Source organism: Rhizobium phaseoli, assembly GCF_003985125.1.
GTDB classification, from domain to species: Bacteria; Pseudomonadota; Alphaproteobacteria; order Rhizobiales; family Rhizobiaceae; genus Rhizobium; species Rhizobium phaseoli.
On the sequence record NZ_ML133573.1, the window covers coordinates 113,816 to 169,355 of the forward strand.

General features: G+C 61.9%; 54 protein-coding genes (2 of these 54 cut by a window edge). 25 read left to right on the forward strand and 29 right to left on the reverse strand.

Annotated features, from left to right (window positions below; all coding sequences use genetic code 11):
* The 6 genes from EFD56_RS17050 to queF form a co-directional block, all read left to right on the forward strand.
* On the forward strand, positions 1-1,498 hold the 3' portion of the coding sequence (locus EFD56_RS17050; protein ID WP_085742980.1) for a TonB-dependent hemoglobin/transferrin/lactoferrin family receptor. Its footprint begins 761 nt before the window's first position; only the last 1,498 of its 2,259 coding nucleotides appear in the window; the start codon falls outside the window, past its left edge; it ends in the stop codon at positions 1,496-1,498.
* 269 nt (positions 1,499-1,767) lie between these two features.
* The gene (locus EFD56_RS17055) at positions 1,768-3,957 is read left to right on the forward strand and encodes an anthranilate synthase (RefSeq protein ID WP_037140579.1); all 2,190 of its coding nucleotides are present in this window, start codon (positions 1,768-1,770) and stop codon (positions 3,955-3,957) included.
* A gap of 125 nt (positions 3,958-4,082) precedes the next feature.
* Positions 4,083-4,322 carry a hypothetical protein gene (locus EFD56_RS17060; protein WP_010008830.1) on the forward strand — a complete coding sequence of 80 codons (240 nt, stop codon included), beginning with the start codon at positions 4,083-4,085 and terminating at the stop codon, positions 4,320-4,322.
* 14 nt (positions 4,323-4,336) lie between these two features.
* Positions 4,337-5,014: a DUF2161 domain-containing phosphodiesterase gene (locus EFD56_RS17065; RefSeq protein ID WP_085742979.1), complete on the forward strand. Its 678-nt coding sequence runs from the start codon at positions 4,337-4,339 to the stop codon at positions 5,012-5,014.
* Positions 5,015-5,196: 182 nt separating this feature from the next.
* On the forward strand, positions 5,197-6,111 hold the full coding sequence (gene emfA / locus EFD56_RS17070) for a CDF family cation efflux transporter EmfA (RefSeq protein WP_004671573.1): 915 nt from the start codon (positions 5,197-5,199) through the stop codon (positions 6,109-6,111).
* Entirely contained in the window at positions 6,111-6,575 is a 465-nt protein-coding gene (gene queF, locus EFD56_RS17075) for a preQ(1) synthase (RefSeq protein WP_004671571.1), read from the forward strand. Before emfA ends, queF begins: the two co-directional genes overlap by 1 nt.
* A gap of 138 nt (positions 6,576-6,713) precedes the next feature.
* Here the strand turns inward: queF and EFD56_RS17080 are convergent, their stop codons facing one another.
* Positions 6,714-7,493: a DUF2076 domain-containing protein gene (locus EFD56_RS17080; protein WP_085742978.1), complete on the reverse strand. Its 780-nt coding sequence runs from the start codon at positions 7,491-7,493 to the stop codon at positions 6,714-6,716.
* 228 nt (positions 7,494-7,721) lie between these two features.
* Here EFD56_RS17080 and EFD56_RS17085 point away from each other — a divergent pair, with 228 nt between their 5' ends.
* The 4 genes from EFD56_RS17085 (at position 7,722) to leuA (ending at position 11,765) form a co-directional block, all read left to right on the forward strand.
* Complete coding sequence (locus EFD56_RS17085) at positions 7,722-8,306, forward strand: ATP-dependent Clp protease proteolytic subunit (protein ID WP_004671567.1); 585 nt, start codon at positions 7,722-7,724, stop codon at positions 8,304-8,306.
* A gap of 190 nt (positions 8,307-8,496) precedes the next feature.
* A complete protein-coding gene (locus tag EFD56_RS17090; RefSeq protein ID WP_085742977.1) occupies positions 8,497-9,696 on the forward strand; it encodes a benzoate/H(+) symporter BenE family transporter in 1,200 nt (399 codons plus the stop codon).
* Between the two features lie 61 nt (positions 9,697-9,757).
* Positions 9,758-9,883 (forward strand): hypothetical protein, encoded by a 126-nt coding sequence (locus tag EFD56_RS33465; protein ID WP_010020128.1) that lies wholly within the window; start codon positions 9,758-9,760, stop codon positions 9,881-9,883.
* A 157-nt stretch (positions 9,884-10,040) separates the two neighbouring features.
* Complete coding sequence (gene leuA, locus EFD56_RS17095; protein ID WP_004671563.1) at positions 10,041-11,765, forward strand: 2-isopropylmalate synthase; 1,725 nt, start codon at positions 10,041-10,043, stop codon at positions 11,763-11,765.
* A gap of 185 nt (positions 11,766-11,950) precedes the next feature.
* Here the strand turns inward: leuA and EFD56_RS17100 are convergent, their stop codons facing one another.
* The 4 genes from EFD56_RS17100 to EFD56_RS17115 all read right to left on the reverse strand — a co-directional run bounded on the left by EFD56_RS17100 (position 11,951) and on the right by EFD56_RS17115 (position 15,117).
* Complete coding sequence (locus EFD56_RS17100; protein ID WP_037140570.1) at positions 11,951-12,793, reverse strand: anti-sigma factor family protein; 843 nt, start codon at positions 12,791-12,793, stop codon at positions 11,951-11,953.
* 1 nt (position 12,794) lies between these two features.
* A complete protein-coding gene (locus EFD56_RS17105) occupies positions 12,795-13,304 on the reverse strand; it encodes an RNA polymerase sigma factor (RefSeq protein WP_004671559.1) in 510 nt (169 codons plus the stop codon).
* Positions 13,305-13,490: 186 nt separating this feature from the next.
* Entirely contained in the window at positions 13,491-14,051 is a 561-nt protein-coding gene (locus EFD56_RS17110) for a tetratricopeptide repeat protein (protein WP_085742976.1), read from the reverse strand.
* 157 nt (positions 14,052-14,208) lie between these two features.
* Positions 14,209-15,117, reverse strand: coding sequence for a metallophosphoesterase family protein (locus EFD56_RS17115; RefSeq protein WP_037113980.1), 909 nt, complete (start codon positions 15,115-15,117; stop codon positions 14,209-14,211).
* 70 nt (positions 15,118-15,187) lie between these two features.
* Between EFD56_RS17115 and EFD56_RS17120 the strand changes: the two genes are divergently transcribed.
* Positions 15,188-15,667 carry an NUDIX domain-containing protein gene (locus tag EFD56_RS17120; RefSeq protein WP_010005628.1) on the forward strand — a complete coding sequence of 160 codons (480 nt, stop codon included), beginning with the start codon at positions 15,188-15,190 and terminating at the stop codon, positions 15,665-15,667.
* A 6-nt stretch (positions 15,668-15,673) separates the two neighbouring features.
* Here EFD56_RS17120 and EFD56_RS17125 read toward each other — a convergent pair whose 3' ends face one another.
* Entirely contained in the window at positions 15,674-16,660 is a 987-nt protein-coding gene (locus tag EFD56_RS17125; RefSeq protein ID WP_085743678.1) for a glutathione S-transferase family protein, read from the reverse strand.
* Between the two features lie 263 nt (positions 16,661-16,923).
* Here EFD56_RS17125 and EFD56_RS17130 point away from each other — a divergent pair, with 263 nt between their 5' ends.
* Positions 16,924-17,493 carry a GNAT family N-acetyltransferase gene (locus EFD56_RS17130; protein WP_080515677.1) on the forward strand — a complete coding sequence of 190 codons (570 nt, stop codon included), beginning with the start codon at positions 16,924-16,926 and terminating at the stop codon, positions 17,491-17,493.
* On the opposite strand, the gene EFD56_RS17135 is transcribed toward EFD56_RS17130, so the two are convergent.
* The 5 genes from EFD56_RS17135 to EFD56_RS17155 are packed head-to-tail and all read right to left on the reverse strand — an operon-like array spanning position 17,488 to position 24,740.
* Positions 17,488-17,904, reverse strand: coding sequence for a GNAT family N-acetyltransferase (locus EFD56_RS17135; RefSeq protein ID WP_004671546.1), 417 nt, complete (start codon positions 17,902-17,904; stop codon positions 17,488-17,490). The two genes, EFD56_RS17130 and EFD56_RS17135, sit on opposite strands and share 6 nt — an antisense overlap.
* Before the next feature lie 4 nt (positions 17,905-17,908).
* Positions 17,909-19,981: a hypothetical protein gene (locus EFD56_RS17140; protein ID WP_010005902.1), complete on the reverse strand. Its 2,073-nt coding sequence runs from the start codon at positions 19,979-19,981 to the stop codon at positions 17,909-17,911.
* A gap of 1 nt (position 19,982) precedes the next feature.
* Positions 19,983-22,799: a DUF4159 domain-containing protein gene (locus EFD56_RS17145; protein ID WP_085742975.1), complete on the reverse strand. Its 2,817-nt coding sequence runs from the start codon at positions 22,797-22,799 to the stop codon at positions 19,983-19,985.
* The gene (locus EFD56_RS17150; protein ID WP_085742974.1) at positions 22,796-23,716 is read right to left on the reverse strand and encodes a DUF58 domain-containing protein; all 921 of its coding nucleotides are present in this window, start codon (positions 23,714-23,716) and stop codon (positions 22,796-22,798) included. Before EFD56_RS17150 ends, EFD56_RS17145 begins: the two co-directional genes overlap by 4 nt.
* A gap of 13 nt (positions 23,717-23,729) precedes the next feature.
* Positions 23,730-24,740, reverse strand: a complete 1,011-nt coding sequence (locus EFD56_RS17155) for an AAA family ATPase (RefSeq protein WP_004680086.1) — start codon at positions 24,738-24,740, stop codon at positions 23,730-23,732.
* A gap of 158 nt (positions 24,741-24,898) precedes the next feature.
* On the opposite strand from EFD56_RS17155, the gene EFD56_RS17160 reads away from it, so the two are divergent.
* From EFD56_RS17160 to EFD56_RS17170, 3 genes are read left to right on the forward strand one after another with little or no spacing between them, the layout of a single operon-like run.
* Positions 24,899-25,522 carry a DUF1285 domain-containing protein gene (locus tag EFD56_RS17160; protein ID WP_085742973.1) on the forward strand — a complete coding sequence of 208 codons (624 nt, stop codon included), beginning with the start codon at positions 24,899-24,901 and terminating at the stop codon, positions 25,520-25,522.
* Positions 25,519-26,169 carry a CoA pyrophosphatase gene (locus EFD56_RS17165; RefSeq protein WP_085742972.1) on the forward strand — a complete coding sequence of 217 codons (651 nt, stop codon included), beginning with the start codon at positions 25,519-25,521 and terminating at the stop codon, positions 26,167-26,169. Before EFD56_RS17160 ends, EFD56_RS17165 begins: the two co-directional genes overlap by 4 nt.
* Entirely contained in the window at positions 26,166-27,443 is a 1,278-nt protein-coding gene (locus EFD56_RS17170) for a CCA tRNA nucleotidyltransferase (RefSeq protein ID WP_126905880.1), read from the forward strand. Before EFD56_RS17165 ends, EFD56_RS17170 begins: the two co-directional genes overlap by 4 nt.
* A gap of 72 nt (positions 27,444-27,515) precedes the next feature.
* On the opposite strand, the gene EFD56_RS17175 is transcribed toward EFD56_RS17170, so the two are convergent.
* From EFD56_RS17175 to hemF, 3 genes are all read right to left on the reverse strand, one after another.
* Positions 27,516-27,701, reverse strand: coding sequence for a DUF1059 domain-containing protein (locus EFD56_RS17175; RefSeq protein ID WP_126905881.1), 186 nt, complete (start codon positions 27,699-27,701; stop codon positions 27,516-27,518).
* Positions 27,702-27,813: 112 nt separating this feature from the next.
* The gene (locus tag EFD56_RS17180; RefSeq protein WP_004680097.1) at positions 27,814-28,077 is read right to left on the reverse strand and encodes a hypothetical protein; all 264 of its coding nucleotides are present in this window, start codon (positions 28,075-28,077) and stop codon (positions 27,814-27,816) included.
* A 103-nt stretch (positions 28,078-28,180) separates the two neighbouring features.
* Positions 28,181-29,092: an oxygen-dependent coproporphyrinogen oxidase gene (gene hemF, locus EFD56_RS17185; RefSeq protein ID WP_037140553.1), complete on the reverse strand. Its 912-nt coding sequence runs from the start codon at positions 29,090-29,092 to the stop codon at positions 28,181-28,183.
* Positions 29,093-29,271: 179 nt separating this feature from the next.
* On the opposite strand from hemF, the gene EFD56_RS17190 reads away from it, so the two are divergent.
* Positions 29,272-29,529 (forward strand): hypothetical protein, encoded by a 258-nt coding sequence (locus EFD56_RS17190; RefSeq protein ID WP_004680100.1) that lies wholly within the window; start codon positions 29,272-29,274, stop codon positions 29,527-29,529.
* 3 nt (positions 29,530-29,532) lie between these two features.
* Here EFD56_RS17190 and EFD56_RS17195 read toward each other — a convergent pair whose 3' ends face one another.
* Together EFD56_RS17195 and EFD56_RS17200 are read right to left on the reverse strand one after the other, a co-directional pair.
* Positions 29,533-31,179: a Na/Pi cotransporter family protein gene (locus EFD56_RS17195; RefSeq protein ID WP_085742970.1), complete on the reverse strand. Its 1,647-nt coding sequence runs from the start codon at positions 31,177-31,179 to the stop codon at positions 29,533-29,535.
* A 194-nt stretch (positions 31,180-31,373) separates the two neighbouring features.
* A complete protein-coding gene (locus EFD56_RS17200) occupies positions 31,374-31,835 on the reverse strand; it encodes a tRNA (cytidine(34)-2'-O)-methyltransferase (RefSeq protein ID WP_012484670.1) in 462 nt (153 codons plus the stop codon).
* 384 nt (positions 31,836-32,219) lie between these two features.
* Here EFD56_RS17200 and EFD56_RS17205 point away from each other — a divergent pair, with 384 nt between their 5' ends.
* Complete coding sequence (locus EFD56_RS17205) at positions 32,220-34,076, forward strand: ABC transporter ATP-binding protein (RefSeq protein WP_037140550.1); 1,857 nt, start codon at positions 32,220-32,222, stop codon at positions 34,074-34,076.
* A 92-nt stretch (positions 34,077-34,168) separates the two neighbouring features.
* Here EFD56_RS17205 and EFD56_RS17210 read toward each other — a convergent pair whose 3' ends face one another.
* Positions 34,169-34,399, reverse strand: coding sequence for a CopG family transcriptional regulator (locus tag EFD56_RS17210; protein WP_012484668.1), 231 nt, complete (start codon positions 34,397-34,399; stop codon positions 34,169-34,171).
* Between the two features lie 161 nt (positions 34,400-34,560).
* Between EFD56_RS17210 and EFD56_RS17215 the strand changes: the two genes are divergently transcribed.
* Positions 34,561-36,474: an ABC transporter ATP-binding protein gene (locus tag EFD56_RS17215; protein WP_085742969.1), complete on the forward strand. Its 1,914-nt coding sequence runs from the start codon at positions 34,561-34,563 to the stop codon at positions 36,472-36,474.
* Here EFD56_RS17215 and EFD56_RS17220 read toward each other — a convergent pair.
* Positions 36,430-37,362, reverse strand: coding sequence for an endonuclease/exonuclease/phosphatase family protein (locus tag EFD56_RS17220; RefSeq protein ID WP_037140546.1), 933 nt, complete (start codon positions 37,360-37,362; stop codon positions 36,430-36,432). The genes EFD56_RS17215 and EFD56_RS17220 overlap by 45 nt on opposite strands.
* Before the next feature lie 286 nt (positions 37,363-37,648).
* Between EFD56_RS17220 and petA the strand changes: the two genes are divergently transcribed.
* The 4 genes from petA (at position 37,649) to EFD56_RS17240 (ending at position 41,238) form a co-directional block, all read left to right on the forward strand.
* Positions 37,649-38,227 carry a ubiquinol-cytochrome c reductase iron-sulfur subunit gene (gene petA, locus EFD56_RS17225; protein WP_012484665.1) on the forward strand — a complete coding sequence of 193 codons (579 nt, stop codon included), beginning with the start codon at positions 37,649-37,651 and terminating at the stop codon, positions 38,225-38,227.
* A 14-nt stretch (positions 38,228-38,241) separates the two neighbouring features.
* Complete coding sequence (locus EFD56_RS17230) at positions 38,242-39,522, forward strand: cytochrome b (protein WP_004680115.1); 1,281 nt, start codon at positions 38,242-38,244, stop codon at positions 39,520-39,522.
* Positions 39,523-39,547: 25 nt separating this feature from the next.
* The gene (locus tag EFD56_RS17235) at positions 39,548-40,432 is read left to right on the forward strand and encodes a cytochrome c1 (protein WP_004680117.1); all 885 of its coding nucleotides are present in this window, start codon (positions 39,548-39,550) and stop codon (positions 40,430-40,432) included.
* Between the two features lie 263 nt (positions 40,433-40,695).
* A complete protein-coding gene (locus EFD56_RS17240) occupies positions 40,696-41,238 on the forward strand; it encodes an adenine phosphoribosyltransferase (protein ID WP_004680123.1) in 543 nt (180 codons plus the stop codon).
* Between the two features lie 23 nt (positions 41,239-41,261).
* Here EFD56_RS17240 and EFD56_RS17245 read toward each other — a convergent pair whose 3' ends face one another.
* Together EFD56_RS17245 and EFD56_RS17250 are read right to left on the reverse strand one after the other, a co-directional pair.
* Positions 41,262-41,729, reverse strand: coding sequence for a MaoC family dehydratase (locus EFD56_RS17245; protein ID WP_037140544.1), 468 nt, complete (start codon positions 41,727-41,729; stop codon positions 41,262-41,264).
* On the reverse strand, positions 41,726-42,214 hold the full coding sequence (locus EFD56_RS17250; protein ID WP_037140543.1) for a MaoC family dehydratase: 489 nt from the start codon (positions 42,212-42,214) through the stop codon (positions 41,726-41,728). Before EFD56_RS17250 ends, EFD56_RS17245 begins: the two co-directional genes overlap by 4 nt.
* A 181-nt stretch (positions 42,215-42,395) precedes the next feature.
* Between EFD56_RS17250 and EFD56_RS17255 the strand changes: the two genes are divergently transcribed.
* Positions 42,396-43,484 carry a hypothetical protein gene (locus tag EFD56_RS17255; RefSeq protein WP_126905882.1) on the forward strand — a complete coding sequence of 363 codons (1,089 nt, stop codon included), beginning with the start codon at positions 42,396-42,398 and terminating at the stop codon, positions 43,482-43,484.
* Positions 43,485-43,503: 19 nt separating this feature from the next.
* Here the strand turns inward: EFD56_RS17255 and ychF are convergent, their stop codons facing one another.
* Positions 43,504-44,607 (reverse strand): redox-regulated ATPase YchF, encoded by a 1,104-nt coding sequence (ychF, locus tag EFD56_RS17260; protein WP_010031314.1) that lies wholly within the window; start codon positions 44,605-44,607, stop codon positions 43,504-43,506.
* A gap of 330 nt (positions 44,608-44,937) precedes the next feature.
* Between ychF and clpS the strand changes: the two genes are divergently transcribed.
* Positions 44,938-45,249: an ATP-dependent Clp protease adapter ClpS gene (gene clpS / locus EFD56_RS17265; RefSeq protein ID WP_004680128.1), complete on the forward strand. Its 312-nt coding sequence runs from the start codon at positions 44,938-44,940 to the stop codon at positions 45,247-45,249.
* Positions 45,250-45,255: 6 nt separating this feature from the next.
* Here the strand turns inward: clpS and EFD56_RS17270 are convergent, their stop codons facing one another.
* The 5 genes from EFD56_RS17270 to EFD56_RS17290 all read right to left on the reverse strand — a co-directional run bounded on the left by EFD56_RS17270 (position 45,256) and on the right by EFD56_RS17290 (position 50,414).
* Entirely contained in the window at positions 45,256-45,717 is a 462-nt protein-coding gene (locus EFD56_RS17270) for a GNAT family N-acetyltransferase (RefSeq protein WP_009999661.1), read from the reverse strand.
* Entirely contained in the window at positions 45,714-46,445 is a 732-nt protein-coding gene (pth, locus tag EFD56_RS17275; RefSeq protein WP_037140538.1) for an aminoacyl-tRNA hydrolase, read from the reverse strand. Before pth ends, EFD56_RS17270 begins: the two co-directional genes overlap by 4 nt.
* Before the next feature lie 76 nt (positions 46,446-46,521).
* Positions 46,522-47,235, reverse strand: coding sequence for a substrate-binding periplasmic protein (locus EFD56_RS17280; protein ID WP_037140535.1), 714 nt, complete (start codon positions 47,233-47,235; stop codon positions 46,522-46,524).
* A 24-nt stretch (positions 47,236-47,259) separates the two neighbouring features.
* On the reverse strand, positions 47,260-49,611 hold the full coding sequence (locus tag EFD56_RS17285) for an EAL domain-containing protein (protein WP_037140533.1): 2,352 nt from the start codon (positions 49,609-49,611) through the stop codon (positions 47,260-47,262).
* Between the two features lie 191 nt (positions 49,612-49,802).
* Positions 49,803-50,414 (reverse strand): 50S ribosomal protein L25/general stress protein Ctc, encoded by a 612-nt coding sequence (locus EFD56_RS17290; protein WP_004680136.1) that lies wholly within the window; start codon positions 50,412-50,414, stop codon positions 49,803-49,805.
* A 325-nt stretch (positions 50,415-50,739) separates the two neighbouring features.
* On the opposite strand from EFD56_RS17290, the gene EFD56_RS17295 reads away from it, so the two are divergent.
* Positions 50,740-52,284: a hypothetical protein gene (locus EFD56_RS17295; RefSeq protein WP_085742967.1), complete on the forward strand. Its 1,545-nt coding sequence runs from the start codon at positions 50,740-50,742 to the stop codon at positions 52,282-52,284.
* Between the two features lie 373 nt (positions 52,285-52,657).
* Here the strand turns inward: EFD56_RS17295 and EFD56_RS17300 are convergent, their stop codons facing one another.
* The 3 genes from EFD56_RS17300 to EFD56_RS17310 all read right to left on the reverse strand — a co-directional run.
* Positions 52,658-53,590 (reverse strand): ribose-phosphate pyrophosphokinase, encoded by a 933-nt coding sequence (locus tag EFD56_RS17300; protein WP_004680140.1) that lies wholly within the window; start codon positions 53,588-53,590, stop codon positions 52,658-52,660.
* Positions 53,591-53,695: 105 nt separating this feature from the next.
* The gene (locus EFD56_RS17305) at positions 53,696-54,514 is read right to left on the reverse strand and encodes a hypothetical protein (RefSeq protein ID WP_085742966.1); all 819 of its coding nucleotides are present in this window, start codon (positions 54,512-54,514) and stop codon (positions 53,696-53,698) included.
* 102 nt (positions 54,515-54,616) lie between these two features.
* On the reverse strand, positions 54,617-55,540 hold the 3' portion of the coding sequence (locus EFD56_RS17310; RefSeq protein WP_085742965.1) for a M24 family metallopeptidase. Its footprint extends 228 nt past the window's final position; 924 of the gene's 1,152 nt are visible here — the last part of the coding sequence; its start codon lies off the right edge, out of view; the stop codon is at positions 54,617-54,619.

Below are 55,540 nucleotides of genomic sequence, written 5' to 3' on the forward strand. Positions count from 1 at the left end.
CCAGAACAACCTGCTCTTCAAACTGCGCCAGGAGCTGGAAGGCGGTCATCGCATCGGCTTGACGGCGGAACGCTTCCGCCGCGACCTGGAAACCGACCTGCGCCACCTTCAGGGCGGCACCAGCCCGCGCAACTTCATGATCGACAATTATGACGGTCGCGAGCGGCGTGACCGCGACCGCGTATCGCTCGATTATGATTATGAAGCGCAGTCTTCCGACGCGTTCTTCAGCAGTGCGCGCGCCACGCTTTATTGGCTGGATTTGAAGAAGGAAGCCGGCAGCGGGGGCCGTACGACCGCGAATGTTGCGTATGGCCGCAACAACCAGATCGAAAACGAAACCTGGGGCTTCAGCGGCACTGCGACGAAGGATTTCGAATATTCCGGTCTCGATCACTCCGTTCGCATAGGCCTCGATGTCGGCTTCTCTCGCTGGAGCCAATATAGCTGGGCTCTGTGCCCCACGTCGACGACTTGCCCGTCGCTGAACAACCAGGCGGAAGTGCCCAATGTCGACAGCCAGACCCTTGGGCTTATCATCGAAGACAAGATCGAGATCGGCAATACCGGCTTCGCGCTGACGCCCGGCTTCCGCTTCGACTGGTTCAACTACGATCCCTCGAGCGGCGGCGGTTTTGCCAACAATACTGGCCTTACCCGTTTCGGCGATCTTCGCGACCGGACGGAAGCCGCCATGTCGCCGAAGATCCTTGCGACATACGACCTGACGCCTGATGTAGAGCTCTATATGCAGCTGGCGGTCGGCTTCCGTGCGCCCACCGTCGACGAGCTTTACAGCCGCTTCTACAACCCCACTGGCCGCTACGCCCAGCTCGGCAATCCTGATCTGGAACCGGAAATCGGCCGCGGCATCGAAGTCGGCGCCAATATTGACACGGGCGATGTCACCGGAAGGATCGCGCTTTTCCACACCCGCTACCAGAACTTCATCGAAACGGTGACGAGCGTCGACGCGACCGGTTTCACGGAGTTCAATTACACGAACGTGGCGGCGGCGACGATCTCGGGTATTGAAGCCAGCGCCGTCAAGACGTTCAACAACGGCGTCAATCTGCATGCTTCGCTTGCCTATGCCTATGGCAGGAATGAAGAGACCACGCAGCGGCTGCGCTCGGTGGCGCCGTTCAAGGCGATCATCGGTGGTGGCTGGAGCAACGAGACCTTCGGCTTCGACCTTTCCTCGACGCTTTCGGCCGGCATGCTGACCGACCACCTCAATACACCGATCACCAATACCGCCGACACGACCTTCGATGCGCCCGGTTATACGATCGTCGACCTGACCGGCTGGTGGACGCCGGAACAGCTGCCAGGCCTGCGCGTTCAAGCGGGCGTCTACAACATCTTCGACCAGGAATATTTCAACGCGCTCGCGGTGCGCGATGTCAATCTCAACTCGGCGACGGCGTCGCAGCCGCGCGACTGGTATTCAGAGCCTGGCCGCACATTGAAGGTCTCGCTCACCAAGACCTTCTGATTGTCGGCACACCGTCAAGGCTGGGGAGGGGGCGGCGTTCGGGGCCCCCTTTTTCATTCGTGCGATCGCCTCTTGCGCGGCGGCTGATCTCAGGCTAACAATTTTTCCATGATCAAGTCCTTGAACATTGCTGTTTGGTGGTGGGCTCGCTGAGGCGGCCTCGACCAATCGTGTCCAAAGACGACGACGAGTGAGCCGCCCGAAACTTCGAGGCGGCTTTTTTGTTTTATCGCCGCCTGTCGTCCGGGCCCCGATAACGGAGTGGAACTATGGTAACGATCCTGCGGGATGATGGTGCGGAAATCTACGAGACCAAGGGCGGGATATCAGTCACGCGGCAGCGGCGGGCGATCCCCTACAGCGACGCGGTTTCTTCCTATGTCGACAAGCTCGACGAGCGCCGCGGCGCGGTGTTCTCGTCGAACTACGAATATCCGGGCCGCTATACGCGCTGGGATACCGCCGTCGTCGATCCGCCGCTCGGCATCTCTTCTTTCGGGCGCGACGTCTGGATCGAAGCCTATAACGAGCGCGGCGAAGTGCTCCTCGGTTTCGTCACCGAGCGGCTGCAGACAGTGCCCGACCTTGTGCTCGGCGCTTCCTCCGTCCGCCGGCTCGACCTTTCCGTCAAGGCGCCGGACCGGGTGTTCACCGAAGAAGAGCGCTCGAAGATGCCGACGGTCTTCACCGTGCTGCGCGCCGTCACCGACCTCTTCTATTCGCAGGCGGACGCAAGCCTCGGGCTCTACGGCGCCTTCGGCTACGACATCGCCTTCCAGTTCGACGCGATCGATCTGAAGCTGAAGCGGCCCTCCGACCAGCGCGACATGGTGCTCTACCTGCCGGACGAGATCCTGGTCGTCGACAATTACGCCGCCAAAGCCTGGATCGACCGCTACGATTTCGAGAAAGGCGGCGTGACGACCGAGGGCAAGGCCGAGCAGATCGCCCCGGAGCCTTTCCAGCACACGGATGCCATTCCGCCGAAGAGCGACCATCGACCGGGCGAATATGCTGAGCTCGTCGTCAAGGCGAAGGAAAGCTTCCGCAAGGGTGATCTCTTCGAGGTCGTGCCCGGGCAGAAATTCATGGAGCGCTGCGAAAGCAAGCCTTCCGATATCTCGAAGCGGCTGAAGGCGATCAATCCGTCGCCCTATTCCTTCTTCATCAATCTCGGCAATCAGGAATATCTGGTCGGCGCCTCGCCCGAAATGTTCGTGCGCGTCTCCGGCCGGCGCATCGAGACCTGCCCGATCTCGGGCACGATCAAACGCGGCGACGATCCGATTGCCGACAGCGAACAGATCCTGAAGCTTTTGAATTCGAAGAAGGACGAATCCGAGCTGACCATGTGCTCGGACGTCGACCGCAACGATAAGAGCCGTGTGTGCGAACCGGGCTCGGTCAAGGTGATCGGCCGCCGGCAGATCGAGATGTATTCGCGTCTCATCCACACGGTCGACCATATCGAGGGGCGGCTGCGCGACGACATGGACGCCTTTGACGGTTTCCTCAGCCACGCCTGGGCGGTGACGGTCACCGGCGCGCCAAAGCTGTGGGCGATGCGCTTCATCGAGAGCCATGAAAAGAGCCCGCGCGCATGGTATGGTGGAGCGATCGGCATGGTCGGCTTCAATGGCGACATGAATACCGGCCTGACGCTGCGCACCGTGCGCATCAAAGACGGCATCGCCGAAGTGCGCGCTGGTGCGACACTGCTCAACGATTCCGACCCGCACGAAGAAGAAGCCGAAACCGAATTGAAGGCCTCTGCCATGCTTTCCGCCATCCGAGACGCCAAGACCGGCAATTCCGGCAAGATCCAGCGCGACGTCGCGAGCGTCGGCAAGGGCGTCAGCATCCTGCTCATCGACCATGAGGACAGCTTCGTCCACACGCTCGCCAATTATTTCCGCCAGACGGGGGCCACGGTTTCGACCGTGCGCACGCCGGTGCCGGAGGAGCTTTTCGACCGTCTGAATCCGGATCTCGTTGTCTTGTCGCCCGGGCCGGGCACGCCCAAGGATTTCGACTGCAAGGCGACGATCAAAAAGGCGCGCGCGCGCAATCTGCCGATCTTCGGCGTCTGCCTCGGCCTTCAGGCAATCGCCGAAGCCTATGGCGGGGAACTGCGCCATCTGGCGCTGCCGATGCACGGCAAGCCCTCGCGCATCCGTGTGCTGGAGCCGGGCATCGTCTTCTCCGGCCTCGCCAGGGAGGTGACGGTCGGCCGCTACCACTCGATCTTCGCCGATCCCTCGACGCTGCCGGCCGAGTTTATCATCACGGCAGAGAGTGAGGACGGCACGATTATGGGCATCGAGCACGCCAAGGAGCCGATCGCGGCGGTGCAGTTCCACCCGGAATCGATCATGACGCTCGGCGGTGATGCCGGCATGCGGATGATCGAGAATGTCGTCGCGCATCTGGCGCGCAAGGTGAAGACCAAGGCTGCCTGACAGCAGTTGCCCCTGGCCCTTCCTGCTTGCGGGAGGGGCGGGGCGGGCATTCCAACGGCAGAGCCTGGTTGACTTTATCGGACAAATCAGAACATTTCCGGAACGATCAACCGGGAATTATCGCCGTGGCCAATGCCGAGAAGTTCATCGTCCTTCCTTACCGCAAGAACCGCGGCAATCTCGTGCCGGGCGAAATGCGGCAGGCGTCGAATGCCGTCAGCGCGGAAAAGATCGCCTCGGCGATGGCTGAGCGTTTCGTCGGCGTCGCGGCCTATGCCGTCATCGTCGACGAGGAGACCGGCGACATGACCTCGCCGCGATTGCTCGCACGATATGGTGAGATTGCTGATCTCAACGCTGCCTGAGGCGCTATTTTCTGATGGAGACCTCACTCTACCTGCCGGTCAAAGCGTTTCTGGAAGCGGCGGGTTATGTGGTCAAGGGGGAGGTCGGCGGATGCGATCTCGTGGGTTTAAGCGACAGTGAGCCGCCTGTTGTGGTGATCTGCGAACTCAAGCTTTCCTTCAATCTCGAACTTCTGCTCCAGGCGGTCGACCGGGCGTCGATGAGCGACGAAGTCTGGATCGCGGCGCGCGTTTCGGCGAAGGGGCGCGGGCGGGAAGCCGATAAACGCTACCGCGACCTCTGCCGGCGGCTTGGCATCGGCATGCTCGGCGTCTCCGACGGCGGCGAGGTCAGCGTCATCGTCAGTTCCGTCTCGCCGATGCCGCGCACCAATCCGAAGCGGCGCACGCGCCTCGTCAGGGAGCACCAGCGCCGCCGCGGCGATCCTGCCGTCGGCGGCGGCTCACGTGCGCCGATCATGACGGCCTATCGACAACAGGCGCTGCTCTGCGCGGCGGCGCTCGACCAGGGCGTAGCGCGGCCGCGGGATATGAAGGCGCTTACGCCCAATGCAGGCCGGATCCTGCTCGACAATGTCTATGGATGGTTCGAGCGCAAGGAGAAGGGCGTCTACGCGCTGACGCCGGCCGGGCAGGCCGCGCTCCTGCGCTGGCCGCAGCCTGTCGCCGATCCCGCTCCGGATTCCCTATAGTTTGCCGCCACTGCTTTTCCGTGGCGGGCGGCAGCTGTGAACGACGCGTCATTCTCTTTGACAAATCCGGCATCATCGCCCATATCACCCTCAACCCCACCGCCTGCGCGATATTCGCGCGGGCGGTTTTGCATTTCAATGGCTTGGATCCTGCAATTCATTCGCAACCGCAGGAGGACGATATGAGCGACCACGGCGATCTTACGGTTCGGAATCTGGCGATGTGGGGGATCCCGCTGTCGCTCGGCGTCATGGGCTTGAAGATGGTGGCCTGGTGGGTCACCGGATCGGTGGCGCTGCTGTCGGACGGGCTTGAATCGACGGTGAATGTCGTTGCCGCCTTCATTGCCTTCTTCGTTATCCGCTATGCGCAGAAGCCCGCCGATCACGACCATCCCTTCGGCCATCACAAGGCGGAATATCTATCCGCCGTCACCGAGGGCGCGTTGATCGTGGTCGCGGCGCTGTTGATCGTCAACGAGGCGATCGGTTATCTCGCCGAACCGCGCATGCTCGATGCGCCCGTACTTGGCCTGGCGATCAATTTCGCGGCCGGCGTCATCAATGCGGTCTGGGCACGGCTGTTGATCCGGACAGGGCGCAAATATCGATCGGCAGCACTGGCTGCGGACGGGCAGCATATCATGTCCGACGTGGTGACCTCGGTCGGCGTGCTCATCGGCCTGCTGCTGGCGCTTGCCACCGGTTATGCGATCTTCGACCCGGTGCTTGCCATCCTCGTTGCCGTCAACATCCTATATCAGGGCTGGAAGGTGATCTCGCAATCGATCGGCGGTCTGATGGACCAGGCCGTCACCCCGCAGGAAGAAGAAGCGATCAAGCAGGCGATCGCCACCCATGCGGCAGGCTCGATCGGTGTGCATGATCTGAAGACCAGGCGGGCGGGCACCGTCACTTTCATCGATTTTCACATGGTGGTGCCGGGGACTATGTCCGTGCGGCAGGCGCATGATATATGCGACCGCCTTGAGGATGCCATCAGGACCGTGCATGAGGGCGCCAAAATAGCCATTCATGTGGAGCCGGAGGGCGAAAAGGCCCATGGCATCCGCGTCAAAGTCGTCAAGGAGGCATGATGCCGAATACCGATGTTTCCAGCCTGTCGATGCTGGGCCAGCAGACCGAAACCGCCAATTCACCGGAGGAGGCGGTGCTTGAAAAAGTGCCGTCCAACCATGCTGGCACCGATTATGTCGTGCGTTTCACCGCGCCGGAATTCACCTCCCTCTGCCCGATGACCGGACAGCCCGATTTTGCCCATATCGTCATCGATTACATTCCGAGCGAATGGCTGGTGGAATCGAAGTCGCTGAAGCTGTTCCTGCATTCGTTCCGCAATCACGGCGCCTTTCACGAAGACTGCTCGATCTATATCGCCAAGCGCATTGTCGAACTGCTCGATCCCAAGTGGCTCAGGATCGGCGCCTACTGGTATCCGCGCGGCGGCATTCCGATCGACGTCTTCTGGCAGACCGGCAAGCCGCCGGAAGGCGTGTGGCTGCCGGAGCAGGGCGTTGCTACCTATCGCGGACGTGGGTGAGCCACGGTGCCGCCAAAGGCGGCAGCAATCAATCCAGTGGATCGATTGCAGTGGCGAACGCCCGGAGCTTAAGCGAAGGGCCGGGATACGGTGCGGCAATCGAATACCAATTGCCGCACATTCCTTACCTGTTGAAGCTCACACATCCGTAACGTCGCCGGACGAGTCATCGCTGTAATCGTCGCCATCATCGTAATCGGCCTGCTGCAGATTGTCATCATTGCTATCGTCGGCGGCATTGTCGGACGCCTGGCGGGTGTCGTCATTGCCGAAATAATTGTTGATGACCGTTTCCTCGGTGGGCGCGCTGGCGTTGCCGAAGGGATTGGCGCCGAAGGGCGAGCCCCATCCGAGCGAGGACATGTGGTTGCCGAAGATGCCGCTCAGCGAATTGGCAAGCAGCATGCCGCCGGCAACGCCCGCTGCCGTACCGAGCGCGCCGCGCAGGAAGCTGCCGCCTGCCGATGGTGCATAGGCCTGCTGGCTCCAGGGGCCGGTCGGCTGTTGCGGCATCTGGCGAGCGCTGCTGTCGTAGCCGCGGGGTTCGTCATAGGTGCGGGAGGGCTGGCCCCAGGGACCGGGATTGGCAGGGCTGGAGGGAACCGGAGCGGGCTGCTGCGTCTGGGTGTTGCCGAAGATCGAGCTCAGGAAGCCGCCGCCCTGTTCGGCCTGACGGTGTTCACTGCTGCCGGCTTCCAGCTGGCGGACGTGTTCCTCGAGTTCCTTGATATGATTGGCGGCCGCCTCCAGCCCTTTTTCCTGAACGATCACGGCTTGAGCCAGATAATAGGTGGCGGAGGGCTGTTGCCGCGTTGCCTGGTCGATCAGGGCCTCGGCCTCGCTGTCGCGCGGCGTGGCCGCGGCGGTGCGTACGCGGTCGAACAGGGCGGTCAGCAATTGGCGTTCTTCGGGTGACATGTCTTGTCTCCTGTTATTTCGGACGGCATTGCCGCGTGAGGGTGAGGTAGGAAGCGATTCAGGCTTTTCAAAGCCTTTCACCGTTACATTTCAGTAAGGCTTGCGGAACGGCGCGCGGCTTCTTAAGGATATCTCCACCGCTTCGGTGCCTTGTGTTTTTCCCGCATTGTTTTAGGCATTGAGTCGCACTATGTGCGAGGAACCCGAATTCATCTCCGAGAGGTTCGAATGAACGACGAAGAACAGGACGACAAGACGAAGGAACTGCCGCTCGGCAAGGAAACGGAGGCGAATCTTTTCAAGTCGCGTTCGATCTTCATCTATGGACCGATCAATCAGGAACTGGCGCAGAAGGTCTGCTCGCAGCTCGTGGCGCTTGCTGCAGCCAGCGACGACGACATCCGCATCTATGTCAATTCGCCCGGCGGCCATGTCGAGTCCGGCGATTCCATCCATGACATGGTCAAGTTCATCAAGCCGAAGGTGTGGATGATCGGCACGGGCTGGGTTGCCTCGGCCGGCGCGCTGATCTATGTCGCCGCTCCGAAAGAGCAGCGCCTCTGCCTGCCGAACACGCGCTTCCTGCTGCACCAACCGTCGGGCGGCACGCGTGGCATGGCATCCGACATCGAGATCCAGGCACGCGAGATCATCAAGATGAACGAGCGCCTGAACAAGATCATGGCGGCGGCCACCGGCCAGCCGCTCGACAAGATCGCCAAGGACACGGACCGCGACTACTGGCTTTCTGCCGAAGAAGCGAAGGATTATGGCCTCGTCTCGCGGATCGTCACGTCGCAGGCCGACATCTGAGCTTTCCGAACCGGATCTGTTAAGAGCCGCCCTTGCCTGTGATCGCAGGCGAGGGCGGTTTGTTTTTCGGGCAAGGCAGGACTGGCGGCCCTTGAAGAGATAGGGGCTGGACGGAAAGGGCCGAATCCGGGCTTGCGCGTGGCGCAACCATCATGCTCCATGCGCCATTCCCGCAGCTCGCGAGTCCGCCATGCTCAAAGATTTTTCCGTCCAGGCCCTGTTCATGGGCCTGCTCACCGCTTTCGTCGGTTCGGCCAGCTCCTTCGCCGTCGTGCTGCATGGATTGCGGGCCGTCGGCGCGACAGAGGTTCAGGCGGCCTCGGGGCTGATGGCACTGTCGATCTCCATGGGTGTCTGCGCGATCGTGCTCAGCGCCGCGACGCGGTTGCCGATCAGCATTGCCTGGTCGACGCCGGGTGCGGCCTTGCTGGCAAGTACCGGGCCGGTCGAGGGCGGTTTCAATGCCGCGGTCGGGGCATTCCTGGTCTGCGCCGTGCTGATCGTCATCGCCGGCCTGTTCAAGCCGCTTGGCCGCGCCGTCGCCGCCATTCCTGCGCCGCTGGCCAATGCGATGCTGTCCGGCGTGCTGATCGGCCTTTGCTTTGCACCGGTGAAGGCAATCGGCTTCAATCCGCTGTTCGGCCTGCCGATCGTTCTCGCCTGGATCGTCGTCGGCGCCTTCAAGCGGCTCTGGGCGGTGCCGGCGGCACTCGCAGCCTTCGTGTTGGTGCTGGCGTTCGGTGTCGATATTCCAGACGGTGCACTCGGTTCGCTGCAGCAGTCATTGGTGCCGACGGCGGAATTCGTCCGGCCGGTGTTCAGCCTCGCCGCTTTCATCTCGATCGCGCTGCCGCTCTTCATCGTTACGATGGCCTCGCAGAATATTCCCGGCATCGCGGTTCTGAAGGTCAATCACTACGATCCGAGGCCCGGTCCGCTCTTTGCCGTCACTGGCTTCTTCTCGCTGCTGTCGGCGCCGTTCGGCGGTCATGCCGTCAATCTGGCGGCGATCACCGCAGCCATGTGCGCCGGGCAGGATGCCCATGCCGATCCGAAGCGACGTTATTGGGCGTCGCTGATCGCCGGCGTTGGTTACATCGTCCTCGGGTTGCTCGCCGGTGCGGTGACGGCCTTCGTCGCCTTGGCGCCTCCCGTTCTGATCGAGGCGGTGGCGGGGCTGGCGCTGGTCGGTGCGTTCTCGTCCTCGGCAATGTCGGCCTTTCAGGCGCCCGAATCGCGCGAGGCGGCGGCGATCACCTTTCTCGTCACGGCATCCGGCGTCTCCTTCGGCGGCATCTCAGGCGCCTTCTGGGGATTGATCGCGGGCGGGCTGATGCTCGCCCTGTCGCGACTGGTGAAGATGTCAAAAGATCGAGCTCAGCAGAGGTAGAGGAAACCTGGCGAGCCGCGAGGGCTTGCCAGTTTCGCTGGCCAAGGTTATAAGCGCGGCCATGAAGACCTCTGGCGCCAAGATTTCCGACACGATTGCACGCGGCCGCATCGCCCTGCGTGACGTCTCGCGCGCCCTGACCTCGCTTCTTCTCCTCGGCCTTACGCGCGGTTGCCGGGTCCTTTGAGGAGCGCCCGGCGGCCGAAAGCCCGCCTGGCAATCGCTCCTCGCGACTCATTTTCAAAATTGACCTAATGACCGATGAAGGTCCGCATTTGTTTATCGCCAAGCCCGACGTGATCGGCTAAGAGGCGGAACAAATGCCGGGACGAGGAGACAAGACAATGGACAACACCACCAGCCGATCCTCCGCAGGTGCCAAGGGCATGCCCGATGCCGCGGCGAAGTACCGGCCCTATCCGCAAGTAAGCATTCCCGACCGCACCTGGCCGACCAAGACAATCACCAAGGCGCCTGTCTGGTGCTCGGTGGACCTGCGCGACGGCAACCAGGCGCTCGTCGATCCGATGGGCCATGACCGCAAGGCGCGCATGTTCCATCTGCTGCTGGAGATGGGTTTCAAGGAAATCGAGATCGGTTTCCCGTCGGCCTCGCAGACCGATTTCGATTTCGCTCGCTGGTGCGTCGAGGAGGGCAATGTTCCGGCAGACGTCTCGCTGCAGGTGCTGGTGCAGTGCCGGCCTGAACTCATCACCCGCACCTTCGAAGCGCTGGAAGGGGCAAACCGGCCGATCGTTCATTTCTATAACTCGACCAGCGAGTTGCAGCGTCGCGTCGTCTTCGCCAAGGATGTCCAGGGCATCAAGCAGATCGCCGTCGATGCCGCCAAGATGATTACCGACATGGCCGCCAAGGCCGGCGGCGGCTACCGGTTCGAATATTCTCCAGAAAGCTTCACCGGCACTGAGCTCGAGGTGGCACTGGAGATCTGCAATGCGGTCATCGCGGTCGTGAAGCCGACGCCCGACAACAAGCTGATCATCAACCTGCCGTCGACCGTCGAGATGGCGACGCCGAACGTCTATGCCGACCAGATCGAATGGATGTGCCGCAATCTCGACAACCGCGAGAACCTGATCGTTTCGCTGCATCCGCACAACGACCGCGGCACCGGCATCGCCGCCGCCGAGCTGGCCTTGCTGGCGGGCGCCGACCGCGTCGAAGGTACGCTGTTCGGCAATGGCGAGCGCACCGGTAATGTCGATGTGGTGACGATGGCGTTGAACATGTTCACGCAGGGCGTCGATCCCGGCATCGACTGCTCGAACATCGAGCGCATCAAGGAGGTTTTCGAATATTCGAACCAGATGGCGATCAGCGAGCGTCACCCTTACGTCGGTGAGCTGGTCTATACGGCCTTCTCCGGGTCGCACCAGGATGCGATCAACAAGGGCATGAAGGCAGCGCAGGTGGCCAACCATCCCGTCTGGGAAGTGCCTTATCTGCCGATCGATCCGCGCGATGTCGGCCGCTCCTACGAGGCGATCATCCGCATCAACTCGCAGTCCGGCAAGGGTGGCATCGCCTATATCCTGCAGCAGGATTATGGGCTCAACCTGCCGCGCAACCTGCAGGTCGAATTCCGCGAGGACATTCAGCGCATCACCGACGTCGAGGGCAAGGAGCTTCCCTCGAAGCGCATCTACGATCGCTTCATCGAGCGATACGTGACCCAACCCGAAGCGCGTCTCAAATTCGTCGACCATCACACCTATCCCGATACTGAGCGCAGGGGTCAGCGGATCGTCGCGGCCGAGATATCGGACAATGGCGAGATCAAGCGGATCGAAGGCCGCGGTAATGGTCCGATCGACGGCTTCATCAATGCATTGTCGCATTATCTCGGCATCGAAATGTCGGTCGAGGACTACTCCGAGCACTCGCTGCAGCACGGCTCGAACGCGGCGGCGATCTCTTACGTCGAGACGTCCTATCCCGGCGGCAAGCTGTTCGGCGCCGGCATCAATACCAATATCGTCGCGGCCTCGCTGGAGGCGATCGTCTCGGCGGCCAACCGGGTACTCGACGTGAAGGCCGGCAAGGCCTGATCCGATAGGCTTCAGGCCGCGATCGCTTCGGTGCGGCGCGGCCTGATGAGGAGATTGGCTTCCTTGAGTCTTCGCTGAGCGCTACCGAAACGCAATGAAAGGCGCGCTCTGATGCTAATGGTCGATTTCGCCATAGGTTCGCAGCTCCGCTGGCGGTAATCATTCGACACATGCGATAGCCGCCGTCAGATCGCCGTGGCGATCTCCATCGCCAGCTGGCCGAGGGCTGCCTCGGAGGAGGGGCCGGCGAGCACGTAGGAAGTGCCGGCATTGTGCCAGGTCACCAGGCCGATCTCATCTTTGATCGTTTCCTTGAAGTCGTCGGTTTCCGGTGGCTGCGCATCCTTGCGGAAGCAGATGGAGATGATGTCGCCGTCGGTGTTGGAATAGACGAGCTGACCGACGGGACGGCTGTCGCCGAGGATGACGCGGGCGCCCTGGAAGGTCCAGGCCTTGGCGCTGAGATCCGGCACGCGGAAGGGCACGCCGATGGCCGTCGTCAGCCAGCTGGAGATTTCCTCTGCCTGCGAGGCGGGCACTTCGACGAGATGACGGGGCTGGCGGATCAGCAGGCGCTGATAAGCGGTGACGTCGCCCAGCCAGTCGCTGGTATTGGCCGGCGCAGAGGCTGAGGTCGTGGTTGCGAATTCGTCTGCGTCCGGGGCGGTGCCGGCAAAGTAGCCGATGCCGCAGCCTAGGACGAAGAGGATGAGGGCGGCAGCGAGTGCTTGTGGGCCGCTCGGTGCCAGCTTTACCTGCGGGCGCGTGGCGCGCTGAGAGATCGGCGTTTTCGGCGGCTGCGTGCTCTTGATCGAGCGGACGAGGGCGAGCGGCACCGGCTCCTTCAGCACGTCGTCGAGGCGGCGGCGGCCGAAATCGGCGCCGTGGCGCAATTTTTCATGCAGCCGGCGCGCATTCTCGTCATTTGCCAGGCGCTGCTCCAGCTCGTGGCGCTGTTCGGGCGAGACTTCGCCATCGAGGAGGGCGGTGAGCTGGGCTTCGAGCGACAATTTCCTGAGATCGAGCAATTCAGTACCTGTGGATCGGGTGGGTGCCGGCAAGGGCTGCGAAATGCAGCCTTGCAGTGGCGAGCTGAGAGGCGACGGTCGCCGCCGGAATGCCCATGATGTCGGCCGCCTGCTGGTAGCTGTGGCCTTCGACGTCGACCAGCAGGAAGATCGAGGAAACGCCGTCCGGCATGTCGGCGATCATGCGATGGATGGCGTCGGGATCAATCGAGGCTGAGCGCTCGCGCGCGGCCTCGCGAATATCAGTGACATTGCCGCGGGCCGACGCCCTCGGCTTGCGCTTGCGGCTGTCGTCGGCCCATTGCTGGCGGGCTAGCGTGTACATCCAGCTTTCCAGCCGGCCTTCGCCGCTCCACTGATGCCCCTTGGAGATAGCCCGCTGACAAACGGCCTGGATCAGTTCGTCGGCCGCAGTCGCCTCGCCCGCGAGCGTGATCGCGAAGCGGCGAAGGCGCGGCAGAAGGCCGACGAGATCACGGCGGAGGTCGATGGTCGTTGCGGGCTGACGCATTGTCTATCCAGGAGCACTCACAGTAGTTTCGCGGACGACGCTTAAGCGATCGGACGCGAATCCGGCCTTCTTGTCGCCGGTCATGCATGCGCTTTATGGAACAACTCTCCTCCACTTCGCAAGCATCCGGTCGTTTCCAGTCCCCTTTCCCAGGGAATTTTCGTAATCTAGCCTGCAAAGCTTGCGTCAATATGTCCTGTAGCCGTTCAAGCTTTGCAGCAGAGCGCGATAGGCCCAGGTGCCTTCGCCGCCGCGATCGCGGATTTCGACGAGCTGGACGCGGGCGCCCTGGATGTCTCCCTGTTCCACCAGCGCCATGCCCATGTAGGAGCGGGCGAGGATGTAGTTCTCATCGGCCTGCAGCGCCTTGCGGTAATAGGACATGCCGAGTTCCATGCGGCCGGCTTTCCGGTTGGAGTAGCCGAGATAGTTCAGGATGCGCGGGTCGTTTTGATTGCGGGCGAGGTTGAGCACGGTGATGGCGTTCTCATACTGGCCGGCATAGGCAAATTCGCGGGCAAAATTGTAGAGGTCGTCGTCGTTGAAGCTGCTCTTCTTCGGGGTGACGCATTCCTTTTTGGCCTTGTCCCAGACCTTGCCGCCGGTGCAGGTCTTGGTCGTCTCGGTCTTCGGCGGCGGGTTGGTGTCGTCGTTGCCGCCGCCGACCGCGAAAGCGGCCGTGGCGATGCCGAAGGCAAGGCCTGTAGCAAGCGAAATTCTGCCAAGAAGATGGAAGGAGAAGGTCATGGGCGGGCTCCATTCTGAGGCGATGCGTTGCGCGGATTGTACGCTTACCGCCGAAAATACCAAGAGGATAAGAAACCTCTATGGCAAATGTTGCGACGATGATCGGACGTGTTCGCAGATCGATTCAAGCGCGCAGTGAACGGAGTCCGATCCGTCGCTAAGCCCCGAAAATATCAACGCTTTCCGGAATCACCGCGTCGCCGGCCCGGTTCAGGCTGAAGCGCTCGCCGCTCAGCTCCCAGGCACCGGGAGAGCCATCGATGGAGAAGAGATTGTAGGCTGCGGCCGGCTTGATGCTGCCCGGTCCCTGCGAGGCCGATGCGATGCCGACGACGGGCACCGGCTGCACCTGGCCGCGCAGCCAGTGCAGCGTGTTCAGGTGTGTGTGGCCATGCAATACAAGTTCGGCGCCGCCCGTCGAAATCACGGCGGCGAAGCGGCGGATGCCGATCATCCGCTTGTAGAAGGTCGTGGCCCCGCGGATCGGCGGATGATGGATCATGACGACACGGAAGAGGCCGGCTTCGCCGGCCGCGCGCAGCATGTTGACGGTATCGCGCGCCTGGCGCGCGCCGAAGAAGCCGGAGGCGGCGAAGGGAGGGGTGGCGACAGCCGTCGAGCAGCCGACGATCGCGACTTTGCCGCGGACGCGCAGATAGGGGAAGATGTGCCGGTCCTCCTGCCATTGCGGTGGGGCGAGATCGCCACGGACATAGTCGTACCAGGCCCGCATTGATTTCTCATAGGCGCCCGGCACATAGGCGTCGTGATTGCCGGGAACGACCGAGGTGTGGGCGGGATCGCCGAGCTCGCGCAGCCAGGCGGCGGCGGCGCGGATTTCGATGCCGCTCGCCAGATTGACAAGGTCGCCGGTGACGGCCAGATGATCGGCCTGATGGGCGCGGATGTCATCGAGCAGCAGATCGAGCGTGCTGCCGAAAAGGTGCTTGCGCCGATTTCGATGCCAGTTCACAAAGCCCGTTATGCGTTTGGAAAACAGCTCCTGGATGGAAAGACGGGGCAACGGCCCAAGATGGACGTCGGAAATATGCGCGAGCTTGAACATGCTACGAGACATAGACCAGCTTATTGACAAATCAAACACATCCGGCGCGATGAAGAGCTGAAACGGAGCGATGGTGGATAAAGAAAAGCGGCCCCTTCATATCAGGACGGCCCTGCGCCTTCTGCATGTCTATTTCTCTTTCGCCCGGGGCATGACAATGGGTGTCAGAGCCGCCTGCTTCGATGCACAGGGGCGGATTTTTCTAGTCCGCCACAGCTATGTCGGCGGCTGGCATATGCCGGGCGGCGGGCTGGAACGCAACGAGACTGTCGAGGAAGCGCTAGCCAAGGAGTTGCGCGAGGAGGGCAACCTCAGGATCATCGGCAAGCCGCAGCTGATCCAGGTCTATTTCAACACGACAACCACGCGGCGCGACCATGTCGTGTTCTACCGGGTCACCGTCGAGCAGACGGCACCGCGGCCGCCGGATTGGGAGATTTCCGACAGCGGCTTCTTTTCCCTCGACAGCCTGCCCGAGGGTACGACCGAGGCGACATATCGCCGCCTTGCCGAACTTCGCGGCGAGCAGCAGCCCGACCATCGTTGGTGACAGGGCTCAGGCCGCGTAAGGCTTTGCACGACCATGCGGGCTGTCGAGGTCGAGCGTCGGGCCGACGGGAACGATGCCGGTCGGGTTGATCGTCTTGTGGCTGCGGTAATAGTGCTGCTTGATGTGATCGAGGTTTACCGTCTCGGCGACGCCTGCCGTCTGGTAGAGATCTCTGAGGTAGCCAGGCAGGTTCCGGTAGTCGGCGATCCGGCGAATGTTGCACTTGAAATGGCCGACATAGACGGGGTCGAAACGCACCAGCGTCGTGAACAGGCGCCAGTCGGCCTCGGTCTGCCGGTCGCCGAAGAGGTAGCGGCTCTTGCCGAGGCGCTCGTCGAGCCTGTCGAGTGTTTCGAACAGCTTGGTGACATTCTCCGCGTAGGCTTCCTGGGCGGTGGCAAAGCCCGCTTTGTAGACGCCATTGTTGACGGTGTCGTAGACGATAGCGTTCAGCGCATCGATGTCGGCGCGCAGATCTTCGGGATAGAAATCGGCCTTTGACCCGGTCAACCCGTCGAAGGCGCTGTTGAACATGCGGATGATCTCGGCGGATTCGTTGTTGACGATTGTGCCTGACTTCTTGTCCCAGAGGACGGGCACCGTCACGCGGCCGGAATAGTGTGGATTCGCCTTGACATAGATCTGCCAGAGTGTCGCCGCGCCGAAGAGATGATCGCCGGTCGCGCCGTCGCCGATCTTGAACTCCCAGCCGTTCTCGACCATCAGCGGATCGACAACGGAAACCGAAATCAGCTCCTCCAGCTTCTTCAGCTTGCGGAAGATCAGCGTGCGGTGCGCCCAGGGACAGGCAAGCGAGACGTAGAGATGGTAACGGCCGGGCTCGGCCTTGAAGCCGCCGCTGCCGGTGGGACCGGCCTTGCCGTCTGCCGTCACCCAATTGCGGAACTGCGAGGGCTGCCGTTTGAATTGGCCATTGCTCTCCTTCGTGTCGTACCAGGCTTCGTGCCAGACGCCGTCCACCAGCATTCCCATGATCTTCATTTCCTCGATTGCGTGTCGGAGCGGAAGTTAGCTGAGATAGCGGGGCTTTGCAGGCGGTAAAGGTTGAACACTGTGTCACGTCGTTCGGACAGCATCATTAAGAGCGCTGCAGGCTCCTTTGAGCGTTTGGAAAGAGGCGCGGCGCCATGGTGTGCATTTTGCGTTGGACGGCGGAAATTTTTCCTGCTATCGGCGTTTCCACGATTTTAGGATCCCTGCGTGATGTTCATTTCCAGAAACCCGCGACGACGCTGATGCTCCCGAACGCCGAAGGCGTGTTCGAGACCCATCAATCTGTCCATCCGGTTTCTGTCATCATGTACAAGCACGATCTCGTCTATCTCACCGAAGACGCGTCCCACGACGCCGCCATCGAACATATCAACGAAGAAGCCTTCGGTCCGGGCCGCTTCACGCGTGCGGCCGCACGCATTCGCGAGCAGGGACCGCATGACCTGTCGCTCTCCTTCATCTGCGCCGACGACGGCGAAACGATCGCCTCGGTGCGGATGACGCCGGTTCTGGCCGGCACAGTGAAAGGTCATCTTCTCGGCCCGCTTGCCGTGCGTCCCTCGCACAAGAATATGGGCATCGGCCGGGAACTGGTGCGGATCGCGGTGGAAGCGGCGCGGCGCAAGGGTTCGGAAGCCGTCATCCTTGTCGGCGATCCGCCCTATTACGGCCCGCTCGGTTTCGAGAAGGTCGCCTATAACGCGCTGACCTTCCCGGGCCCCGTCGATCCCGCCCGTGTGCTCGTCGTTCCGATCGCCGAGGGTGTGCATGAGCGGCTGAAGGGCGTCATCGCCTGGCACGGAGATTTATAATCTTTTCCTGAGAAAGCTGCGTGTGCGGCCTTGCGGAAAATCCTCGAGTTCCCCGAAGACTTCATAACCTTGGCGCAGATAGGCGCTGAGAGCCTGCGGGCTGAACGTGTCGATCCAGGCGCCGCCGCACCCCCGGGCTCTCGCCTCTTCCTCCGCTTCTGCGAGGAGCTTGCCGGCGAGACCGGCGCCGCGCAGCGTCTCGGGGATATAGAGCATCTGGGTGAAGAGCCAGCCCCAGGCGGTAAAGCCGGACAGGCCGCCGGTCACCTTGCCGTCGGTATCGCGGATGAGGATGGCAAGCGGCCGACGATCCGCGGGACCGACATCGCCGGTGTTGAAGGCCGAGAGCGCATCGGTGATCGCCGCAAGTTCCTCCGGCGAGGGCGCGCCGGTGAGCTCGAATCCCCGCATGCGACTACCGCCCCTCGCGCCACCACATGGTCCCGAAGGCGAGCAGCAAAATGCCGACGCCAGCAAAACCGGCAAAGAGCGGCAGCGTGTTGATGCCCTTCAAGACTGTTTCGCTGGTCATGCGGATCATCATGCGGTCATTGTCGGAGACGCGGACCTGGGCGCGCACGGGCAATATCGGCGGCACGGTGATCGCGCCCTTTTCACTGGCGACGCGAGTCACGAGACCTTTGCTCCTGTCGATGACAGGTTTCAGCACATTTGTCGTCGAGATCATGGCCTTGAATTCCGGCGCGTCGACGGCGCCGATATGGACAAGGGTCGACAATTTGCCGTTGCGGATTTCGAAGAGGCCGATCTCGTCCATCCGCTTCTCCGCCTTGTAGAGGCCGGGTTCGGATTGGGTCAGCGGCAAGGTTTCGGTCTTGCCGGAGGGATAGCGTACGGTGGCATTCCCCGGATTGTCGCCGATCGTCTGGCGGGTGATTTCAAGGGTCCGGCCGGAAGCGCGCGCCGTCAGCGCTTCTTCCTCGAGCGCCGGCTCCTTCATCAGCCAATGGGCGATGCGGCGATAGAGCGAGACATTCGGACCGCCGCCTTCGAAACCGCGAGCCCAGAGCCAGCCCTGATCGGAGAGCAGCATGGCGACGCGGCCCTGGCCGGCGCGGTTCAGCACCAATAGCGGATGGTTGTCGGCGCCCAGCATGATCGTCTCGCCCTGCGGCCGCTCGACGTCGACGCTGCGGAACCAGCGCCCCCAATGCGGCGGATCCTCGCTCGAGCCGTCCAGACCGCGCGTGACGGGATGCTTGCGGCCTTCCTCGGACAGGCGAGGGTAGAAGGCCTTCTCGATCATCCGGCCTGTCGGCTCGGCCGGCAGCACGGAGGCAAGCGGCGTCATCGCGATCGATTCCGGGCTTGCATGTTCCGGACCGGCGGCGATCAGCAGGGCTCCGCCGTTCTCCACATATTGGGCGATGTTGTCGTAATAGAGCATCGGCAGCACATTCGCCCGGTCCTGATAACGGTCGAAGATGATCAGGTCGAAATCCTTGATCTTGTCGATGAAGAGTTCGCGTGTCGGGAAAGCGATCAGCGACAGCTCGTTGATCGGCGTGCCATCCTGCTTTTCCGGCGGACGCAGAATGGTGAAATGGACGAGATCGACCGAGGCGTCGGATTTCAACAGGTTTCGCCAGGCGCGTTCGCCGGCATGCGGCTCGCCGGAGACAAGCAGGACGCGCAGATTCTGGCGGATGCCGTCGATGACGTGGACGGCGCGGTTATTGGCAGTGGTGACTTCGCCGGGAAGTGCCGCGACCGAGAATTCGAGCACGTTGCTGCCGCCCCCCGGCACCTTGAAGGAGAAAGGCGTATCCTGGCCGGGTGTCGCTTGCAGGGTGGCGATTTCATCACCGTTGATCTTCACCGTGACGTCGGCGGTGCCGCCGGGGCTCGGGCCGTCGTCGAAGACGCGCAGGACGACCTGCTGCTCCTCATTGACGATGCCGAAGCGCGGCCCCTTGATGACTTCGATGCGGCGATCGAATTCGTTGGCCTTGCCGGTGATGAGGCCGTGGATCGGCGCGTCGAAACCGAGGGCCTGATTGGCGGCCGGAACATCGTGGACTTCGCCGTCGGTCAGCATGATGGCGCCGCCGATGCGGGACGGCGGAACATCGGCAATGTTGGCCGACAGGGCGTCGAACAGGCGCGTCGACGGCACGTCGGAATTGACGTCGCCTTCGACATCGATGAAGCGAGGCTCTATCTGCGGAAAGCGGGCGAGCTGGGACTTCAGGGCCGCCAGCGCATCGTCGGTCATCTTGGCCCGGTCGGGCGTCTGCTGGCTCTGGCTCCGGTCGACGAGAACGGGGACGATCGTCGACAGCGGATCCCGATCCTCCTGCAGCAGCACGGGATTGGCGAGCGCCGTCAGCAGGGCGAGTGCCGCCAGCGTCCTGATCCAGGCGCCGCGGATGCCACGCCAAATCGCGAAGGCGGCGATGACCGCGCCGATGGCGGCAAGTGCCGCCAGAACCGGCCAGGGCAGAAAAGGCGAAAAGTCGAAGGTCATCTCATTGTCCTAACCGTTCAAGGAGGTCGGGAACATGAACCTGGTCGGTCTTGTAGTTGCCGGTCAGCATATACATCATGATATTGACGCCGGAACGATAGGCATATTCGCGCTGCCCTTCGTCGGAGGGCACGGTCGGCAGCATCGGCACGCCGTTGTCGTCGACCGCCCAGGCGCCGGCGAAATCATTGCCGGTGATCAGGATCGGCGAAACCCCGTCGGCAGTCGCCGCCGATTTTTCGGTTGTTTCGCGGCCGCCGCCCTGCCGGGCCTCGATCCAGAGGGGGCTGCCGGCATAACGGCCCGGAAAGCTCTGCAGGAGGTAGAAGGATTTCGTCAGCACGTGATCTGATGGTACCGGCTCGAGCGGCGGAATGTCGAGATTGGCAAGGATCTCCTGCAGCCTCTGACCGTTGGCGCTGACATTGCCGCCATTGTCCAAGGCGCTGATCTGATCGCGCGTATCGAAAAGCACTGTGCCGCCGTTGCGCATATAGGCGTCGATGCGGCTGATCGCCGCCGTCGACGGCATCGGGGCCGTTGCCGAAACCGGCCAGTAGATGATCGGATAGAAGGCGAGTTCGTCCGTGGTTAGGTCAAGGCCGACGGGCGGCGCCGGCTCCAGCGTCGTGCGGAAGGTCAGGAACTGGGTGAGGCCCTCGAGACCGCGTTCGGATATATTGTCCACCTCCTGTTCGCCGGTGACGACATAGGCGAGGTGGGTGTTGTCAAGCCGCTGCAGGATCAGGTCGTCGCCGGGCTGAGAATCGTTGGCGTGCAGCGTACCGGGCGGCAGCAGGAAGGCGGCGGCGAGCGCTATCGCGATCACGCTCATGGTGCGGGCAGCCGGGCGCATGCGCGAGAAGGCGCCGTTCATGAAGAGGACGATCAGGCTGTCGGCCAGCAGCAGCAGAAAGGCGGCAAGAAAGAGCGCGGGTTTTGCCGACCAGCTTTCGCCGCCGATCAAGCCTTCGCGCACAGCCGTCGCCCCTGCCGTGTCGAGCGGCTTCAGTTCGGCGCCCTCCGGCAGCACGTTCAGAGAGGTGAAACCATCTTCCGAACCATAAAGCCCGGGCGGATTGTCGAAATTCGCCGTCGGCTCCGTTCCGGCCTTTGGAGTGAGCGGCCGCGCCGAACCCGTCTCGGAGATGAGAGCGCCCTTGGCCGTCAGCATGCGGAATGGCGGCAGCGTCTCGGCCACACGCGCATTGCCGCGGGCCTCCGACGTCACACCGCCCGAGCGCGATATTTGCAGAAGATGACGCAGCATGTCGACAAAAGTGCCCGAAATCGGCAGATCCGACCAAGTCGCTTCGGCGGTGACGTGAAACAGAACGATCTGGCCGGATGCCAGCGGCTTCATCGTCACGAGCGGCGTGCCGTCGGCAAGGCTCGCCCAGGTGCGCTCGGCAAGATCGGGTGTCGGTTCGGCAAGCACCTGCCGCTTGACGACGACGTCGGAAGGACGCGCTATGCCCGAGAAAGGCCCGAAATTCGGAAATTCGGCCAGCGACTGCGGTTCGCTCCAGGACAATGTGCCGCCCAGCGCTCGTTCTCCCTGGCGCAGAATGACGGGGATGAGAGGGTCGTCGGCAGGTGCTGCCGCCATGCGCGGGCCGGCGAAGCGCAAGAGCATGCCGCCATTCGATATCCAGCGCGTCAGGGGTTCGTAGGTGTCCTCCGGGAGCCGGCCGATATCGGCCATGATAATGATCGAGGGATTGCTGGCGAGAAGTTTCGGTATGGCAACCGAAAGATCGGAATCGCCGGGCTGGATTAGATCCGCATAGGGCTGCAGCGCCCGCTGAATATAATAGAGCGGCGACAGCAGCGGCTGGAACTCGTCCCCGCCTGCTCCCGACAGCAACACCACGCGGCGGCGCTTGAATGCGTCGTCGAGAAGATGGACCGCGCCTGCTGTCGCGCCGTTGTCGACGCTGATGCGCGCGAAATCGTTGCGCATCTCGAAGGGGGCAGTGATCGAACTCGTCGCGACGCTTTGGCCGGGACGGAAGTCCACCCGACCGTTGGCGATCGAGCGGCCCTGGCTGTCGACGGCGTTCAGCGCTACGGATGCGGCATGCGCAGCGTTGAGTCGCGTGACTTTGACGGTCATGGCATCAGCGGCGTTGTTGGCCGCGGTGATCGCAATCGTCCGCGCGGCATCGCCCTCGATCAGGCGCAGATCAGCGGGCTGGAAATCAGCCAGCTGACGGACCGTTGCGTCGTCGGCTTCGGCGGCGGCGCCGTCGGTCAGAAAGGCGAGGGTTCCGGGCTTGATGCCGTTCAAGGCGGAGCGCAGCGCCTGGAAGGCGCGCTTGCGGTCCGGCGCCAGCGGCCGCGGCTCGGCGGCGCGCAGCTTGTCGCGGGCGGCCGCGGCGATGCCGGGCACGGCGTCGTTGGCCGGATCAGCAGTGAAGGCGATCGACACCGGCATGCCGGCGGATTCGGCATCGTCGATCAGCGCGTCGGCCGTCTGGACGCGCCGCTCCCAGTCGGGTGCCGCGGCCCAGCTATTGTCGACGAAGAGGACGAGCGGGCCGCCCGATGCGAGCGAACTGGTGCGCGGATTGAAGACCGGATCGGCGATTGCGAAGATGATGGTGGCGGCGAGCAGCATGCGCAGCAGCGTCAGCCACCAGGGGCTCTGGGCCGGCGTCTCTTCGCGCTTCAGCACCGATGCGAGAATCTTCAGCGGTGGAAAGATCTCGCTCTTCGGATGTGGCGGCGTCAGCCTGAGCAGCCACCAGATCACGGGCAGGGCGATGAGGGCGCCGAGAATGGCGGGATAGGCGAAAGCGAAGGGAAGAGCGTTCACAGCTGCCCCCCATGCGTAGCCTTGGCCGGCATGCCGGACAGATACATGTGCACCGCGACCAGCGCTTCGGAGGCGAGGTGATCGGTGCGATGGCTCGTGAAGGTCCAGCCGAGATGGCGCAGCGACTGGCCGAGGCTCTCCCTGCGGGCGAGGTAGGCGTTGCGATAGGCCTCGCGGATATGTTCGGTGCGGCCGGAGATCAGCCTCGCTCCGGTCTCAGGATCGGTGAATTGGGTGCGGCCGCTATAGGGGAAGATTTCCTCGGCGGGGTCGGATATCTCGACCACGTGGCCGCGTAGGCCGCGGCGGGCAAGCGGGCCGAGCCGTTCCATGATCGCCGGCGCGTCGTCGAGGAAATCGCCGATGAGGACGAGGTCGCTCCAGCCGCGGATCATCCCCGTTTCCGGCAGGCCGCCGGCCACCGGCGCGTGCATCAGCGCGGAGGCGAGGCGTTCTGCTGCCGTGCGAGTGGAGGCGGGTTCCATGATGCCGGGGCAGCCGATGCGTTCGCCGGAGCGAGAAAGGATTTCGGCCAGCGCCAGCATGACGACCAGCGCCCGGCTTTCCTTGGAGGCGCTGCCATAACTCGACTTGTACATCATCGAAGGCGACAGGTCGCACCAGAGCCAGATCGTATGCGCTGCCTCCCATTCGCGCTCGCGCACATACGTATGGTCGTCGCGGGCAGAACGGCGCCAATCGATGCGCGACAGGCTCTCACCCTCGGCATAGGGACGGAACTGCCAGAAATTCTCGCCGATACCGCGCTTGCGGCGGCCGTGCCAGCCGGCGATCACCGTGTTGGCGATGCGCTTGGCCTCCACCAGGCAGTCCGGCATCAGGGCGGCCCGCTGTCTGGCGCGGGAAAGGGCATCGCTGCCTGACGTCGGGTTGACGATCTGTCCGATAGATGCCACGCGTCCGGCTTCCTTATCCCTTTGCCTGCTTCACCAGTCCGGCGATGACGTCGCGCACCGACATGCCTTCGGCGCGGGCGGCGAAAGTCAGCGCCATGCGGTGCTGGAGAATGGGTTCGGCAAGCGCGAAGATATCGTCGAGAGACGGAGCGAGGCGGCCCTCGTAGAGCGCGCGGGCACGAGCGCAGAGCATCATCGCTTGGCCGGCGCGAGGGCCTGGACCCCAGGCGACATTCTTGTCGGTCGACGCGTTGCCCTGTCCGGGGCGGGCGGAGCGGACTAGCGAAAGGATGGCGTCGACGACCGTCTCGCTCACCGGCATCTGGCGCACCAGGGTCTGGATTTCGATCAGCCGCTGCGCATCGATGATCGCCGCCGGCCGGGTTTCGCCGAGGCCCGTCGTCTCGAGCAGGATCTGGCGTTCGGCGGCGAGCTCGGGATAGTTGACGTCGACCTGCAGCAGGAAACGGTCGAGCTGGGCTTCGGGCAGCGGATAGGTGCCTTCCTGCTCCAGCGGGTTCTGGGTGGCGAGCACATGGAAGGGCGCCGGCAGGTCATAGCGCTGGCCGGCAATCGTGATATGATATTCCTGCATCGCTTGCAGGAGCGCCGACTGGGTGCGCGGCGAGGCGCGGTTGATTTCGTCGGCCATCAGAAGCTGGGCGAAGACCGGGCCCTTGACGAAACGGAAGGAGCGGCGGCCGCTGTCGTCCTGGTCCATCACTTCTGAGCCGAGAATATCCGAAGGCATCAGGTCGGGGGTGAACTGAATGCGGTTGGCGGCAAGGCCGAGCACTTCGCCGAGCGTCGTCACCAGCCTGGTCTTGGCAAGGCCGGGGACGCCGACGAGCAGGGCGTGACCGCCGGAGAGCACGGCGAGAATGGTGTTCTCGACGACGCTTTCCTGACCGAAGATCACCTTCGAGACTTCTGTGCGAATGGCGGCGATATCGGAGAGCGCCTTCTCGGCGGCGGCGACGATCGCCTTTTCATCGAGGCTGGCTTCGGTCTTCATCATACCCATGGGCATCTCCAACGGCTGAAATCATTCGGCAGCGAATCGGCGGACTTATACATCTGCCTCATACTCGATAGAGTTATGGAGATGCGACGGGCTGACAAGTTCGTTACGAATGACTATCTCGTGACTTCACTTCGTTAAGGACAAACCGGGACGGAAGAATGGCAGCCGAGGAAATCAGCGGACAGGCGGATGCAGCGGGACTTGCCGCGCTGATTTCACGCGCGTCCGAGGAAAACAGCGGTAAAAAACGTGGACTTCCGCCGGTCGAGCGGTGGAATCCGCCGTTCTGCGGCGATATCGACATGGAGATCAGGGCCGACGGCACGTGGTTCTACATGGGCACGCCGATTGGCCGGCCGGCGCTGGTGCGGCTGTTTTCGACGGTTTTGCGCAAGGATGAGGATGAGAAGACCTATCTCGTAACTCCTGTGGAAAAGGTCGGCATCAGGGTCGCCGACGCTCCTTTCATCGCCGTGGAGATGAGCGTGACGGAGCGGGAGGGCCGCCAAGTGCTGACGTTCCGCACCAATGTCGGCGATGTCGTGGAAGCGGGAGGAGAACATCGGCTGCGCTTTGCCATTGCGGGCGGCAATGCCGAACTGAAACCCTATCTGCATGTGCGCGGGCGGCTGGAGGCGCTGGTGTCGCGTGCAGTGATGTATGAACTGGTGGCACTCGGAGAGACCGTCGACGTGGAGGGGCAGGCGATGTTTGCTATCCGCTCCGCCGGCGAGGTCTTTCCTGTCATGCCGGCCGACGAACTGGATATGCTTTCCCGATGAATGATGCGATCACCCAACGACATCCGCTGTTCTCCGCAGCTGAATTCCGCCGCCGTGCGCTCAATCAGAATGGCGGGCCTGTGGATCATGCCTGGCGTGATCACGGCGACCATGTCCTCAATCCCGACATCGTGGCTGAAGTGGCGACTTTCAAGCTGCGCGATGCCGCGGTGCTCGTGCCCGTCATCGACGACGGCGAGGAAGCGCGGGTGATCTTCACCAAGCGCACGACGACGCTGCGCAAGCATTCCGGCCAGATCGCCTTTCCCGGCGGATCCATCGATCCGGCCGATATCTCGCCCGAAATGGCGGCAATCCGCGAGACGGAGGAGGAGATCGGGCTTGCCGGCTCCTTCGTCGAGACGGTCGGCAGGCTGCCGAATTATCTCGCCTCGACCGGTTTCCGCATCACGCCCGTGCTCGGCGTCGTCAAGCGTGGTTTTGCCTTGCGGCCGAACCCGGCCGAGGTGGACGACGTGTTCGAAGTGCCGCTCTCTTTCCTGATGAACCCTGCCAATCACCGGCGCGACAGGCGCGTCATCGATGGCCTCGACCGGCATTTCTACCGTGTGCCCTATGAAACCAGGATGATCTGGGGCATCACCGCCGGCATCGTCCGCACGCTCTATGAAAGGCTTTATGCATGACAGGCCTTGCCGACCAAGCATGGTTCCGCGATCCGGCGCTCGGCCGGATCCTTGCGCTTCTCAATGCCGGTGGTGGGGCCGGTGGTGGGTCCGACGGCGGGGAAGGGCGGGTGGTCGGCGGCGCAGTGCGCAACAGCCTGATGGGCTTGCCGGTCAGCGATATCGATATCGCCACGACGCTGACGCCCGAGATCGTGATCGAACGAGCGGCGGCGGCCGGAATCAAGGCGGTGCCGACCGGCCTGCAGCACGGCACGGTGACGCTCGTCATCGACGGCAAGCCTTTCGAGGTGACGACGCTTCGCACCGACGTCGAGACCGATGGGCGTCATGCCAAAGTGGCCTTCAGCACTGACTGGAAGGCCGATGCCGAACGGCGGGACCTGACGATCAACGCGCTCTATGCCGATGCGAGAGGCGAGGTGGTGGATCTCGTCGGCGGGCTTGCCGACATCGAGGCGCGCAACATCCGTTTCATCGGCGATGCGGCAACGCGTATTGCCGAGGACCATCTGCGCATTCTGCGCTTCTTCCGTTTCTTTGCCTATTACGGTTCCGGGCGTCCGGATGCCGAAGGGCTGAAGGCCTGTGCGGCGGCGCGTTCGAAACTGAAGACGCTGTCGGCCGAACGTGTGTGGTCGGAGCTCAGAAAACTGCTTGGTGCCGCCGATCCCGGCCGGGCGCTGCTCTGGATGCGGCAGGTGGCGGTGCTGACGGAAATCCTGCCGGAGACCGAACGATGGGGGATCGACGCGATCCCCGCGCTGGTTGCCACGGAAAAGGCGCTCGGCTGGGCGCCCGACCCATTGCTGCGCCTTGCAGCGATCGTGCCGCCCGATGCGGCGCGGCTGGAGGCGCTTGCGGCCCGGCTGAAGCTCTCGAATGCGGAAGCGGCCACTCTCAAGGCCTGGGCGATGGCGGCACCGATCGACGACGAGATTACGTCGGCCGCCTTCGAGCGGCTGCTTTACCGCAACGGCGCGGACGGCATCACGACGCGCCTGAAGCTGGCGCTTGGCGTCGCACGCGGGAGGGCCGAGGGCGATCTTAGCGAGATGGCGCGCTCGGCGCGGCTCGGAAAGCTCCTGGATCGGGCCATGACGTGGAAGAAGCCGCAGTTTCCCGTGAATGGTGCAGACGTGATCGCGGCGGGCATCCCATCCGGCCCGCGTGTCGGCGAACTGCTTGGCAGCCTGGAAAATCAATGGGTGGAGGAAAACTTCGCTTCCGATCGGGCAGTGCTGCTCGCGCGGCTGCAGGAACGAGTACGATAGTTGATACTGCGTCGCGTCCGGTGACGCGGCGCTGTTATCGTCATTGGGGCGCCAGGACTCGGCCACCGGCCGTCAGGCGGCGGTCGCTTCGTCGCGGATGCGGGCCTTGATGTTATCAACCATGTTTTCGCGTATGGTGGTTTCGCCGTGAGCGGATTTCAGATGCTCGACGGCGCGGCGGACCACTTCTGCGTCACTATCCGCCCGGGTGTGCCAGGCGCAGCCGGGAACAAGCGTGCCGCATTCGAAAAGTCGCATGGTCTTCTCCTCTGTCTGAACACAACGGCCGTCGCGTTTGCACGCGATTGATGAAATGTACGGAGGACGGGAAGGTTCCGGCCGGCATCGAGTGACGACCGGAGAAGGTCTTTCAGTCGGGCATCGCCCAGGCTTTGTAGGTATCCGAGAGATGGCCGGGCGTGTTGCTGTTGGCTGCGTCGTTCTGCAGCTCTTCCGGCGACTTTCCGCCGGCCAGCTGTAGCTTGACCTGCTCGATGAAGCAGCACAGCGGCAGATCCGAGCCGCTCTTGGCCCGCAGTTTCTCGGCGATGCGTATCAGGAACTCGGGCGTGTCGATGGCACGGAATGTTTCCTGGACATCCGTGGACGCAGGCGAGCCGCTTTGTGTCGTCATGACAATCCTCCTCCGATTGTTACGCACGTACATATAAAGTTAGGACTCACTGAGCTTTTATGAAGGTCCCTCGGTTCGAATTTATCGATGAGATCTCATAGTCTCACGGCCAGCGTACGACGGGTGGCAGCGAGGAGAGAATGGACTCGACGTTGCCGCCGGTCTTCAGGCCGAAGATCGTGCCGCGATCATACAGCAGATTGAATTCGACGTATCGGCCGCGACGGATCAATTGTTCGTCACGATCGGCTTCCGTCCACAGCTTGTTGAAGTTGGAACGGACGATCTTCGGGTAAACCATGGCGAAGGCCCGGCCGACATCGCGGGTGAAGGCGAAATCGGCGTTCCAGCCGCCCGAGTCCTCGCTCGAATGCAACCAGTCGTAGAAGATGCCGCCGATGCCGCGAGGCTCGTTGCGGTGCTTCAGGAAAAAATAGTCGTCGCACCAGGCCTTGTAGGCATCGTAGTCGGCGACGGCATGATTGCGGCAGGCAATCTCCATGGCCTTGTGGAAGAGTTGGCTGTCCTCGTCCTCCTGCGTGCGGCGGCGCGACAGCACTGGCGTCAAGTCGGCGCCGCCGCCGAACCAGCGGCTGGTCGTCACCACCATGCGGGTGTTCATATGCACCGCCGGGACGTTGGGATTGACGGGATGGGCGATCAGCGAGATGCCTGAGGCCCAGAACCGCGGATCGTCCTTGGCGCCGGGTATCTGCGCCCGGAATTCCGGGGAGAATTCGCCGTATACCGTGGAAGTATGGACGCCGACCTTCTCGAAGACACGGCCTTCCATCATCGACATCCGGCCGCCGCCGCCGGCCCCGTTTTCGCGCGACCAATCCTTGGCGACGAAGCGGCCGGGCTCCTGATCGGAGAGCGGGCCTTCCAACCCGTCTTCAAGAGCCTCGAAGGAGGCGCAGATCGTATCGCGCAGCCCTTCGAACCACGTGCGGGCGGCCTCCTTCTTCTCCTCGATATCGTCAGGCAAGCCGATCGGCAGTTCCGGTCTTTCCATGTCACGCCTCCAGCGGTCGGTATCCGCAAGGGAAACGACTCGCTCATTCTTGATTGCACCTCCGGTTTAGCAGGTGGCGCCGCATCTCGCCAAGCCGACAGGCGCGGGCATGTGCAGCCAAGATTCGACTCGCAAATCCGCGATTTCGATACTACCTTTCCTTTGCAGAGGTAGGTTTAATGGCGAAAATTCCAGGACCTCCGTCCTTTGACGGCCTGAAGCGCAGAATGGCAAAACACCGGGCGGAAAATCCGACCCGCAAAGACCATTTCGTGCGTCAGACATATTGCCTCGGCTTGATCGACGCCCGCGCCAAGGCGCGCGAATGGTTCGACGAATATCCGAAAGCGGCCTATTGGACCGAAGTGGAGAGCTGGCGCCAGCTCGACGGCGATCGGATCGAATTCACCATGCGCCGCCTGCCTTCGGCAGACTAACCGTCATTCTGCGACGGCTCGCACGCGACTTTCGATCAGCAGGCCGCTCTCATCCATAATGGGATATGCCACGGAGACGATGTGGGCATTGATCCTCTTCAGATCGCGCAGCATGTCGAGATGCAAAGAGCTCGTTTGCAGGCTGTCGGCACGGCCGTCGCGCAGGCGTTCGAGATGATGTTCAGCTGACTGCTTCTCCATCCGGCGCACCTCGACTTTCGTCTCCATCATCTGGCGCGCGAGGTTGAAGTCGCGGGTGACGAAGATGGTCTGGGCGACGCGCAGATTGTCGATCGTCAGGTCGAATAGTGTTCTGAGTTCCCGATGACCATCCTCGGAAAATCTGAGGCCCAGCGAGATCTTCTTCGCCACCTGCTCCGAGAGCCCCTTCTCGATGATGTCGCCCATATGTTCGAGATTGATCGCATAATCGATGACGACGATGGAGCGGCGGGCGTTTTCGTCACTGAGGCCTTCACGGCCAAGTTTCGACAGATAGACCTTCACTGCCTGCTGCAACGTATCGACGCGTTCTTCGAGGGCTGCGATTTCGGCAAGCTTGGAGGCATTGTTCTGCTCGAAGGCTTCCGAAACCCGCATCAGCATGCGCTCGATCAGGTCGCCGATCCCCAACACTTCACGCGTGGCGCTGGCAAGAGCGATAACGGGTGCCGAAAGCTCCTGCGGATCCAGATATTTCGGCGCGGTGTCGGGCTCGGGCTGATCCGGCACCAGCCGGGCCATCAGGCTGGCGAGCGGCCGGGAGAAAGGCCACGCCAGCGCGGCAAGCAGAAGATTGAAGGCCAGATGAGCGTCGACCGGCAGCTTGGCCGGGCCGAAGGGCAGCATCTGGATGAGTTCGGCACCGTAGCCCGCAAGGGGCAGGGCGATGAGGCAGCCGAGCGTGCGGACGGCGAGATTGCCAAGCGTTACGCGCCGGGCCGAAACCGGACCGCCCAAGGTTGCTATGACGGGCGGTATGGCGCCGCCGAGATTGGCGCCGAGCACGAGAACGATGACAAGTTCGGGCGAGATGAGGCCAGCGGAAGCGAGCGACAGAATCAGAACGACCACCGCCAGGCTCGACGAGGAAAGGAAGGCAAGGGCCGCCGAAAAGAGCAGTGCTACGGGCAGGGCGCCGTTCAGCAGGCCGATGAATGCGGCAAGGGCGGGAGACGTCCGCATCGGCTCCGTTGCGAGGCCAAGGAGATGCAGCGACAACAGCATCAGCCCAATGCCGACCAGCGCTGCGCCACCGCCCTGGCGGGCGCTGGAGCGGCCGCGGTAGAGCACAATGCCGGTCAGGATCAGAAGCGGAGAGAGCCACTCTATGCCGGTTGCGACGATCCACGCGGTGATCGCAGTGCCGACATTGGCGCCAAGCAGGACGATCTGCGCCATGCGCGGCTTGATCAGGTCACGTTCGACGAAGGAGGCGGTCATCAATGCCGTCGCCGTCGAGCTCTGCAGCGCGACGGTGGCAATAAGGCCCGACAGGAAGGACCGAAGGCTGCCGCGCGTTCCGGTCGCAAGTCCTGTTCTGAGCCGGGCGCCGAAGGCTCTGGATACGCCGTCCTTCACCTGCGCAAGGCCGAACAGCAGCAAAGCGACGGCGCCGAACAGGTTGATCATGATGACCGTGGAATCCATTTTTTGTTTTTATTCTTCCTTTATCTGTCGGCGCGACTCAAGCCTGCGAGACGCCTCTCCAAGCTATTGAAATCGCAGCCGCCATGCGATTTTTTTGATTGCCCGGCTAATAAATATAGACTGATCCGGCGGATTGGCAATGTCGATTTCTGACACATCCGGGGCTTTGCCCGTTTCGTTGCGGCCGCTGCCGCTCAAGCCCAGACGGTCTGGCGCATCGCTTCGCCGACGATCATCGCGGCCGAGACGGCGACGTTGATCGAGCGCTGGCCTTCGACCATCGGGATCAGGATGCGGGCGTCGGCCCTTTCATGCACGTGGTCCGGAACGCCGGCGCTTTCCCGGCCGAGAAGCAGGATGTCGTCCGGACGGAAGGTGAAATCGGTGTAGCGATCGGCTGCCTTGGTCGAAGCGAGGATGAGGCGGCGGCCGGTCGTGGCGCGCCATGCTTCGAAACGATCCCAACTGACATGGCGGGTCAGCGCGGCGGCAGCGATATAATCCATTCCCGATCGTTTCAGGTTGCGATCGGAAACGTCGAAGCCGGCCGGCTCGATCAGATCGACCGCGAAACCGAGGCAGGCGGCAAGACGCAGGATCGTGCCGGTATTGCCTGCTATATCCGGTTGGTAGAGTGCCAATCTGAAGTCGGTCATCATGCGCCGTTTGTTTCGTCGGGATGCGAGATACCTAAAGCAACCGGCATTTCGCCGCAACGAGGCGCATTTTGGCCCCGAAACGGTCAATTTCCGCCGTCATGGGGCTGGAAATTTCGCGATTTTCGCGTTATCCATGCACGTCTTCAATCGCCAGCAGGGAGGGCCGACATGAATATCTTGCTCATTGTGCGCTTTCCCGCCGTGATGCCGATCAAGGCGACATGGCGCCGCTAGCGCGCATTTCTTCCTGAAATCCCCTTTTGATCCATTGTGCGGCTGTTTCAGCCTCGCCCCTTGAACGGTCGGTTCCCATATGTGCTTGCAGTGCGCTCAGATGGCGCGAAGCCGGGAGCCGAGACGCGGATGTTTCGGAGCAATTTCATGTTTGGCTGGTTCGAACAGCGACTCAATCCCTTTCCGAGCGAGGAGCCCGTCGCTCCGCCCAAAGGTCTTTTTGCCTTCTGCTGGCACTACAGCAAGCCGGCGGCACCCTGGCTCGGCCTGATGGCGATGCTGACGGCGTCGATCGCCGTCGGCGAAGTGGCGCTCTTCCAGTTTCTCGGCGACATCGTCGACTGGCTGACTCATGCCGACCGCGCCACGTTCCTGCAGACGGAGGGCCACAGGCTTTTCTGGATGGCGGTGCTGGTGCTGGTCGGCTTGCCGCTGGCGGCCGGCCTCGATTCACTGATCATGCATCAGATGCTGCTCGGCAATTATCCGATGAGCGCCCGCTGGCAGATGCACCGCTTCCTGCTGCGCCACAGCATGACGTTCTTCGCCAACGAGTTTGCCGGGCGTGTCGCGACCAAGGTGATGCAGACCTCGCTTGCCGTCCGCGAAACGGTGATGAAGATCCTCGACGTCTTCGTTTATGTCGTCAGCTATTTCCTGACGATGATCATCGTGATCGCGGCCGCCGACTGGCGGCTGATGATCCCGATCCTCGTCTGGCTCGCCATCTATGTCAGCATCGTCTCCTATTTCGTGCCGCGGCTTCGCAAGATCGCGGCACAGCAGGCCGATGCGCGCTCGATGATGACGGGGCGTGTGGTCGACAGCTATACGAATATCGCCACCGTCAAGCTGTTTTCGCATGCCGGCCGCGAGGAGGTCTATGCCAAGGAAGGCATGGACGAGTTCCTGCAGACCGTGCACAGGCAGATGCGTAAGGTGACGCTCTTCCACATCAGCGTCTATCTGAACAACTGCGTCGCGCTCTTCGTCGTCTCCGGCCTGTCGATCTGGTTCTGGCTGAACGGCGCGATCTCGGTCGGCGCCATCGCCATTGCCATCGGCCTTGCCATGCGCGTCAATGGCATGTCGCAATGGATCATGTGGGAAGTCTCGGCGCTGTTCGAGAATATCGGCACGGTCTATGACGGCATGGAGATGATGAGCAAACAGCACGACATCGTCGACAAGCCGGGCGCGCCTTCCATGACGGCGAAGAAGGGCGCGATCCACTACGAGCGCATCCGCTTCCACTACGGCAAGAGCAAGGGTGTCATCGACAACCTGTCGCTCGACATCAGGGCGGGCGAGAAGGTCGGTCTCGTCGGCCGCTCCGGCGCCGGCAAGACGACGCTGATGAACCTGCTGCTGCGCTTCTACGACCTGGAGGGCGGCCGCATCACCATTGACGGCCAGGACATATCAGGCGTCTCGCAGGAAAGCCTGCGCTCGCTGATCGGGGTGGTGACGCAGGATACGTCGCTGCTGCACCGTTCGATTCGCGACAACATCGCCTATGGCCGGCCGGAGGCGACGGACGCCGAAGTGATCGAGGCCGCCAAGCGCGCCAATGCCTGGGAGTTCATCGAAGGGCTCGTCGACATGCAGGGCCGCCAAGGGCTCGACGCGCAGGTTGGCGAGCGCGGTGTCAAACTGTCTGGCGGCCAGCGTCAGCGCATAGCGATTGCTCGCGTCTTCCTGAAGGACGCGCCGATCCTGGTGCTCGACGAGGCGACCTCGGCGCTCGATTCGGAAGTAGAGGCGGCGATCCAGGAAAACCTCTTCGCCCTGATGGAGGGCAAGACGGTGATCGCAATCGCTCACCGGCTGTCGACGCTGACCGAGATGGACCGGCTGATCGTGCTCGACAAGGGTCGGATCATCGAGGCCGGCTCGCATGCCGAACTGATCCAGAGCGGCGGCATCTATGCCGACCTGTGGAACCGCCAGTCCGGTGGCTTCCTCTCCGATCACGCCGAAGAGGCGGAAGAGGCGGCGGAATAATCAAAGCCCTCCCTGCGAGAGCGGGGAGGGCCATTCGAATTATTAGACTGATTTGACTTGCCAATGGGGTACAAGGCGTCCTTTCCGCCGTTTCAAAGGCTGTCGGCCCAATCGATCACCCTATCATGTTCGACGACGACAATAGTATTGGCGGCTGCCAGCGTGCGCAGCGTGGCGATGCGGCGGCGTTCCTCGCTGTCGAGCCAGGCGGTGATGGCCGCGGTAACGATCGCGTCGCGCGCCAGCGCCAGGTCGAGAGCCAGGGCATCCAGTCTTTCTGCAAGCGGAAGCGGAATATGCGCATCGAGCATTTTCGTTTCCATGGCCTTCCCTCCGTTGAAGCGCGATCGTAACGTCAGATTGTGACCGGTTGGCGGGCAATCAATGGCGATGCCGCCGATGTTATCGATCATTACAAAAATATAAGATTGCGACCGCTTTTCATTCCCTTTGCCGCTCCGCCCAATCCGCCTATATCGCTTCCATGTTTCTGCGACCCATCTTCCGCCTGTTCGAGACCTGGATCGATCCGTTCCGCCCGCGCGCCAATCTTCAGCCGCCGCCGGGAACGCTCGGCTTCATCTGGTTCTATATCGGCCAGACGAGGATGCCGTTCATCACCATGCTCATACTCGGCGGCGCATCGGCCGCAATCGAAGCCGCACTCTTCTGGTTCGTCGGACGCCTCGTCGATATTCTCGCCAGCATTACGCCCGGTGCCGGCTGGAGCGGTCTTCTCGCGGCCCATGGCGGCGAACTGTTCGGCATGCTCGCCCTGATCGGGCTGGTGCGCTTCGTCGTCGCCTTCCTGATTGCCCTCGTCGATCAGCAGGTGATCACCCCGGGCTTCTACAATCTAGCACGTTGGCAATCTTATCTCCACGTCTCAAGGCAATCATTGTCGTTCTTTCAGAGCGATTTCTCCGGGCGCATCGTCACCAAGGTCTGGTCGGCCGGCCAGGCGACCGGCGATCTCGTCACCTCGCTGATGGAAAGCGTCTGGTTCGTCGGAATTTATGCGGTCACGACGCTGGTGCTGGTCGCCCGATTGGACTTTTCCCTTGCCGCCGTCGTGCTGTTCTGGCTTGGCGCCTTCAGCCTGCTTGCCCGCCACTTCGTCCCGAGGATTCGCCATCATTCCCGCGAGACGGCGGAAGCGGGATCGATGCTGAACGGCCGGATGGTCGATTCCTACAGCAATATGCAGACGCTGAAGCTTTTTGCCCGCGACGAAGAGAGCGACCGCTACATGCGCCAGGGCTTCGACATCTATCAGGATACGGTGCTGCGCTTCACGCGGTTCATCACCGGCGTCAGAGCCTCCATGGCGCTGCTCTCCGGCCTGATGATCGTGACGATGGCGGGCTTGAGCGTCGATCTCTGGCTGCGCGGCCTGGTCAGTTCCGGCGCGGTGGCATTCTCGCTGGCGCTGGTGCTGAGGCTGAATTTCCTGCTCGGACGGCTGATGACGCAGTTCAACGGCATCATGCGCAATCTCGGCACCATCCAGAATGCCGCCGAGTTGATCTCCCAGCCGCTCGGGCTTGTCGACCGTGCCGATGCGAAGAGCCTGGTGATCCGCCAGCCCGGCATTCGCTTCGACAATGTCTCCTTCCGCTATGGCAAGGATCAGCAGCCGGTCGTCGACGACTTCTCCCTGACCATCCGTCCGGGCGAAAAAGTCGGGATCGTCGGCCGTTCGGGGGCGGGAAAATCGACGTTGATGAACCTGCTGCTGCGCCTCTACGACCTTCAGGAGGGCCGCATCCTTGTCGATGGGCAGGACATATCTGCCGTGACCCAGGAAACGCTCCGGATGCAGATCGGCGTCGTCAGCCAGGATACCTCGCTGCTGCATCGATCGGTGCGCGACAATATCCTGTTCGGACGGCCGGACGCAGGCGAGGAGCGGCTGATCGAGGCGGCCCGGCGCGCCGAAGCCATCGATTTTATCGCCCGCCTGCAGGATCAGCAGGGCCGCAGAGGCTTTGATGCCCATGTCGGCGAGCGCGGCGTCAAATTGTCGGGCGGCCAGCGGCAGCGCATCGCCATTGCCCGGGTGATGCTGAAGGATGCTCCCATCCTGGTTCTCGACGAAGCGACGTCGGCGCTCGATTCGGAAGTGGAGGAAGCGATCCAGTCCAATCTCCATCGGATCATGGAGGGCAAGACCGTGCTTGCGATCGCCCACCGGCTGTCGACGATCGCTGCGCTCGACCGGCTGATCGTCGTCGATCTCGGCCGGATCATCGAGGAGGGCAGCCACGACGAACTGCTTCGCCAAGGCGGGCTCTACGCCGAACTTTGGGCGCGTCAGTCCGGCGGCTTCCTCGCGGTGGACGGGGATCTCGGCTCAGGGGTCGACGGCGAATTCCGCCATGAGGCCAAAATGGTTTGAGCCGAAGCTGTCGGCGATGCGGCGGACCGATTTCAGCCGCAGGGGCGCCCTCGCAAAGATGTGGTCGATCGGAATGCCGAAGACGCTGGCTGCGATCGGCCAGGTCGCGGGTTCCAGCGATACGGTGCCAAAGCCTTCGGTGCGCAGAAGATTTTGTACCGCTGGCGTCAGAATAGACGAGTTGAAATCACCGGCCAGCACCAGCGGTCCCGGCAGGGTGGGCGCGATCGCGGCGAGGTCTTCGAGCTCCAGGCCGTAGAACTCATCGTAATAGGGTTTGGTCAGATGCGCGGTCAGGAAGTTGACTTTGCGGCCGTCGAAATCGACCGTCGAGATCGTCAGCCGATTGCGCCACAGCAGGCCGAGACTGCGGATGCGCGGCTCGATGAGCGGGCGCTTCGACAGGACCAGCGTATCGCATTGCTGCATGCCGATGCCGCAGCCGACATAATAAGGATAGGTTTTCAGAAGCCGCGGCAATTCCGCCAGAACCGGCTCGGCCTCGAGGAGGTTGACGACATCGGCGCCCGAGGCAATCGCCATGTCGGCGATCGCGCCACCGTTTGCAAAATTATCGTTTTCGATATTGAAGGACATCAGCCGGAAAAGAACCGGGCGGTGCGCATCGACGGCGGGCTGGGCAAATTCGCGGGTCATCACGATGCCATGGACGGCAAGAGCCAGGGATATGCCGAGCGTCAGCAGGCCGTACCAATGGCGCTTGACAAGCAAGGCCGCGAGGGAGGCGAGCGCAGCGGCCGCGGCCAGATGGAGCTGGAAGCTGTAAAAGAAGGAAAGCAGATAAAAATCGGTGACATACCGCAACGAAACGATGGCGAGGACCAGGGTCGTGAGGACGCTGAATACGCAAAAAATCGTGTCTCTCATCCGCTTCGGTCCGGCTCGCTGGCGTGATTGCGATTGCGCCTATCACGGCGGCTTTTTTGTTGCAATGCAGCATGCCGGCAAGCTCGTATTTGCCTTAAAAAATTCATCCGAAATTTCCCGCGACATTGTGCCCTCATCCCCTTGTCAAGGCTGGACATAATTTGCGATCAAGCTTAGAACGCGCCGGATTGCCGGGGAATCTATGGCCGAAATGTGTCCAGATCGATTCGCCGGCAGAGGGGGCAGGGCGGAATTCCGCGATAATTGCGCAGAGGATGGTTAAGCCGTGAGCGAACACGTAACGACAAGCGAGGCTTCGACAGAGCCTACTCGCCGTGATTTCCTTTATCTCACCACTGGTATGGCGGGTGCTGTGGGCGCCGTTGCGGTTGCTTGGCCGTTCATCGACCAGATGCGGCCGGATGCGTCGACGCTGGCGCTCGCCTCCATCGAAGTCGATGTGGCGACCCTCGAGCCCGGCATGTCCCTGACGGTCAAGTGGCGCGGCAAGCCGATCTTCATCCGCAACCGCACGCCTGAAGAAGTGAAGGCAGCCGCCGATGTTCCGCTGGCAGATCTCAAGGATCCGGTCGCCCGCAATGCCAACCTGCCGCCCGAGGCTCAGGCAACGGGTGTTGATCGTTCAGGCGGCAAGGACAAGGAAAACTGGATCGTCATGATCGGCACTTGCACCCATCTCGGTTGCGTGCCGCTCGGCCAGGCCGGCGAGTACAATGGTTGGTTCTGTCCCTGCCATGGCTCGGTCTACGATACGGCCGGCCGCATCCGCAAAGGTCCTGCGCCGCAGAACCTGGCAATTCCGACCTTTTCATTTGTGTCCGATACCAAGATCAAGATCGGTTGAGGGGAGACTGATTCATGAGTGGCCATTCCAGCTACGAGCCATCAACCGGCTTCGAAAAATGGGTCGATGCGCGCCTGCCGCTACCGCGCATGGTCTATGACAGCTTCGTTGCATATCCGGTTCCCAGGAACCTGAACTATGCCTACACCTTCGGCGCGATGCTCTCCGTCATGCTGATCGTGCAGATCCTGACGGGCGTGACGCTCGCCATGCATTATTCCGCCGACACGACGATCGCCTTCAACTCGGTTGAAAAGATCATGCGCGACGTCAACCATGGCTGGCTGCTGCGCTACCTGCATGCCAACGGCGCATCCTTCTTCTTTGTCGCCGTCTACCTGCATATTGCCCGCGGCCTCTATTACGGCTCTTACAAGGCGCCGCGCGAAATCCTCTGGATCCTTGGCGTGGTCATCTATCTTCTGATGATGGCGACGGGCTTCATGGGTTACGTGCTGCCTTGGGGCCAGATGTCCTTCTGGGGCGCGACCGTTATCACCGGCTTCTTCTCCGCTTTCCCGCTGGTCGGCGAGTGGGTGCAGCAGTTCCTGCTCGGCGGCTTTGCCGTCGACCAGCCGACGCTGAACCGCTTCTTCTCGCTGCACTACCTGCTGCCGTTCATGATCGCCGGCGTCGTCGTCCTGCATATCTGGGCGCTGCATGTTACCGGCCAGACGAACCCGACCGGCGTCGAGGTCAAGACGAAGACGGACACGGTGCGCTTCACGCCCTACGCGACGATGAAGGATGCGCTCGGCGTCTCCGTCTTCCTGCTGGTCTACGCCTATTTCGTCTTCTACCTGCCGAACTTCCTCGGCCACGCCGATAACTACATCCCGGCCGACCCGTTGAAGACCCCGGCTCACATCGTTCCGGAATGGTACTTCCTGCCGTTCTACGCGATGCTGCGTTCGATCACCTTCAACATCGGCCCGATCGACTCCAAGCTCGGCGGCGTCCTCGTGATGTTCGGCGCGATCATCGTGCTGTTCTTCCTGCCCTGGCTCGATACGTCGAAGGTTCGCTCGGCGGTCTACCGTCCCTGGTACAAGCTGTTCTTCTGGCTGTTCGTGATCAACGCGATCATCCTCGGCTGGCTCGGTTCGCAGCCGGCGGAAGGCACCTACGTCATGATTTCGCAGTTCTGCACGCTTCTCTACTTCGCTTTCTTCCTGGTTGCGATGCCGGTTCTCGGCCTGGTGGAAACGCCACGCCGTATCCCGAATTCGATCACCGAGGCGGTGCTCGAAAAGCGCAACAAGACTGCTGCTGCCAGTGCGGCGGCCAATGCCTAAGCGAGCGACGGAAGGGAATAGAACCATGAAAACGCTTGTTGCAAGCATTCTGCCGCTCGCCGTCGCCGCTCTGCTCGGCAGTGCGGCTTTCGCCGAGGAAGCGACGCCTGCGAATGGCGCAGCCCCTGCTCATCACGAGGAAGGTGCGACGCCGCACTATCCGCTGAAGGAGCCAAAGGAGCAGGAATGGACCTTTGCCGGCCCGTTCGGCCATTACGACAAGGCTCAGCTCCAGCGCGGCCTGAAGGTCTACACAGAAGTCTGTTCTGCCTGCCATTCGATGAGCCTCGTGCCTTTCCGCATGCTCGACGAGCTCGGTTATTCCGAGGCACAGGTGAAGGCTTTCGCCGCCAATTACGAAGTGCAGGATGGCCCGAACGCGGCTGGTGAGATGTTCAACCGAAAGGCGGTCCCTTCCGATCACTTCCCGTCGCCGTTCCCGAATGCCGAGGCAGCTGCCGCTTCCAACAATGGCGCGGCTCCACCTGACTTCTCGCTGATCGCCAAGGCCCGCGAAGTCGAGCGCGGCTTCCCGCGGTTCGTCGTCGACATCTTCACCCAGTATCAGGAAAGCGGGCCTGACTACATCTACTCGCTGCTGACGGGCTATGAAGAGCCGCCGGCCGGGTTCCAGGTGCCGCAGGGCGCGCACTACAACCCCTATTTCCATGCAGCCGCTGCCTTCGCCATGCCGAAGCCGCTCTCCGACGGCCAGGTCACTTATGACGACGGCGCGCCGGCAACCGTCGACCAATATGCCAAGGACGTGTCTTCCTTCCTGATGTGGGCCGCCGAGCCGCATCTGGAGGAGCGCAAGCGCACCGGCTTCATGGTGATGATCTTCCTGGCGATCTTCACGGTGCTGATCTATCTGACGAAGCGCTCGGTCTACGCCAACAAGGAACATTGAGCCTTCCTTGTCTGAATTCGAAAAGGCGGCCCGTGGGGCCGCCTTTTTGTTGCCGGCGATTTCATTGGGTCGGCCGTCGTATGCTCTTCGAGAGCCGCTTGCGCGCCCAGCGTCAAGCGTCTCAGCGACGCGCGTCCTTCCTGACGTACAAGGGCGCCGTAGCGCCTTGAACTGCCGAATAATTTATCCCTAAATCAATTTCGATTTGAGGAATTATGCAGTAGGGTGCGGCCGTTTCATGCCCTCGCAGATATGGACTTTCCATGGACAATACGACGTCGGAGCTCGCAGCCAGCATTCGTTCCATTCCCGACTATCCGAAGCCCGGAATCATTTTCCGCGACATCACCACGCTGCTCGGCAATCCCCGCGCCTTCCGCCGGGCGGTCGATGAACTGGTGCAGCCCTATGCCGGCACGAAGATCGACAAGATTGCCGGCATGGAGGCGCGCGGCTTCATTCTCGGTGGGGCGGTGGCGCATCAGCTTTCCTCGGGCTTCGTGCCGATCCGCAAGAAGGGCAAGCTGCCGCACGATACCGTGCGCATCGCCTACAGCCTCGAATATGGGGTGGACGAGATGGAGATGCATCGCGATGCGATCGAGCCCGGCGAGAAAGTGATTCTGGTCGACGACTTGATCGCCACCGGCGGCACGGCTGTCGGTGCCACCCAGCTTCTGCGCCAGATCGGCGCGGAGGTGGTCGGCGCCTGCTTCGTCATCGATCTGCCGGACCTCGGCGGCCGCAGGAAGCTGGAAGAGCTCGGCGTCAACGTGCACACGCTGGTCGAATTCTCCGGGCACTGAGCCCGGATCCGATGCCGATGGCGTCAGTCGAATTCCAGCACGCCGCTTTCGAAGCGCATAACGGGATCGCCGTTTTGATTGATGCCTTCGCAGAGGATGGTGTTGAGGTGCCAGCCCGGCCGCGATGCCAGCGGCCGGCTGGAGAGGAGGGCGACGGAGTAGGTCACGACGTCGCCCGGGAAGATCGGCCGCAGCCATTGCAGTTTCTGGAAGCCCGGCGAGGGACCGAGGTTCGGCGCCGTCAGCCCTCTTTGCGCGAGGGCGACGCTCTGACTTTTCCAGAAGGCGAGGAAGGTCCGCATCCAGGCGGCGGTGGTGTGCCAGCCCGACGCGCAAAGGCCACCGAACAGGGTTTCTTTGGCGGCTTCCTTATCGACGTGGAAACGCTGCGGATCGTAGCGTGTTGCGAAGTGGATGATGTTTTCCTCGGTGAAGACGTAGCTGCCGATCTCGGTCTTTTCGCCGACGGCGTAGAGTTCAGACATTCTCATGCTGTCATCTCCGGACTCATGTTGATATCCGGGGCAGGGCGCATGCGGATCATGACCGAATTTTCCGAGAGACAAACAAGCTCGCCGCGCTGATTTTCCACCTCGTGGCGGAACTTGGCGATGCCGATGCCGGGGCGGGAGCGCATCGGCCGGGCCTCAAGCACGGTCGAGTGACCCTGCAGCGTGTCGCCTGAAAGCACCGGCTTTCGCCATTCCATCAGATCGATGCCAGGCGCGCCCTCGCAGAGCGCGTCCAGGATGTAGCTGTCGGCCATCATGCGCATCAGCATCGCGGACGTATGCCAGCCGGAGGCGGCAAGACCGCCGAGAATGCTGGCGCGGCCGGCAACCTCGTCGAGATGCATCGGCTGCGGGTCGAATTCTCGCGCGAATTCGACGATTTCCTCGGCGCTCACCGGTTTCGGGCCGAGGGGAAAGCGGCGACCGGGTTCGAAATCCTCGAAGGCTAGCTTTTCTGCCGACATTCGCTCCTCCGCCATATCAAGCGCCACAGGATGACCACCTTAGGCCGAATCGGCCTAAAAATCTGAATCCTGTTCTAGAGCATGATGTCGCCCGAAAACCGCTCACACTTTTCGGCATCATGCTCTAAGTGCTTACAATAGCATCCGCGTGGGCTCAATGATTTGGGGGAGATAAACCGGCATGACTGATCTGAGGTCGATACTCGACGAGGCAGCGCGCCAGGGGCTGATTTCGCCCGAGGCGGGCGGGCGGCTTCTGCCGTTTCTGACCGCGCGTGGCGTGGCTGTCATCGGGCCGCAGCCGGCATTGGCAGCCGAGGGGCAGGCAGCCGAAGGGCAGGCCTGGTCTGATACGGAGACACCGCGCTTCGTGCGCGGGTTTCACGACGTGCTGATCACCATCGGCGTCGTCGTGGCGCTCGTCGGCCTCTGGGGCCTTGCGCCGCTTTATGCCGTGCCGCCCGCGATCCTGGTGCTTTCGGAAATCCTGGTGCGCCGCCAGCGGCTCGCTTTGCCGGCCGTCGGCCTGACGATCTCCCTGTTCTGCTGGACATTCTTGCTGATGTCCCGCGTTTTCACGCCGTGGACATCCGAAATCGGCGCAGGGCTGACGCAATTCGTTGCCGGCTTTCCGATCCTTCTCGGCGTCTACTATGCCCGCTATCGCGTGCCCTTGTCGCTGGCGCTTGCCATCATGTCCGCGCTTGCCTTGGCACTCACCCTGCTGTTGCGTCTCGTGCAATGGCTAAGCGGCAATCCGGGTTTTTTCGTGGATCATCTTGCCTTGCTGGCTGCGATCTCTCTTCTTTGCGCGCTCGGCCTCTTCGCCACGGCGCTCTATTTCGATCTCGGCGACCGGCTGCGCCGGACAACACGCTCGGATATTGCGTTCTGGCTGCATCTCGGCGCGGCGCCGGCGCTGCTCTACAGCACTGTTTCCCTCATGTCTTTCGGAGAAGGCGGCCGGATCTTCGACCTGGCGAACATGTCGGCCCGGACGCCGGTGGTCGTCGCGACGGTGGCGGTGCTGATGCTGATCGGCCTGATCATCGACCGGCGGGCCTTCGTCACTTCGGGGCTGCTGTCGCTCGGCGTTGCGATCTTCAGCGTCTTCCGGCAGGGAAGCGCCACGGTCAACACCTACATCTTCACGACGCTGATTATCGTCGGCGCGATCGTCTTGATCATCGGCACCGGCTGGATGCCGCTTCGCCGGCTGGTGTTGCGCGCATTGCCGCCGGCCATCGCAAACAGGCTGCCGCCGGGTTGAGGCGGCAGCGCTCTTTTATTTATGTGTTGAAGCGGAAGTGGATGACGTCGCCGTCCTGGACAACATATTCCTTGCCTTCGTCGCGGGCCTTGCCGGCATCCTTGGCGCCGACTTCGCCGTTGAATTTGATGTAGTCGTCATAGGCGATGGTGTTGGCACGGATGAAGCCTCGCTCGAAATCCGAATGAATGACGCCGGCCGCCTGCGGCGCCTTGGTGCCGCGCTCGATCGTCCAGGCGCGCGTTTCCTTCGGGCCGACGGTGAAATAGGTGATGAGGTGGAGCAGCTTGTAGCCGGCGCGGATCAGCCGGTCGAGGCCCGCCTCATCGAGGTCGAGGGCGGAGAGAAATTCCTTGGCTTCATCCTCGGGAAGCTGGGCGACTTCGGCCTCGATTGCCGCCGAGATGACGACAGTTTCGGCTCCCTGTTCCCGAGCCATGGCAGCGACGGCCTCGGTGAATTCATTGCCGGTCGAAGCCTCGGCCTCGGCGACGTTGCAGACATAGAGCACCGGATGCGAAGTCAGCAGATTGAGGCCCTTGAGAATGGCAATCTCCTCGGCATCGAGCGTCGATAGGAGCGTGCGCACCGGCTTGCCCTCGTTGAGCAGCTTCAGCGACGCTTCCATGATCGGCAGCATCGCCATCGACTCCTTGTCCTTGCCGGTGGCGCGCTTGCGCGTCTGCTCCGTGCGGCGCTCCAGGCTTTCGAGGTCGGCGAGCATCAGCTCGGTCTCGATCGTCTCTGCATCGGCGACGGGGTTGATGCGGCCCTCGACATGGGTGATATCGCTGTCTTCGAAGCAACGCAGCACATGCACGATCGCGTCGACTTCGCGGATATTGGCGAGGAACTGGTTGCCCAGACCTTCGCCCTTCGAGGCGCCGCGCACCAGGCCGGCAATGTCGACGAAGGAGATGCGGGTCGGGATCAATTCCTTGGACTTGGCGATGTCGGCAAGCTTGCGCATGCGCGGATCGGGCACGGCGACTTCGCCGGTGTTCGGCTCGATCGTGCAGAAGGGATAATTGGCGGCCTGTGCCGCAGCCGTCTTGGTGAGCGCGTTGAAGAGGGTCGATTTGCCGACGTTCGGCAGACCGACGATGCCGCATTTGAAGCCCATGGCTAAAACCTGCTGTTCTTGAATTTGTTGCTGGTGCCTATGGGATAAAGGAGCAATGTGGTCAAGTCTTAGCGAGCTTTTAACGTTGCTCACTTGCCCAAGGAACGGTGCCGGCCTATTTTCGAGGGTGATCGCGGTTTCGATGCATTGCGAATTTCGTCAGATGCACGGTCGCTGTTGCCGGCCGCAATGACATCCGGCCTCAACTCGGACTGCCAATTCCCTCCCGATCGAGGCCGGCGGGCAAGGCGCACCGTCGAAAATTCGTCATCTATAATGATTAGTTGTTTTGAAGATTCCTGACCATGTCATCAACGGGTGGATTTTCCGATGAGTGACAACGACGTTGCCCTGAAGCCGAAGACCAAAGTGAAGCCGAAGCTGGACAAGCCGAAGCTCTATAAGGTCATCCTCGTCAATGACGACTATACGCCACGCGAATTCGTCATCGTGATCCTGAAGGTTGTCTTCCGCATGAGCGAGGAGACCGGCTATCGGGTGATGATGACGGCGCACAAGCTCGGTTCCTGCGTGGTCGTGGTCTGCGCCAAGGACATTGCCGAGACAAAGGCCAAGGAGGGCATCGATCTTGCCAAGGAGATGGGTTTTCCGTTGATGTTCACGACGGAGCCCGAGGAATAGCCAGGCTCAGGGGCGGCGGATCTGATAGCCGGTCTTGTCCTGCAGGAAGCCGCAATTCTCATAGAAGCGCAGCGTCGCCGGAGTCCTGGAGCCGGTCAGCAGCATCACCTTGTAGCAGCCGGCCTTCCAGGCCTCGGTCACCGCATGGCTGATGACGGCGCCGGCATAGCCGCGTCGGCGGTGGTCGGCATGGGTGACGACATTTTCGAGGAGCGCATAGGAGGCGCCGTTCCGCGTCAGGTTCGGCACGACAATCATGGTCACGGTGGCGACAGCGATATCACGGGCAAAGCCCATCAAGACGGTCATACCGGGCTGGGCAAGGATAACCGAGAAGCGTTCCTCGGCGGTGATGTCGTCGAGGAGCGGATCAGCGGGGTTCAAATGCCGGTAGAGGGTCATCAGCCCCGAGAGATCGCCGGCAGCTGCGGGACGGACGGCGAAATCCTGGTCCGGCATCGGCCTCATTCCCCCTTATTGCCGAACATCTTCTTCAGCATCTCGGCCATCGGCCCGGTGGCGGGGAGTTTCGGTTGATTGCTGCTGCGAGCTTGGCGGATATGCGACTGACCGGCCGGCTTCTTTTCGCCATCCTTGCCTTCCTTCCGCGGTTTTTCCTCCTCGGCCTTGCCGCCGAGCGCCAGCGCGATCTTGTTCATCAGCTGCGAATCCTCGTTCCGCACCAGCATCTCGGCATTGTCGGCGAGCGTGTCGAGCAGCGGTTCCAGCCAGTCCTTGTCGGCCTTGGCGAAATCGCCGAGCACATGGTTCTGCACCATCTCCTTGATGCCGGGATGGCCGATGCCGAGGCGCAGGCGCCGGTATTCCTTGCCACAATGGGCGTCCAGCGACCTGATGCCGTTGTGGCCGCCATGGCCGCCGCCGGTCTTCAGCCGCGCCTTGCCCGGGGAGAGGTCGAGCTCGTCATAGATAGCGACAAGGTCAGCGGGCTGGAGCTTGTAAAAGCGCATCGCCTCGCCGACGGCCTCACCGGAGAGGTTCATGTAGGTCTGCGGCTTGATCAGCAGCACCTTCTCGCCGCCGAGTTCACCCTCGGCGATCTCGGCCTTGAACTTCTTCGACCAGGGCGAGAAGCTGTGACGCCGATGGATGGCATCGACTGCCATGAAGCCGATATTGTGGCGGTTGCCGGCGTATTTGCCGCCTGGATTGCCAAGACCCGCGATGATCAGCATGACCTGTCGTCCTCACTTAAGCATTTCCGAGTTCACCACCCGGAAACGAGAGCAAAGTCAAGCGGAAAGGGCAGCTTCAGTCCGAGAGGTTCATGCCGTATTTCTGAAAGATCTGTTTCTGGTCGCCATCGGCGATCAGTTTGTCGAGGGCGGCCTGCATTTTGGCGCGCAGATCGTCCGGAAAGCTCTTCTCGCAAGCGATGCCCATCGGCTGAGCGGAGAGCACCGTCACCATTTCCACCGGCTGGTCGGCCTTCAGCTTGTCGAAATAGAGCTCCGAGATCGGCATCATGTCGATGCGGCCGCTGAGCAGCTTGCGCAGTGTGGCGTTGAAGTCGCTGGCGACATCGAGCTTTGGGAAGCCCTTCTCCTTCAGGATCGTCTCTGTATAGTCCTCGCGCTGGGTGCCGACCGTATATTTCTTCGCCTCGTCCAGATTGCCGGCGGTGACGCCCGAGCCCTTGCGGGTGATCAGGATATTGCGATCGATGAGCAGCGGCTCGATCCATTTGAACAGCGGATCGCGCGCGCTGTTGTGGGCTGTGGCGAAAACGCAGGTCATCGGCGCCGTGCGGGCGAGGCCGAAAGCGCGGGCCCAGGGCATGACCTCAATCGTATAGTCGACGCCGATCGCGGCCATCATCTTTTCGACCTGCTCGACCGTCGCGCCCTTGATCACCTTGCCTTCGCGATAGTTGAAGGGGGCATAGTCCTCGGTGGTGAAATTGATCGTCTGCGCATGGGCGGTGCAGGGCAGCGCCAGGCATGCGAGAAGCAGGAGCTTTTTCATCGGATCATCTCCTTCGTTCTTCGTTTACGAGGCGCGTGCGACGGCCGATTGGGGTGTCATCAGTTCCTCAATGAGCTTGGCTGCGTGCTGCGGACGATGGAAGAGGTAGCCCTGACCATAATCCAGCCCCATCTGGTGGAGTGTGCGGCATTCCTCTTCGGTCTCGATGCCCTCGGCGATGACGGTGCAGTTCATCTTGTGGGACAGGGTCGTTATGCCTTCGATCAGCATGCGGCTCTTCTGGCGCACGTCATCGTCGCCGTCGTTGATCGCGCGGGTGAAGGACTGGTCGATCTTTATGATATCGACAGGGAAACGGTTGAGGTAACTCAGCGACGAATAGCCGGTGCCGAAATCGTCGAGCGCGATGCGGCAGCCGAAGCGGCGAAGCTCGGTGACGATCATGCGGATCTGCGGATTGTCGTGCATCAGCACGGCTTCGGTGATCTCGACGACGATGCGTTCGGGGCGGATGCCGTGGCGGCCGGCAATGGCGGCAAGCCGGGCCGGCAGCGCCGGCTCGAACTGCAGCGGCGAGAAATTGATGGCGAGATAGCTATCCTGCATGCCTGAGATGCGGGAAATCTTCGCAAGATTGGCGATCGCCTTCTCCATGATGACGTTGCCGACGCGGACGATTTTTCCCGTCTCTTCGGCGACGCTGATGATTTCGGTCGGCGGCATCAAGCCCTTCTGCGGATGGTTGAGGCGCATCAGCGCTTCAAAACCGGCAATGCTGCGGCCGTTCAAGTTGACGATCGGCTGCAGGAAGGCCTCGAACCAGCTTTCGGCAAGACCGGCTTCGATATTGGCCTCGATTTCGGCGCGGCTGCGGGCGCGGTCGAGCATGACGTTGTCGAAGAGCTGCGCGCCATTCTTGCCGTCGCGTTTCTTGGCGTACATCGCCATGTCGGATTTCTGCAGCAGTTCGGCTGCGGTCGCGGCATGATGCGGATAGATGGCGATGCCGATCGAAGCGCTCAGATGCATGTCCGGGGCAAATGGGGTTTCGAAAATCGAGGCGATCTGTTCGCACATCGCCTTGGCGCGTCTTTCGGCGTCCTTCGCCGGCAGCAGGATGGCGAATTCGTCGCCGCCGAGACGGGCCGCCTCGTCGGACGGAGCAAGATGGGTCTTCAGGCGCTCGACAAGTTCAATCAGCGCCTTGTCGCCGGCGGCGTGGCCCATATTGTCGTTGATCCACTTGAAGCGGTCGAGATCGACGAAGAGGCAGGCGAGCTCCTGGCCGGCGGCGTCTGCCGCGGCGATCTTGCTGTCGAGCACGGCTTCAAAACCCTGGCGGTTGAGAAGCCCGGTCAGGTGGTCGGTGATTGCCTGGCGATGGTTGCGGTCCTCGGAGGCCTTAAGCTCGGTCACATCGGTCATGACCGATAGCGAAAGGCGATCGTGAGCGTCGGCGCCGGCTTCCGATTCCATGATGAGGACGTCCATGGTGCGGCCATCCAGGCAGACGAACTTGACGGTGACCGCCATGCCGCTTTCGGCCCGGCGGCGCTTGACGAACTTGTCGCGGGTATTTGCGGTGACGAGATTGGCAAAGTTGCGGCCGATGACGGCGGCGCGATTATAACCGGTGGCAAGCAGCCAATAGTCGCTGACGGCGGTGATGCGGTCTTCCTCGTCGAGGGAGAAGAGCATGGCGGGAGTGAGGTTGTAGATATCGGTGGCGCGGCGATGGGCGAGCTTCAGCTCCTTCTCCTCGCTTTCGAGCTTGGTCTGCATCTCGTTGAAGCTGTGGGCAAGCCGTCCCATCTCGTCGTTCGACTGCCAGTCGACGTGATGGCGGGAGCCGAGCTGGCGGGTGGCCTCGATCGCCGCCGTCAGCCGCATCAGCGGCTGGATGACGAAGAAGCGGTTGCCGATCAGCGCAGTGCCGAAAACGGTCAGAACCGCGAAGATGAAGATCGAAATGAAAACGACCTCTTCCTGCTTCAGGCCGGAAAACAGGCCGAGGGCGGGATAGTAGACACTGATACTGCCGAGATTCTTCGGGCCATCGATGGTGTTGTAAATGATGGCGCGCGACACCTGCACGAGCTTGCCGTCGAAGGAGCGCGGAATGGTGGACTGGCTGACGTCGAGCTGGCCTGACTGGTCGCGCACTTCGACCTTGACGATGGCGCCCTGGGAAACGACCGTCGCGCTGATCTGGGTGACGCTTTCTTCATCCAGGTCCCAGAGGGGCTTTGCCAGCGCCTGGGCGTTGGCGACAAGAAGAACCGAGATATGATCGCGTATTTCCTTGTCGGCTCGCTCTGAGGAAAGAAAAAGAAAAAGAACAAAGAGAGGAGCGACAAAAACAAGCAGCGCTCCGCAAACAATTCCAAAAAACCTGTTCTCAACGGAATTGTTCATGGTTCCGTCTACTCCCCCAGGCCGGCCATATTTGCTGTCGCGCGTTCGGGCCGGCTTCATCGCAGCTGACGGGGCATGCTTTCACGAATACGTTAAATGTTGCTGAAACGGAGGCCCTGCGGGCAACGAAAAGCCCGCCTCCCCGGTTCACGGGAAGGCGGGCCATAGGCCTTACAAATTGGTCGAAGCGATCAGGCTTCGGCTTCGCCTTCAGCTTCGACGGCGCTCTCGACGCCGGCAGCCGGAGCGACGATCGTCGCGATGGTGAAGTCGCGGTCGATGACCGGGGTCACGCCCTTCGGAAGGGTGACTTCCGAAATATGGATGCTGTCGCCGATCTTCTTGCCGCTGAGGTCAATGTCGAAGAATTCCGGGATCGCGTCGGCCGGGCAATGCACTTCGACTTCATGGCGGACGATGTTCAGAACGCCGCCGACCTTGAGGCCCGGGGACTTCGCTTCGTTGATGAAGTGAACCGGGATTTCGACGCTCACCTGGGTGTTGCCCGACACGCGCAGGAAATCGACATGCATCGTGAAATCGCGGACCGGATCGAGCTGGTAGTCCTTCGGCAGAACCTTGTACTTCTTGCCGTCGACTTCGATGGTCGCTACGGTGGTCATGAAACCGCCGGCGTGGATGCGCTTCGTCACCTCATTGGTGTTGAGAGCGATGGCAATGGGGGCCTGCTTGTCACCATAGATGACAGCGGGAATCAAACCGTTGCGGCGAAGTTCACGGGCGGACCCCTTACCAACCCGTTCGCGCGCCTCGGCCTTGAGCTCGTAAGTTTCCTGGCTCATGGCTATTCCTTTCGAGGTTATTTGGAGAGTCCGGCGGCAGGCAAACGCCTTGTTCCGTCGAACCGGAGGCGGGTTTCCCCAGCCTCATCCGCGTTGCCTCCAAGGGTGTCTACGCGGACCGGTGGCCTATATTATAAGTCGCCCGGAAACGCAAGTTGCGGATTCAGGCTGTTTTCCGGCGATATGGGCGCTTCGGCAAGTGGGATCGCATCGACGTTGCGCGCGCGGCAAAATTCAGCACTGCCCCTTCAGCCGAGGTTGACATCGGCGCGCTTCACCTCTTTGGATGCCCAATCAAAAAAGCGGCTGAGGAGAAAACCAGACCATGCGTCTCAAACTTGTCACGGCAACGAGCTTGGTGGCACTTTGCCTTGTCACGACGGCTCAGAGCGTCGAGATCAACCAGGCCGGCGCCGATGCGCTCAAGGGCACCCTGACGAAGCTGCTCCCGGAGGATCTGGCAAAGAACGGCCTGATCACCGTCAATCCGGCGGGCACGCGCTACGAGATCATCTACGATCTGGCAAAGCTGCTGACCAAGGTCGATCCTGCGACCTTCACGATCAATGGCTTGGCGCCCTGGTCGATGTTCGCCACTCCCACCGACAGGGGCTTTTGGAATATCGAAGGCGACAATGAGCTCAACGTCTCCGGCCATTTCAAGGACAAGGACCAGAAGCGGACGGATTTCACTTATTCCATCGCTTCGCTCGCCTATAACGGCGTCTTCGATCCTGCGATCAGCTATCTGCGCGCGAGTGACGCGACGGCCAAGGACATCAAGCTCACGAGCAAGACGGATACCGAGGAAGTCAACGTCAGCTTCGGCGGCATGAAACATACACTGAATTCTACGGACAGCGCCGGCGGCAACGGGCGCATCGATTTCGTCATCGGCGGCTCGATGTCGACGTTCCTGGAGCAGGTTTCCGCCCAGCAGATGCCGCCCGTCGAAGTCCGGGCCGATGCGATCAATTTCGAGGGTAAAGTAAACGGCCTGCCGGCCAAACAGATCCGCGACACGATCTTCTTCGTTCTCGACCACATCCACGAGGACAAATTGAGCCCCGAAAACAGCGATAAGCTTAAGGGGATATTGAGGGAGGCCTTCCCGCTTCTTACCTCGTTCAACGAGACGATCGGGGTCAACAATCTGACCGTCAGTACCGAAATGGGTAAGGGCGGCGCCAAAGCATTCGGCTACAACCTGGCCATGGACGGGCCAAGCAATGCAATGCGCTTCGGCTTCGGCATGAACGCGCAGGAGATCAGCCTCGACACGCCGCTGATGCCGGCAAACTATTCAGCTTTCATGCCGACCAGCTTCGACCTGCAGGTTGCCGTTCCGAACCTGGATTTCGCCACCTTCGGCGACGCCTTCATGAAACTGGACTTCAATGACAAGGAAGCGGAGAAGCGCGGCGAGGAGATGTCGAAACAGCTTTTCCGCGATGGCCGGCTTACGGTGGAATTCCCGAAGATCAGCGCCAAGTCGGATGTCTATGACGTCGACATGACCGGCAAGATCGAGGGCCGCGTCGATACCGAGAAGGATTATTCGATGGAAGCGACGATCCTTGCCCGCGATCTCGACAAGACGATCGCCGCGGTTCAGGAACTCGCGAAAACCGATCCCGATCTCAACCAGGTCTCCTTCGGCATCATGATGGTGAAGGGTTTCGCCAAAACCGATGCGGACGGACGCTCGCGCTGGGACATTAGCGTCAGCCGCGACGGCTCCGTGGCGGTCAATGGTCAGCAGGTCAAGGGACCGGATGGTCCGGATCAGGATGAGGAGTTAGAGCCGGACCAGGAGCAGGAACCGGATCAGGGCCAGGACGCGGTGCCTGCGCCGACGCAGCAGCCTTGAGGGCTATCGATCGCGATAGAAATAAATGAGGCCGGCCTTGCGCCGGCTTCAGCGTGTTGACCACAAAAAATCCGCCACAAAGTCGGCTTCAGACCGCTGACAAAGCCAACAACCCCCTGTTTCGTCATGCTTCGGGCTTGTCCCGAGACTCTGTCGTCGGTCGATAGGGCAGCAGATCCTCGGCACAAGGCCGGGAATGACGCGAGCAAGGAACGGAGTTGCGCCTTACGTGACAAGCTTCGCCGGACGATCGGAACGACGATTATTCTGGGCTTTCGTTTCCAGCAATTCACGCTGCTCGGTGAGCACGCGTGGTAATAGCCTGGTCCATCTGATGCCGAAATTGAAAGAGCCGGTCGAATGCCGGCTCTTTTTAATCGAACAGGCTGGAGACGGATTCTTCCTGGCTCGTCCGGCTGATGGCTTCGCCGATCAGCGGAGCGGTCGTCACGACGCGGATATTGTGGGCGGACTGCACCGCCGTCGTCGGCTGGATCGAGTCGGTAATGACAAGTTCGCGCAGTTTGGACGAGGTGACGCGGGTAACGGCGCCGCCGGACAGCACGCCGTGGGTGATATAAGCCGTGACGCTGGAAGCGCCCTGGGCGAGCAGCGCATCGGCCGCATTGCAGAGCGTGCCGCCGGAATCGACGATGTCGTCGATCAGCAGGCAGTCCTTGCCGGTGACGTCGCCAATGATGTTCATGACTTCGGATTCACCCGGCCGGTCGCGACGCTTGTCGACGATCGACAGAAGACAGTCCAGCCGCTTGGCAAGCGCACGGGCGCGAACGACGCCGCCGACATCAGGCGAGACGACCATGACGTTGCTGAGGTCATATTGGCTCTTGATGTCGCGCGTCAGGACCGGCAGCGCGTAAAGATTGTCTGTTGGAATATCGAAGAAACCCTGGATCTGGCCGGCGTGGAGATCGAGCGTCATGACGCGGTCGGCGCCGGCTTCCGTGATCAGGTTCGAGACGAGCTTGGCCGAGATGGGGGTGCGGCCGGAGGCGCGGCGGTCCTGGCGGGCATAGCCGAAATAGGGGAGGACGGCCGTTATGCGGCGGGCTGATGAACGACGCATGGCGTCGATCATGATCAGCAGTTCCATCAAATGGTCGTTGGCAGGATAGGACGTGGGCTGTACGAGGAAAACATCCTCGCCGCGGACGTTTTCCTGGATTTCCACGAAGATTTCCTGATCGGCAAACCTTCGGACACTGGCTTTCCCCAAGGGAACGTTGAGATAGTTGCAGATCGCTTCGGCGAGTTGCCGGTTCGAATTGCCTGCGAAAACCTTCATGTTGGTCCGCCTGTTATGCGCTGATAGCCGCGCTTTTTAGTCAGCTTCCCCGTGAATGCAAGGGCAAAGGCGCCACAGGCTTTGATATTTGCAAAAAGTTTGTGACTAACCGCCCCGTGCCTGCCGCCAGGAGGTGAATTCCGCGATGGTTTTCGAGGCGATCTGCTGCATCACCGAAGCCGGAACGCCCGCCCAGGGGTCGGCCGCCGCCGTCGGCACGCTTTCCTGCCCCTGAATGCGGTGCAGGCGAGCGCCGCCGCTGTCGAGAATGTCCCAGACATAGACCACGGTGACCTTGCCCTCGTCGCTGAAGGCGGAGAGATAGCCTTTGAGAATGTAGTCGCTGCTCGTATCGTTCGAGCTCTTGATGGAAAGGCCGTGCGCCCGCGCCTCGGCGCCGAGCTGGCGCGAGAGCGGCGTTACGGCCTGCACCGGCGCGCCGATGATCGGCAGGAAGCGCACGGTATTGCCGGAGGCGGAAGAGGCGCCGGGGGTGAGGGCGGCGGTCTGCTGCGGCTGCGCGTCGAGCGTCTGGTCGGACTGTGCCTGAGGCGCGGCATTGGTCACAGCCGGCGGCAGTGTCTGTCCCTCGATCGGGGCGGAGGCGGCGGGCGAGGTGCTGTTCCTCGACAGGGCGTCTGCCTGTTCCTGCATCGTTGTCGGTAGGGCGCCACTGCCCGGCCGATAGGCGGCCTGCGATTGATTGAAAGCTGGATGATAGCCATTCGGCTGCGAGGTTGCGGCGAAAACCGGTTGACGCGTGCCCGCCAAACCTTCGGCCTCACGCTGGGTCACCGGGCTTGACGACGGGCCTCCGGAGGATTCGCCGATGCCGACCAGCGGCGTCAGTGCGTCGGTGGTATTGCAGGCGGTGAGCAGGGCCATGGTGAACAGGAGCGTGGGCACAGTCGCAGCTCGCGTCATCCGGTGATCCGTCCTTCCCACAATCGCATCAGCCCGCCCGAATTTATGCGGGCGGGGATGGTCGTCTGTCAATTCCGGATTCTCACCGGTCAATCCCGGGCTTCAAAGGCCGATAAAATCGAGTGGATGACGCGACAGTGCGCGTGGCGCATCCGACGTCGTCAGATAGGTCTGTCCGAGCGTCATCGCCGTCCCGGTATCGGAATCGGCAATGATCATGTGCACGAAGAGCGACATGTTCGGCTCGATCGGCTGTGGATTGCCGACATGGAACATCTGATGTTCCATCCAGGAGGGCGAGAAGCGGGCGCCGAGCGAATAACCGCAGGCATTCAGCCGGTGGCGGGCGAGGCCGCGCTCGTCCATGATGCGGGCATGCATATCGAAGACGTCGCCGAAGGTATGGCCGGGCTTCAGGACGGTCTCGATCGCTTCGATGGTTTCGCGGCAGGCGTTGTAGAGTTCGCGATGGCGTTGCATCGGCTCGCCGATAACGATCGTGCGCATCATGGCGGCATGATAATGGGCGTAAGTGCCGGCCCATTCGAGCGTCAGCTGGTCATTGGCGTCGAGCTTGCGGCGGCCGGCCTTGTAGCGGCAGAGCAGCGCGTCGGCGGCGGAGCCAATGATGAACTCATTGGCGGGATAGTCGCCGCCGCCGGAAAAAATCGCTCCCTGCATGGCGGCGAGGATGTCGGCTTCGTCAGCCCCCGGTTTCGTCAGCCGGATCGCGGCGTCGAGCGCGTCGTCGGCGAGGTCTGCAGCCCGTTCGACATAGGCGACCTCGGTCGGGCTCTTGATCAAGCGAAGACGGCTGACGAGATAGGAGGCATCGACGATCTGGCCGAAAGTGGTCAACTGCGCGTCGAGCAGGCGGGCGACGCGGCCGGTCATGCCGTGCGTATCATATTCGACGCCGATGCGGGCACCGAGCAGATCCATCTCGACCAGCAGGTTCTTCAGGTCGAGCGTCGGATCGGCATTGACCCTGTCGACCCAGATATGCACATCCTCAAGGATCGATGT

Bases quoted from the DNA above. Each gene is read 5' to 3' on its own strand.
- EFD56_RS17055 (WP_037140579.1), top strand. From the start codon at position 1,768: ATGGTAACGATCCTGCGGGATGATGGTGCGGAAATCTACGAGACCAAG.
- EFD56_RS17065 (WP_085742979.1), top strand. From the start codon at position 4,337: ATGGAGACCTCACTCTACCTGCCGGTCAAAGCGTTTCTGGAAGCGGCG.
- emfA (WP_004671573.1), top strand. From the start codon at position 5,197: ATGAGCGACCACGGCGATCTTACGGTTCGGAATCTGGCGATGTGGGGG.
- queF (WP_004671571.1), top strand. From the start codon at position 6,111: ATGCCGAATACCGATGTTTCCAGCCTGTCGATGCTGGGCCAGCAGACC.
- EFD56_RS17080 (WP_085742978.1), bottom strand. From the start codon at position 7,493: ATGTCACCCGAAGAACGCCAATTGCTGACCGCCCTGTTCGACCGCGTA.
- EFD56_RS17085 (WP_004671567.1), top strand. From the start codon at position 7,722: ATGAACGACGAAGAACAGGACGACAAGACGAAGGAACTGCCGCTCGGC.
- EFD56_RS17090 (WP_085742977.1), top strand. From the start codon at position 8,497: ATGCTCAAAGATTTTTCCGTCCAGGCCCTGTTCATGGGCCTGCTCACC.
- EFD56_RS33465 (WP_010020128.1), top strand. From the start codon at position 9,758: ATGAAGACCTCTGGCGCCAAGATTTCCGACACGATTGCACGCGGCCGC.
- leuA (WP_004671563.1), top strand. From the start codon at position 10,041: ATGGACAACACCACCAGCCGATCCTCCGCAGGTGCCAAGGGCATGCCC.
- EFD56_RS17105 (WP_004671559.1), bottom strand. From the start codon at position 13,304: ATGCGTCAGCCCGCAACGACCATCGACCTCCGCCGTGATCTCGTCGGC.
- EFD56_RS17110 (WP_085742976.1), bottom strand. From the start codon at position 14,051: ATGACCTTCTCCTTCCATCTTCTTGGCAGAATTTCGCTTGCTACAGGC.
- EFD56_RS17115 (WP_037113980.1), bottom strand. From the start codon at position 15,117: ATGTTCAAGCTCGCGCATATTTCCGACGTCCATCTTGGGCCGTTGCCC.
- EFD56_RS17120 (WP_010005628.1), top strand. From the start codon at position 15,188: ATGGTGGATAAAGAAAAGCGGCCCCTTCATATCAGGACGGCCCTGCGC.
- EFD56_RS17125 (WP_085743678.1), bottom strand. From the start codon at position 16,660: ATGGGAATGCTGGTGGACGGCGTCTGGCACGAAGCCTGGTACGACACG.
- EFD56_RS17130 (WP_080515677.1), top strand. From the start codon at position 16,924: ATGCTCCCGAACGCCGAAGGCGTGTTCGAGACCCATCAATCTGTCCAT.
- EFD56_RS17135 (WP_004671546.1), bottom strand. From the start codon at position 17,904: ATGCGGGGATTCGAGCTCACCGGCGCGCCCTCGCCGGAGGAACTTGCG.
- EFD56_RS17140 (WP_010005902.1), bottom strand. From the start codon at position 19,981: ATGACCTTCGACTTTTCGCCTTTTCTGCCCTGGCCGGTTCTGGCGGCA.
- EFD56_RS17155 (WP_004680086.1), bottom strand. From the start codon at position 24,740: ATGGGTATGATGAAGACCGAAGCCAGCCTCGATGAAAAGGCGATCGTC.
- EFD56_RS17160 (WP_085742973.1), top strand. From the start codon at position 24,899: ATGGCAGCCGAGGAAATCAGCGGACAGGCGGATGCAGCGGGACTTGCC.
- EFD56_RS17165 (WP_085742972.1), top strand. From the start codon at position 25,519: ATGAATGATGCGATCACCCAACGACATCCGCTGTTCTCCGCAGCTGAA.
- EFD56_RS17170 (WP_126905880.1), top strand. From the start codon at position 26,166: ATGACAGGCCTTGCCGACCAAGCATGGTTCCGCGATCCGGCGCTCGGC.
- EFD56_RS17175 (WP_126905881.1), bottom strand. From the start codon at position 27,701: ATGCGACTTTTCGAATGCGGCACGCTTGTTCCCGGCTGCGCCTGGCAC.
- EFD56_RS17180 (WP_004680097.1), bottom strand. From the start codon at position 28,077: ATGACGACACAAAGCGGCTCGCCTGCGTCCACGGATGTCCAGGAAACA.
- hemF (WP_037140553.1), bottom strand. From the start codon at position 29,092: ATGGAAAGACCGGAACTGCCGATCGGCTTGCCTGACGATATCGAGGAG.
- EFD56_RS17190 (WP_004680100.1), top strand. From the start codon at position 29,272: ATGGCGAAAATTCCAGGACCTCCGTCCTTTGACGGCCTGAAGCGCAGA.
- EFD56_RS17195 (WP_085742970.1), bottom strand. From the start codon at position 31,179: ATGGATTCCACGGTCATCATGATCAACCTGTTCGGCGCCGTCGCTTTG.
- EFD56_RS17200 (WP_012484670.1), bottom strand. From the start codon at position 31,835: ATGACCGACTTCAGATTGGCACTCTACCAACCGGATATAGCAGGCAAT.
- EFD56_RS17205 (WP_037140550.1), top strand. From the start codon at position 32,220: ATGTTTGGCTGGTTCGAACAGCGACTCAATCCCTTTCCGAGCGAGGAG.
- EFD56_RS17210 (WP_012484668.1), bottom strand. From the start codon at position 34,399: ATGGAAACGAAAATGCTCGATGCGCATATTCCGCTTCCGCTTGCAGAA.
- EFD56_RS17215 (WP_085742969.1), top strand. From the start codon at position 34,561: ATGTTTCTGCGACCCATCTTCCGCCTGTTCGAGACCTGGATCGATCCG.
- EFD56_RS17220 (WP_037140546.1), bottom strand. From the start codon at position 37,362: ATGAGAGACACGATTTTTTGCGTATTCAGCGTCCTCACGACCCTGGTC.
- EFD56_RS17230 (WP_004680115.1), top strand. From the start codon at position 38,242: ATGAGTGGCCATTCCAGCTACGAGCCATCAACCGGCTTCGAAAAATGG.
- EFD56_RS17235 (WP_004680117.1), top strand. From the start codon at position 39,548: ATGAAAACGCTTGTTGCAAGCATTCTGCCGCTCGCCGTCGCCGCTCTG.
- EFD56_RS17240 (WP_004680123.1), top strand. From the start codon at position 40,696: ATGGACAATACGACGTCGGAGCTCGCAGCCAGCATTCGTTCCATTCCC.
- EFD56_RS17245 (WP_037140544.1), bottom strand. From the start codon at position 41,729: ATGAGAATGTCTGAACTCTACGCCGTCGGCGAAAAGACCGAGATCGGC.
- EFD56_RS17250 (WP_037140543.1), bottom strand. From the start codon at position 42,214: ATGTCGGCAGAAAAGCTAGCCTTCGAGGATTTCGAACCCGGTCGCCGC.
- EFD56_RS17255 (WP_126905882.1), top strand. From the start codon at position 42,396: ATGACTGATCTGAGGTCGATACTCGACGAGGCAGCGCGCCAGGGGCTG.
- ychF (WP_010031314.1), bottom strand. From the start codon at position 44,607: ATGGGCTTCAAATGCGGCATCGTCGGTCTGCCGAACGTCGGCAAATCG.
- clpS (WP_004680128.1), top strand. From the start codon at position 44,938: ATGAGTGACAACGACGTTGCCCTGAAGCCGAAGACCAAAGTGAAGCCG.
- EFD56_RS17270 (WP_009999661.1), bottom strand. From the start codon at position 45,717: ATGAGGCCGATGCCGGACCAGGATTTCGCCGTCCGTCCCGCAGCTGCC.
- pth (WP_037140538.1), bottom strand. From the start codon at position 46,445: ATGCTGATCATCGCGGGTCTTGGCAATCCAGGCGGCAAATACGCCGGC.
- EFD56_RS17280 (WP_037140535.1), bottom strand. From the start codon at position 47,235: ATGAAAAAGCTCCTGCTTCTCGCATGCCTGGCGCTGCCCTGCACCGCC.
- EFD56_RS17285 (WP_037140533.1), bottom strand. From the start codon at position 49,611: ATGAACAATTCCGTTGAGAACAGGTTTTTTGGAATTGTTTGCGGAGCG.
- EFD56_RS17290 (WP_004680136.1), bottom strand. From the start codon at position 50,414: ATGAGCCAGGAAACTTACGAGCTCAAGGCCGAGGCGCGCGAACGGGTT.
- EFD56_RS17295 (WP_085742967.1), top strand. From the start codon at position 50,740: ATGCGTCTCAAACTTGTCACGGCAACGAGCTTGGTGGCACTTTGCCTT.
- EFD56_RS17300 (WP_004680140.1), bottom strand. From the start codon at position 53,590: ATGAAGGTTTTCGCAGGCAATTCGAACCGGCAACTCGCCGAAGCGATC.
- EFD56_RS17305 (WP_085742966.1), bottom strand. From the start codon at position 54,514: ATGACGCGAGCTGCGACTGTGCCCACGCTCCTGTTCACCATGGCCCTG.